The sequence below is a fragment of the Paraburkholderia sp. UYCP14C genome, assembly GCF_004197395.1.
Taxonomy (GTDB): Bacteria; Pseudomonadota; Gammaproteobacteria; order Burkholderiales; family Burkholderiaceae; genus Paraburkholderia.
On the sequence record NZ_SELS01000064.1, the window covers coordinates 1 to 42,618 of the forward strand.

The window sequence follows — 42,618 nt, forward strand, 5'->3', positions numbered from 1 at the left end:
GAAAGCGCACCGGCTCAGCAACCGCTTGCCGCTTGATCATGCTCTGCCCCCGCATACACCAGAATTGACATTAACTCATTTGCCTGCCAGCGATGGTGTAGTCGCGATCGGGAGAAATGGTGATCCTGCCGTAGGTGTGGTCGATGCTGAGCATGACGCGGTGGCCAGGCAGGAAGCCGATCCGTTCGAGCATCGTATCGGTGACGAGCATCCACGGAAAGGCGAGACGTCGGGCCTGTTGCTGCGGGCAGGCTGTGGGTGGAGCGTGCTCAAGTGTTGCGCAAACGAGCGTCGGCGGTTTGGTGCGACTTTGTCAGTTGCGCTGAGAGCATTGCGATTGCTGATGATCACGGACGTTTGGTTGCGCGCCTTTTTGCTGCTCAAGTGGGAAGCCCTTTAAGGCCCTACGAAGGGTAGAAATTCGCGTCTGGGCAACAAATTACTCGTACAGAGCGAAGGAAAAACGTCAGGCCGGCATGATCAACCGCGTCCCGCCGCCATGCCTAAACGACGTGGACGACGTCAAACGCAAACGCAAACGCAATTCGAAGGACGCGGGAACCAGCTAATAACCGCAGGAGTAGACGTATCAATTTGCTATTGCGTTTGCGTCTGAAGCTGTATCAAGTTGAGATTGCGTTTGACACCGGTGCGTTCATCAAATGAATAAGACGGGGGCTTCCACGGGAGCTTTCGGTGGGATTATTCTTAATAGCAGTCCTATGTTCAACAAGCGTATTGAGATCTACAATCGGGCCTGCTTGACTTTCACCCGAGGTAAGACTTGATCAAGGCAGCACGCATGGGATGGCACGAAACCATCCGTAAGATGCAACCATTCCACTGGCCAGCCTTTACGGAGGCCCCGGCGCAAGTGCGAAGAGCGTCTTTGGCGCATGCCGAGTTTCCTGCAATTGAAGCAGTCCTGGAGAGTCGCAGAGGTGTATGCAGAGCCCCGCTGGTTGGGGGGCTGCTTGGCGGTGCGCTGACCGGGTGTGGCGGAAGCGGCGATGCGGGGACCAGCGGGGAAGTCAACAAAGAGCCCCCCGCGACGCTGCAGGCCTGGCAACCTACTGGAAGTCTGGTCACGCGTCGCAGTAATCCAACTGCAACGCTGCTCCGAGATGGTGGGGTGCTGGTGACCGGCGGCAATAGTAGCAATGGAAATGGGCCAGTGCCTCAGTCCTCGGCGGAAATGTACGGCCCGGTGCACGGTACCTGGTCGGCAACTGGCAACATGACGGTAGCGCGCGGGCGCCACACCGCGACGCTGCTGTCTGATGGCAAGGTACTCGTGGCGGGCGGCCTCAATGGTAGCAGCGGCTTTTACCAGCGATCATCGGAGCTGTATGACCCGGCGAGCGGTACGTGGTCGGCCTCCGGCAGTTTGAACATGGCACGCAGTAATTATGCTGCGACGCTGTTGTCTGATGGCACTGTCCTGGCGGCTCGCGGTACTGCCTCCGACGGCGCCTATCTCTCCTCGGCGGAGCTCTACGATCCCGCGAAGGGTATCTGGGTAGTCACCGGTGCCCTGAACACCGGGCGCGCCTATACCACCATCACGCCGTTGGGGGGGCGGATACTGGTGGCTGGTGGGTACCGTGGCAACAACTTCTACCTTTCTTCGGCCGAGCTTTATGATCCGCTTACCAGGACGTGGTCAGCAACCGGCAACCTGACGACAGGTCGTGGCTACACGACTGCGACACAACTGACGAATGGCAAGGTGCTGGTCGCAGGTGGATACAACGGCAGCACCGGCCAGCAATTCTCCGCGGAACTGTACGACCCGGCGAGCGGCGCTTGGGCGATCACCGGGAGCCTTGGCCAGGCACGCAGCGATCACACCGCGACTCTACTGGCAAACGGGACCGTTCCCGTGGCCGGCGGCTACGATATTGGTTTCCTGTCTTCGGGGGAACTGTACCGCCCATGACGGGCGGATGATTTTTCGCTGATATCGGGCGGCGAGGGTCGCCGTTTTCCGGTATGGCGCCGGACGGCCGTTGATTCCCGATTAGAACGCGAATGGCTTCATGCTCCCGGTGAATCGCCGTACGGCGTTGCCACCGCATCGTTCGGACCGTAATCTGGACTGGCGACTTCGCAACAGTAGTTTCGGCTTGAACATAACTTCTCCTGTTATACAGATATGATTTGCAAAAATATTCTCCTCGTAGCTTTATTACTTAGTTTGGGACTGACAGGTTGTGCCACGAGCATTCCGCAAAGCAAGGCCTTTGATGAGAGCAGCAGATCCGTGGCACATGGTCGCGATGTGATCGTTTCTGTCCCGCAGTCAGAAGCGAATGTGGATGTGGATAAATCTAATCTAACGGTGATCGCAGGCGGTGGTCTCCTGTTTGCGCTGATTGATGCGGCTGTAGAAAAGAGCAGGGCGAGCGATGCGGAAGACACCGTCAAACCGATTCGTGAAGCTTTGATTGACTATGATTTCGAAAGAAATGCACTCGATGCCGTCAAGCAGGCTACTGCCAAAGTCAATTGGCTGGCGGTGAACGGGACCGTGTTTACAAAAGAAGCGACGAACGATAACTTCGCGAAATTGATGGATGACTCCGCAGCTAGTCAGATCATGTACAACAACTTCGATTATGTTTTCTCTTCGGACTTCAAGACACTCAGGGTTGGCCTCAGGACGACTATTCTGCCAAGAACGTCGCCTTCGACGCCGGATCAAAAAGCAACCGAGCGGCTGGCGGACAAGAATGCGGTGTACTACAACAAATGGGTTTACGCGGTGACTCTCCCCTCTCCGGGTAACGACAAGCGCGCCAACGCCCAGCTCTGGGCTGAGAACCAAGGTGCTTTGGCGCGCGATGCTCTGAATAAGGGAATTGACCGAGTGACGCAAGACTTGATATCCGATTTGGAAAACAGTCCAGATCAGTTGGCGAAGACTCCATCAAAAGAAGAGTTGATGACCGAAAGCGTAGTACGGTAAGGCGGTCCATGAACTGCCAGACTAAACCGTCGCTGCCGCGCCTGCGTCGCTCCGCTGTGTTGGCCGTCGTGACTACGCTCCTTGCGGGGTGTACGACTTCGCCCATTACGTTAAGCGATCAATATAGATCCGCGCGGCAAGGGCTGCCGGAGGAGACAACCAATACAACCAATCCTGGTTCCGCTGATGGTAATTGTGCGCTCATTGGTCAGGTAAAAGACAGCCGACTTGCCCCGTCGACCATGGGACAGGTAGGTCTTCGAACCATCAAATCGCCAATCGACGTGACAGGATGGGTGAGGTCATCTTTCGCGACTTTGAACTGTAGTTCGTCGTCACGGGTGGCAGCTCAACCGGAGACAATGAATGCAGTGACTCTAGAAGTGGACTTGCTCAAGGCATGGATCAATGAAGTAAATTCGTCTGTCGCAACGAGCCTCGTATTCAAGGTTCGCTACTTTCGGTTGAACGTCCTGCTTAAGGAAAAGATCTATCGGGGCGGCGATACGAGTGTTAACTGGGCAAGCGGGCAGGGCGAGATTCAGTCCCACTTTGATGCATCAATGCAGAAAGTACTGCAACAGGTGCATGGGGATCTCAGTCGGCTATGAGCTTTGCACGTGGTCCATTGGTCGTTTTTTCGGGTCAGCGGGAAGGATTGTCGCGTCCTCGCGTTCGCATCGGATTGGACCTGTGTGTCAATGTTAAACCAGCGCAATCAGGCGACAAGCCCTTTGTCGCCTTCACCCGCCACCCCATCAGATCTTCAATCGAGAAACCTTCGTACCAGCAAGCGACACATCCCCCATCAAACCCGCATTAGTCAACACGATGGCCACAACAGGAGCGGTGGCCGTAGTCGTATCGATCTGTCCATTCACGCCGACCTTCAGTAGCGCGACAGAACCTTCTCCACCGACCGACCAGCCTTTAGAATTGCGGAAGCTGTTTAACGCCTCGTGCGTCATAAATAGAAAGATCATGGCCTTCGACTGCGCACCCGCCTGCAAGCCGAATGATCCGGCTATTGTGCTGTAGTAGCCGACTGACTTCCCGTCAACCCGTAACGCTCCTTGGCCGTATTCGCCGCCGGCGATGAAGCCGGCCTTGATCACGGACGGGAACACGAGTACGCCGTTCGCCTTGGAGACGAGTTCTTTCGAACCGCCGACCGTCTCAAACAATCGCGACAAAGTCTCGTTCACCTTGGCATCGATTTCGTGCCGCTTCGATGCGTTCGACTCCGCGGCAACGGCGGCACTCATCGTCGCCGTATATCCGCTGAATGTCAGACCCGTGCCCGCTAGCACTGCGGCACCTGTTCGTAAGAAGTTTCTCCTGTGCATGGTTGCCTCCTTTATGGTGAACGGTCGAACCCGTGATAGTGCATTGGTTGAAAGGCTGTCATTTCGCGATTGGAAAGCGTGTTTCCCGTCATCAATCGTAGAAGATGGCCTCACTATTGTATGTAAGGGCCAGAAGGAGTTTTGGTGTTGATGTGCATCAATTCTTGCGATCATTCCCGTGCTGCCCGTTGATTAGACGGGGCCAGCGCGCATGCGATGAATATGCCAAATGTGAAGTAACCGGCCGCATCCGCTGCGATGAGTGATCAGCGCCGCCCCGCATCGCCTTTCACCCCCACCATCAACGCAACCCCACTAACCAAAAGCAGACCCGCAAGCAGATAAATGGCGAGATCCATAGTCCCCGTCATCGTACGAATCTGACCGATCACCCACGGACTAACGATCCCGCTCGTAATGCCGATACTGCTAATAAACGCAATCCCCGACGCAGCCGCTTTACCAGACAGATAGCCGGTAGGAACCGCCCAAAAAATCGGCAGCGCCGCGAAGATCAGCACAGCGGCCAGAGACAAAATAGCCAGCATCGCGGGAAAGCTGCTCAGATGCAGCGTAAGCGCCGCAAGCGCGAGACCACCACCCACCGTACAGAACGCGAAATGCTTGCGCCGTTCCCCGGTTCGATCCGAGCGGCGCGCAATCAGAATCAGACCGACCGCGCCGATCGCATTCGGCACAACCGTATAAAGACTCACCGCCACGACATCCTGAACGCCGAAATCACGGATCATCAACGGCATCCAGAAGTTGAGCGTCAGCGATGCACAGGTCAGCGAAAAATAAATGAACGCGAACAGATAAACACGCGGATTGAGCAGCGCGGCAGCAAAGCTGCGACTATCATGCCCACTTGCTTTCGCTTGACCTTGCGCGCACAGCGCGACGACCCGGTCCTTTTCCGCTTGCGTGAGCCAGCTTGCATCGTGCGGCTTGTCGACCAGATAGCGCCACGAAAGCAGACCAAGGATCACAGCCGGTGCGCCTTCGATCGCAAACATCCACTGCCATCCGAACAGGCTCAGCACGCCGCTCATGTCGCGCATGATCCAGCCGGAGAACAGTCCGCCGAGCACGCCCGCGACCGCCACGCCGGCGAAAAACACCGAGATCACGGCGGCGCGTCGGCTGGCGGGAAACCAGTACGTCAGATACAGCACGATGCCGGGGAAAAAGCCCGCCTCGAACACGCCCAGCATGAAGCGCAGGATGTAAAAGTGCGCGGGCTTCGACACGAACATCATGCACATCGACGCAATGCCCCACAGCAGCATGATCCGCATGAAGGTTTTGCGCGCGCCGTATTTGGCCAGCAGGATGTTGCTCGGCACTTCGCACAAAACATAACCGACGTAGAACACGGCCGCGCCGAGTCCATACATCGCATCGCTGAAGCCGAGATCGTGCTTCATCTGCAACTGCGCGAAGCCGATGTTGATCCGGTCCAGAAACGACACGACATAACAAAGAAACAGAAACGGCACGATGCGCCAGGCGACCTTTCGGAACATCGAATCGTCGCTTGCGACGGGCGCGGCATGGCCAACGGCGTTGCCATCGAGGGAATGCTGCATGTCTCGCTCCAGGTGCGGAGCGCGCCTGTGCGAAGACGAGCGCGCCCGAGGCGTCTAGCGCGCCTTCATGGTTTGAATGGGGAAAAGGAAAGACCGAACGGTCTTTCCTGGAGTGCGTGGGTCGATCAGATCAGTCTTGCAGTGCGTCCCACATTTCCTTGTCGCGCTGCGCGGTCCAGATACGCGGATGGCTGATACCGCTTGCTTCGTCGTACGCTCGCGACACGTCGAACGGCAGGCAATGCTCATAAATGAAGACCTGGCCGAACTTCGGGTCCATGGATTTGCGCGTGAGCGCCATCGCACCCTTCAGATCGAGCTTGTCCTTGAATGCGTCACGACCCGCCTGCAACAGCGTGGTGACGAAGTCTTTCGTGTAGTCGAGGCCCTTGTTCACTTCCGCGGGCGACAGCAGCGCGGGGCCACGTCCCGGCACCAGCTTCTCCGCGTTCAGCGCGCGCAACGCTTCGAGCGTCGCCGGCCATTGTTCGAGTTGCGCGTCGCCGCAATAGCATGCCGCGTCGTACTCGACCAGGTCGCCGGAGAACAACACCTTCTGCGACGGCAGCCAGACGACCGTGTCGCCCTTCGTGTGGCCGGAGCCGAGATGCGCGATGCGCACTTCGAGCTTGCCGAGAAAGAGCGTCATTTCCTTTTCGAACACCAGCGTCGGCCAGGTCAAACCGGGCACCGTTTCGACGCCTGCAAAAAGGCGCGGGAAGCGTTCGATCTCCGACTTCATATCGGCTTCGCCACGCTCGACGATCATTTCGTAGGTGCCGCGGCTGGCGATCACCTGCTGCGCGCCTTCCTTGAAGTACGCCGACGCGCCCAGCACGCGCACCGCGTGATAGTGCGACAGCACGACGTATTTGATCGGCTTGTCGGTGACGCTGCGGATCTTCGCGATCAGGTCTTGCGCCATGGCCGGCGTGGCGGTGGTGTCGACGATCAAAACGCCGTCGTCGCCGATGATCACGCCCGAGTTAGGGTCGCCCTCGGCCGTGTACGCATACGCGTTTTCCGACAATTGGGTCCACGTGATCTTCTTTTCTTCCAGGTCGGCCTGGGATGCGAAAGCCTTCGCCATGTCTGTCTCCGTCTCACGACTCGTTGGGGGATGACTAATAGTCGTCGCCACACAAATATTTGTCAATGACAAAATTCCTTGTCATTCACTAAGCTAGGGTAAACTCCGTTGGTTGGTCGGCACGGTCCGATCGGATACCATTTAGGCCTTCCACGGGCGACACCGAACGGGGCGGATCTCCGTCGGCTCAAGGTTGCACAACACGATGGCTGATACGACAAGCGAAAAGAAACAGCGGGGCATTCAAAGCGTCGAGGTCGGCGGACGTCTGCTGCAGGCACTGGCGCGACAACGCGAGCCGCTCGGGCTGACCGAACTGGCCGGCGCGGCGCAGTTGTCGTCGGCGCAGGCCCATACCTATCTGGTGAGCCTGACGCGCCTCGGCCTCGTCAAGCGCGACGCGCTAACCGGTAACTACGAGCCGGGGCCGCTGTCGTTGCGGCTTGGCCTGATGCATATCGAACAGCAGCCGGTCTATCGCATCGCGGCGCCCCATGCGGCCGCGCTCGCGGAGCGAATCGGCCTTTGCGTGGCGATCTGCGTGGCCGGCGTGCAGGGACCGACCATCGTGCGATACGAGCGCAGCGGTGCGCCGCTGCATGTGAATCTGCATATCGGCACGGTGATGTCGCTCGAAGCAACCTCGACGGGCCGCGTGTTCTGCGCGTTCTGCGCGCCCCAGCAGGTCGCGGAAATGGCGCGCAGCCAGGCGCAGTCGGCGGACTCGACGCCGCCCCGCGGCCGCGCCGCCAAAGGGCCGGCTAACGCGGAGTGGCGCAAACGCTTCGATGAGATCCGCGCTCGCGGCATCGAGCGCGGAATCGATGTGCCGAGTCCGGGCATCAGCAGTCTGAGCGTGCCGGTGTTCGATGGCGACCAACGAATGCAACTCGCGTTGACGGCGATCGGCTCGTCGGGCTCGATCGACGTCGCGTGGGATGGCGCGGTTGCACGTCAGTTGCTCGAAACGTCCCGACGTATCACCGAAACGCTGGTCACCCCCACCTGAGAATCATGCAGATCGAAACCCCGGACGCGCCCGACGCGAACCCGCCCCAACTCAACGACACGAAAGCCCAGCGCGGGATCAGCGCGCTCGACAACACCGGCGAACTCCTGCTGGCACTCGTTGCCGCCGGCCGTCCGCTGTCGCTGCGCGATCTGGCCGCCGCCGCCGATATGCCCGCCGCCAAGGCGTTTCCGCATCTGGTGAGTCTGCTCAAGGTGGGCTTGCTGAGCCGCGACGACGCCGGTCTTTTCAGCGCGGGACCGCTCGGCATGGAACTCGGCCTGATCGCGTTGCAGCGCATGTCGCCGATTCGCGATGCCGAACCGGAGATCGTCACGCTCGCCGCGGAGTCCGGCATGAGCGTCGCGGTGGCGATTCTTGGACCTTTGGGTCCTACCGTGATCCGCTTCGAAGAATCGGCGCGACCGCAGCACGTGAGCCTGCGCGTGGGCACCGTGATGTCGCTGGTCAACACGGCGATAGGGCGCGTGTTCGCCGCGCATCTCGCGGACGACGTATTGGTCGGACTGTTGTCGCAGGAATCGATCCGGCTCGCGGGCGCGTCGACTGCGGACGTGCTCGTGGCGCCGAAAAAAGGCGCGCCGTCGTTGGCGTCGGCCTATCAGGCACGCCTCGCGAAGGTCGTGAGCGACGGCATCGATGACGCACTCGATGCGCCGGTGCCGGGCATCGGCGCATTGGCCGCACCCGTGTTCGATCACACGGGCAGCGTCAGTCTGGTGGTGGCGGTGATCGGTCCGTCGGGCGGTTTTGATTTCAGCACGCACGGCACGACCGCGCAGAGGCTGCTCGCCACGACACGACGGCTGTCGTGGCGGTTCGGCTGGATCGGGCGCTGAAACTTTCGCTGGGCTCGGGTCACGCGGCGCGCGGTGACTCGGTCACGCAGGCTCCGGAGCGACACCCGCACGCGCCAGCGCGAGCGCTTCGAGCAGCACGTCGGCATCGCCGATGTGGTTCGCGAGCAGGAGCACGAGCTTCGCGTTCATGAAATGGCTTTGCTCGTCGGTCAGTCCGTTGTGCGCGTCGATGAGCTTTTCATAGAACGCGTCGGGATCGGCCATGTTCGTTTCGATGTTCAGCTTGGTCATGATGGTTATCCGTTGCAGGTTGCACGATCCACGGCCTTGGCGACCGCTGCGGTGTCGAGGACGCGCCAGCGCGCGCAGACATGCTGGTCCGGACGCAGCAGATAAAACGTGCCGGGCCGCGCGTCGAAGCGATGCGCGACGATGCCTTCGACGTCCTCGATCACCGTCACATGACGCATATCGGGCAGGGTGGTCACGGCCGCGCCACGCGGCACGACGATCAACGAGTGAACCGGAACCGCGAGGCCTGCGAGCGCGCGGAGCTCATCGGCGCATTTCGCCAGGTCGTCTCCCTGGCCGCAGAAGTGCACACCCGTGAAGCCGCCATGTGCGATCTGATTCAGGAGCCAGGCGTCTGCGCCATCGAGCTTGACCGGCGCGTCGGTGCTTGCCGCGCCGGGCACCATCGCGCCGCAGAACGCGTCGGCGTCGGACGTGTTGAGCGGCGAGTCGCGCAGAACCGCCGGCACCGATAGCCGGCCGCTGTTGACGAGGCGCCGCGCGAACGAACATTCCTTCGCGAGCTTCAGCGTGGCATCGCGGAACATCCGCGACACCGCGCTTTTCGGCGTGATGAAGTCGGTGGCGCGCGATGAGTTCAGGATGTTTTCGTCCGCCGCATATTCGCGCTCGGAGGCATAGGTATCGAGCAGCGCCGGCGGCGCATCGCCGTTGACGACGAGGCGCAGCTTCCAGGCGAGATTGTCGGCGTCCTGCACGCCGCTATTCGCGCCGCGCGCGCCGAACGGCGATACGCCATGCGCCGAATCGCCCGCGAACAGCACGCGGCCATGCCGGAAACTGTCCATCCGCAAACACGAAAACGTGTAGACGCTGACCCATTCGAGCTCGAATTCGGCATCGTCGCCGAGCAGCGCTTTCACGCGCGGAATCACTTTTTCGGGCTGTTTTTCCGCGACCGGATCGGCGTCCCAGCCGAGCTGGAAATCGATGCGCCAGACGTTGTCGGGCTGCCTGTGCAGCAGTACCGATTGATTGCGATGGAAGGGCGGATCGAACCAGAACCAGCGTTCGGTCGGAAACGGCGCCTTCATTTTCACATCCGCGATCAGGAAGCGGTCCTTGAAGGTGCGACCATGGCTGTCGAGACCGAGTGCCTTGCGCACCGCGCTGCGCGCGCCGTCGGCGGCGACCACGTATTGCGCGCGCAGCGAATAAATGCCGTCGGGCGTTTCGACCTGCAACTCGACATGGTCGTCTTGCTGGGTCACACCGATCACGTTGCTTTTCCAGCGCATCTGCAGATTCGCGGTTCGCTGCGCCTCTTCAGCCAGATAGCCTTCGACGTAGTACTGCTGCAGGTTGATGAACGCAGGCCGCGCGTGGCCCGTTTCGGGCAGCAGGTTGAAGGTATAGATCAGTTCATCTTGCAGGAACACCTTGCCGACGTTCCAGCTCACGCCTTTGTCGACCATCGGCTTGCCGCAGCCGAGCCGGTCGAAAATCTCCAGCGTCCGCTTCGCGAAACAGATCGCGCGCGAACCGCTCGACAGCGTGTCGTCGTTGTCGAGCAGCACGGTGCGAACGCCCTGCTGGGCCAGATCGATGGCCGCGGACAACCCGACCGGGCCGGCGCCGATCACGACCACCGGGTAGGTGACCGGTGCAACGGCATCGTGGTCGGCGGCTCGCTCGTAGTCGAACCGCATCGTTTGGTAGTCGATCTGCATGGCATCTCCGGGTTCTGCGGGGGTGTGCTTGATTAATCTATAGCAAGCATTGTTGCTCCTTGCTAATGTTTGTCATTTTATAAAGGTTTTTGGGCGATCGAATCTGTGTTTACCCTAGTGCTGAGGCGTACCTGCACCTAAAGAGCGGGCTTGGGCGTTTCGCGACCCGAGATCCGGTCGTCCTGCGCTACGGGCAAATACGCGGAAGCAATGTGATCGAGATCGCCTGAAGGCAGACACTGACGCGCAGGGCGCTGCTGACCATCGAAACGGCGGGTAGAACTCGCGGGTTGCAATCGTGATACGTTAGTTGCCACAAACAGCGATGGAGACCATCCATGCTGATTCCTCTGCTATTACTCGCGAGGCTTCTTTGGTGGATGTTCGCGAGCCATCCCGCCCGTTTTGCGATTGCCTCGGCCCTATACGTCATCGCATGCGCGGCGGGCGCAGGCAACCTCGGCATCGCTCAGGCGCAAACACGGCCGCCGTCGTTCGAGAGCTTCGCCGTCGCGGACGGCAGCGCACCGCATGATGTCGCACCGGCGCAAGACGGCACGGTCTGGTACACCGCGCAAGCGCGGGGAGCCGTCGGGCGGCTCGACCCGCGCAGCGGCAAAATCGACACGATCGCGCTCGGCGCCGGATCGGCGCCACATGGCGTGATCGTCGGTCCCGATCGTGCGGCGTGGGTCACTGACGGCGGCCAGAACGCAATTGTCCGCATCGATCCGAAGACGCTCGCCGTCACGCGTTTTCCGCTGCCGAAGGACCGACCAGACGCCAATCTGAACACCGCGGTGTTCGACAAACAGGGACATCTGTGGTTTACCGGGCAAAGTGGTATCTACGGTGAACTCGATCCGCAGCGAGCGCGCATGCGCGTCTTCGATGCACCACGCGGCGCCGGGCCCTACGGTATCTGCGTGACGCGCTCCGGGGATCTGTATTTCGCGTCGCTGGCGGGGAATTACCTCGGTCGCATCGACCCGGCGACGGGCGCGGCGCAGGTCATCGAGCCACCAACGCAGCATCAGGGCGTGCGCCGCGTGTGGGCCGATTCCAGCGGGCGCGTCTGGGTCAGCGAGTGGAACGCCGGAAAAGTCGGCGTATTCGATCCCGCCACGCATCAATGGCGCGAATGGCGACTGCCCGGCAGCGATCCGCACGCGTACGCAATATTCGTCGACGATCGGGACATCGTCTGGCTCAGTGAATGGAGCGCTAACGCGCTAGTGCGCTTCGATCCGCGTGCCGAGCGCTTCGACGTGTTGCCGCTGCAGCGCGACCACGCCAACGTGCGTCAGATGATGGGCCGTCCGGGCGAAGTCTGGCTATCCGAATCCGCCACTGATCATCTGCTGCTCTACCGCTCGCGTGCAGCCGATGCGAGCGGGCAGTGACGACACACCGCACCAGGATCGGAATCGTGCGGTTCGCCGCGCCCGAGCGTGCAGTCTCGCTGCAAAGATGGCTTAAAGCAGCTGCAGGGTTCGCGGATCGGCTTCTCCGCCGAAATACTTGCGCAAAGCTTCGACGAACACGTCGTTGTCGTTCGTGGCGCGCGCGAACAGGGTGACCGACGAGCGAAACTTGAGGTCATCCGGATACCCGAAAATATCCTCGATGGAGCGATCGCTGACGAGGTTGACCAGTTGCGTCGTTTCACGCAGCCGTGGGCCGAGAATCGGGTGGCGCAGATAGGCTTGGGCTTCGGCCAGTGACGCAAGCGCGAAGCGCTGAGCCATTGCGCTGGCGCCCAGCCCCTGGATTTGGGGAAACACGAACCACATCCAGTGGCTTCGCTTGCGTCCATGCGTCAGTTCATCGCATACCTGGGCGTAGACCGGATCCTGTGCATCGACGAAGCGCTGAAGGTCATAGGGATCGTCCATTTCATACTCCGCAGCAGACGTGAAAACCTGTCGTTGAACCGCGATTTTCGCACCAGTTTCGCGGCGCGAGTGCGCGCCGCACGAAAGTCGCGCTCACGACGCCGATGCGTCCGAGATGAACTGACCCAACCGTTTCCACATTTCGACGGGGTTCGAGTACATCGGAAAGTGTCCACAGTGCGGGATCTCCGCCAACTGCACTCCGTTTTCCTTCAGGCGTGGCAGATACGACAGCGAAGCGTTCTGCTCCCCGTACATGAACATCCGGGGAAACGGAAGCGACAGGAACTTCGTCATCAGATCCCCATGGTCGGACAGCTGAACCATGGACGTGAAGATGCCCCGTACCGCCTCCGCGCGCACCTTGTGTCCGAGGCTCGCCGCATACAGCGGACACGACTGGAACGGCGAGTGCCACGTTCGCTCGATGAAGTCCTCGAAGAAGGCTTCCGCCGTGTCGGCGGCATAGTCGACGACCTGGCGGCTCAGGAAGCAGTCTTCCGGAGCCACGTTGCCTTCGATGTCGGCGAAGCTGAGCACGCCCGCCGGCTCCTCGTGGGCCAGCATGAGCGCCGTGAGACCTCCCATCGAATGGCCGACCAGATGGAATCGGCGGATGTCGAAGTGTTCGAGAACGGCCTTCGCCGTCGCCACGAGAAATGGAATCGATAGCTTCGACAGATCCCCGCATCGCGTCGCTCCGCAACCCGGCGCGTCGAAGGCGAGCACGGGACGCCCGGCGAACGCGGCATAGCGAACGATATCCGCATAGTCCTCCTTGGTCGAACCGAAGCCGTGCAGGAAGACGATCGGTGCGAGCTCGCCCGCGCAATGCATCGCGGCGATGTCGAGTTCGACACCCTGTACGCACAAGGCCACCGTTTCCTTCATCATTTCACGCCGCATCGACATGGCACTCCCCGGTGAGCGATCGACAGAAGCGCCGAATCGCGTGGCATGCGTTGATCAACGCCTCATCGTCCAGCGGTCCGCGAAAATCCATTGATCGAAGCCGTTGTCGCGATAGTCGGCAGCACGGGACTCAAGCAGAAAATGCGCAAGTAGTTGCGGCGGCAGTGTCGATTCCGAATGCGACGATCCTGCAGATGAAGGCAAGGTCTACGATGGATCTTTGCCCCGAGCCGGGGACGGAAGAGACTTAAGTAGTCTCACGAGCCGAGCCCGCTGCAGCGGAGTCAACCCTCGTGTAGCGCTCAGCTGCTGAACCCGTGCGCGCCAGTAGACGCCGCTGAACAAAGATTGCGCGGCACCGGCCGACAGGACTCGTTCGAGGTGGGAAATTGCATCCTCGGCAGTCAGTGGCGTATAAGGGCTCTCTCCGTCTCCAGACCGTTTCCTGCCTGTAGTTTTCATCCACTTCTCTCAATGTGGTGACCGACTTTATCCGGTCCGTGCGTCAGGCGTCAGTTGAGCCTGCTTCGTGGCTATGTGGTTATGTGTGCGCCGCGCTGCAATCACTTTCGCGAGTCCGTTCGATGCCACGACTGATGACGATCCAGATTTCGCAGCGTTCGTGCCCGCATTCGTTCCCGGCGATAGTGGCCAACGACCATCAACATTGCGATACCAAGAGCCGCGCCTCCGATAATCAAACCTATCCAGGTTTCACTCATGACACGTTTCTCTCATCGAAGCGTAGGGATGTTGCGTGAGCGTTTCAGGTCGGTTTGTGAGGTGTCCCTGCACGAACCGGCTGGCGTGGGCGTCGCGCTACTGTTACTGCATGTGCTGGCCGCCGTTGATTGCAACATTGGCGCCGGTCACGAAGCCGGCATCGTCCGAGCAGAGGTAAAGCACGAGCGCCGCCACTTCCTCGGGCTTGCCCAGACGCCCAACAGGGACATGCGGCAGGATCTTCGTATCGAGGATCTCCTGGGGAATCGCGGTGACCATCTTCGTCGCGAGGTAGCCCGGCGAAATCGTGTTGACGGTCACCCCTTTACGCGCCACTTCGAGCGCCAGCGATTTCGTGAAGCCGTGCATGCCGGCCTTGGCGGCGGCGTAGTTGGTTTGGCCGATCGAGCCTTTCGAGCCGTTGACCGACGAAATGTTGACGATGCGTCCCCAACCCTGTGCGACCATCTCTTCGCACAGCGGCTTCGTCATGTTGAAAACCGAATCCAGATTGGTGCGGATGACCGCGTCCCAGTTGACCTTGTTCATCTTCCGGAGCGTCATGTCCTCGGTGATTCCGGCGTTATTCACCAGAATGTCGACCGGGCCGACGTCGAACTGAATTCTGGCCGCACAGTGTTGGCATGAATCGTAGTCGGCCACATCGACCGGATACGCGAGAAATTTCCTGCCCTGTGTTTCCATGTTCGCGAGCCATTCAGCTGCGCCGGTGTTGTTCGGCGAGTACGTGACTACCACCGCGTAACCTGCATCGTGCAGCTTTGTACTGATCGCTTCTCCCAGGCCGCCCATACCGCCAGTCACTACAGCAATTCGTTTCGTCATTCTTTCCATCCGTGATCGTCATGTCTGCGAGGAACGTGAATAACCCAATGGCCGTCTCGCACAACGCACCATTGATTTGGCACAACGTATTGCCGCGACCTGAATTGCATCAGGTCGTCCGACGAAAATGGTTCGGTTCGTAGTCTCTGCCGCAGCGAAATCGCATACGTCGCCCCGCGGGTTGCGCACACGCTTGTCTGCTGACTATGTGGGACAGAAACTTCGCTGCTGATGATGTCATTGGTACGACTAATTAATCAGATGGCACTGCGATCAGGATCAACACCTCGCGCAAATACATTGTGCGATTTTGACGACTGCGGCGGAGCCGCCTGATCGAGCGACCAGGCCATAACTCGGATTTCCGCACGACAGTGCGCTTACCCTATATGTGAGAAATTCGGACCAGACGCCCTTCGCGAACGGCTCGATCCATTCGATGCGATTACGTTACCGGTAACAATCAAGAATGCGGATAGATCGTCTGCACTCGTTCTCTTGCGGTATGCGCACTGCGCCGAGGAGGTACCGTGAAGGTCGTAAATTCGACCGACGAGGCGATAGTAGTAGAAAAACTACATGTTTGCAACGACTTAAATGTAGTTTTTGTACATTGGTTGGGGAGTTAACTATTGCCGACGCATTCTTCAGGCTGGTGGGCGTTGTCCCGCGCGAGCATGGCGTTGATTGAAGGCTTGCGCGTCAGCGTCACGGCGCGTACCACGACCGTTGAGCGAGATACGAAAACGGCAGCGCATGAAATCCCTGGCGTTCGCCCACAAAAGCGAATGGGTCATATCGTTCCGTTTGAATCGTTTGGAAGCTGGTGTCTTATCGCCCGCTCGTGCGTGAACATGACACGTCCGCCGACGACGGGTGGTCCCGCACTCCGTCACCGGAACATCGTCGCCGATCCCTGCCGCCTGGGAAAGAGAGTCTGTTTCGACAGGTTCGATGGCAACGGCTAGACCGGTCCCAGTCCGGCATGGCGTTCGAGCAAGGCTTTGAGTTCAGGACGCAGTCCGTCGCCACGTTGGGCGGCGAGCGCGTGAAGCGAGAGAAGCGGCAACATGGTTGAACTCCAGTCAATAACGCTGAGCAAGCCCTCTACTGTGCGATCGCATGGAAAAGATAGGCCAGCGGGCCGGCGCGAACACTCTGATTCTTGCTGTGTTATCGCTGCGAATCCGCCGTAACGGCTGACGCAGATGGCGATGCCGGATGCATCGCAGCCTGCTTTATAGACAAGGCGCTTATCGTGAACGTGAAGGTCAGCCGAGGGGGGAAGCGGGGCGTTCGAAGCAACCAGGACCGACGCCGCTTGCTGGCCGCTTCAAGGAAGATGCGGACTTCAACCCGGTTTGCCATCGGCTCGGGCGAGGACGAGCCACGCGGCGTACCGAACGCAATAGAGAACCAGCGCGACCGCCCAGCATAGGCCAGACGCGTATATCCAGGCCATCGTGAGCTGCGGCGCGAGCCACGGGCCGAGTACCCGGATCAACGTCGCCAGAATGACGAGACCGTAGCAGACGATCTCGACCCGCCCGGCCACGAGTTCGCGTCCGGTATGTCCGCGCGCGGTGCGCGTAATCATCGCGATGATCGCGCAGCCGATGACACCGACCGTGAACGTATGAATCGCGACCGAATGCGGGGCAACGCCGAGCGCGACGAGTGCCAGCATCACGAAGCCCGCCGGAATCCCCGCATAGGCGATATGCAGGATCAGGAGGATGGGGCGATAGCCGACGCGCCACGAACGCCATCCGCTGAGCCGGAGTCCATGAACGACCGCCGCTGCGGCGGACGCGGCGACGATCGCCGCCCACGGCGCACCAAGCGCGTCCAGCAGAAACGCGAGCAGCGTCGCCGGAATGACGGTCGCTTCGACGAATCGCCAGCGTCTCGCGCTAAAACCCGGAACCGCATTGGCGCTAAACGACGGAATGATGCGTCCGCCGATGATCGTGACGAACAGAACGAGCATCCCGACCGCGAGCCATGCACTGCGCAGCGCCCAGTCGCCTTGACCGTGCATTGCCCACACATGGAAGAGGGCATTGAGAAGCGCGAGCATTCCGACCGCGACCGGCAGAAAGACGTTGTGGCGATTCTTCGCCCTCAGGAGCACGCGCAACAGAACAAGCGCAACCACGGCAGAAACGCCACGTCCACGACGACGCCGAGCGGGCCCGCTCCGAGCCACATCAGAATCCGGCCCGCCAGCCAAAGAAGCAACAGTGCCGCGAGACCGGCGCCCTGCGCGGGATTCGTGCTGGTCCACGCGCGCACCGCCGTCAGCAGAAATCCCGTGACGATTGCGGCGCCAAATCCAAAGATCATTTCGTGGACGTGCCACAGCGTTCCCGACATGTAGGACGCGGAGTCCAAGAGCGGCCAACCAGCCAGCGCGCCGAGCCAGAGCAGCATGGCAATACTGCCGAACAGAGCGCCGGCCAGATAGAACGGCCTGAATCCGAGCGCCCACAGAGCGATGCGAGGTGATGTGTCGACTTGATCTGATTCGATCCTGATGGTGCGCTTCATGACTGCTCCGACCGGCAACCAAGTGTTGATTCATCTTATACGCAGGACCTTTTCGCCGCATGCGACGAATGTTCGCGATAGGGGAACCGGCTGGATGCCCGATGGCGCCCAGAAGAAGCCGCATCGACGCACCGTCAGGCACGGCTAAACACGCGACGTATGTCCCGACGTCGAAAATGCCTATTTCCGATCGAACGTTGATTCGCTCCGTCATTAGCGATACCTTTACATCTATGCTGGTCGTCGGGTCCTGGTCAACGAAGGGAGAACCGTTTCGTGAAGAGAACGTGGGCTTTCTTTTGCATCGTCGCATTGAGCGCGATCCTCGGCGGGTGCGGCAAGCAGGGATCGCAGAACGCCACTGAGGCGTCGGGCGCATCCGCGAGCTCGGCGCCGGTTCAGCCAGCACAAAGTGCGAGCGAGGCAACCGCCGCATCAGGCGCGCAGGGACCCGGCACGGTTGGCACGATCACCAAAGCGCAATTGTCGGCGGAGGCAACCGAAACACTCCGATTGATCAAAGCGGGCGGCCCTTTCCCGTTTAGCGATGACGGCGTCCTGTTTCGTAACAGTGCGGGTTTGCTGCCGAAGCATCCGCGCGGCTACTACCACACCTACACGGTTCGCACACCAGGCGCAACGGATCGCGGGCAGCGTCGGGTCGTATGTGGGGGAGCGCGCAAGCAGACCGGCGAGTGCTATTACACCGACGATTACTACGCCAGCTTCAAGCGCATTGCAGAATAAAGCAGGGATCGCAGAGTCGACGGCAACCGTCAACGATCTCTTCTTCCATCGATCAATCAAGCGATGCGATTTCAGAGGGGAGTAAACCCCACCTTCAAACGCATCAGTCCGTCGACCAAAACTCCGAACGTTGATCACTTCATCCTGACCATCACGAAGTCAGTGGGAGATCTATCAATCAGAAAAACTGAAGACAACCATCAGAACTATGAGATTTTCCCGCCGTCTGGCTTCTGCGATAGTTGTTCTCAACCGTTGTGTTGAGTTTCCGTACCGCGCGTCGTCGACCAGGGAGAATCTGCATGCATCGTTTTGTGATCGTGGGAGGAGGGGCGGGGGGAATCGAACTCGCAACGAGGCTGGGCGATCGTTATGGCGGCCGACGAAGAAGCGGGGCGCAACGTGCGTCCATTACGTTGATCGACCGCAACCCGACGCATATCTGGAAGCCCCTGCTGCACGAGGTCGCAGCGGGAAGTCTGGATCCATTCGCACAGGAACTGGCGTATGCCGCGCAAGCCCAGTGGCACGGCTTCCAGTTCATTCAGGGCGAACTCGTCGGACTGGATCGCGACTCGCGGCACGTGCTGCTGTCGCCATTGCTCGATGACGACGGAACCGAACTGGTACCTCCGCGCCGGATCGGGTACGACTCGTTGATTCTCGCCATCGGTAGTACAACGCATTACTTCGGCGTGCCAGGCGCTGCGGAAAACTCGCTGTCGCTCGACAACGTCGCTCAAGCGGAACGCTTCAGAAAACGCCTGATTGCGGCTTGCATTCGCGCCGAACAACAGCGAGACGCCGGTGAACAGAACGCTGATGGCGTGCCCGCCGATCACACGCCTCGCGTCCAGGTCGCGATCGTGGGTGGGGGCGCTACTGGCGTGGAGTTGTCCGCCGAATTGCGCAATACGGCGAAGGTACTTTCATCATACGGCTTGCATCGACTCGACCCCACACACGACGTCGGGATAGTGCTCATTGAAGCAGGGCCGCGGATTCTGCCGGCATTGAAAGAGCGCGTGTCCACCGCAGCAGCCGGATTGCTGGGCAAACTCAACGTCAACTTGATGCTCAACGAGCGGGTCGCGGAAGTCACGCCCGGACTGATCCGCACGAAAAACGGCAAGACGGTGCGTGCGGATCTCACTGTGTGGGCCGCGGGCATCAAGGCACCTGCGGTGCTGTCAACGCTCGATGGGCTGACAGTCAATCATCTGGGACAACTCAGTGTGCGTCGCACGCTGCAAACGGATCTCGACGACCATATCTTCGCGTTCGGCGATTGCGCGGCCTGCCCATGGCTGGGTTACGAGCGCAATGTTCCGCCGCGCGCTCAGGCGGCCCATCAGCAGGCATCCTTTTTGGTCAAGGCACTGGCGCGACGCATCGAGGGGCAAAAGCTTCCGGAGTTTACCTATCGCGATCTCGGCTCGCTCGTGTCGCTCGGGCACGCCGACGCGGTGGGCAGCCTGATGGGAGGTCTTATCGGCGGCAGCATGCTGGTGGACGGACTGCTCGCTCGCTTCATGTACCTGTCGCTGTATCGGATGCATGTTGCCGCGCTGCATGGCTATGCACGCATGATCGTCAATACGCTCGCGCATCGGCTTCGTCGAAGCACGGCGCCGCACGTCAAGCTGCACTGAGCAACAGTTCGTTGTAAATGGCCGGAAGTGTCCGGCCGCGACAAGTAAATCAACCGGTTATAAGCACCAGGAAGAGGGAGAAGACACCATGAAGAATTTCAATCTATCGCCTGTCAGTATCGACTCGAGCATTGGCGACAAGCATGCTCGAAACGACAAGGAGGGCGCTGAAAATCGATCTCGATCGTTGTATCGATCGTTTCTTGCATCGACGGCATCGACGATTGCCTCGAATGTGCCGGAGAGACCGGACGTGTCGTCTGCCGCTGTACTTGGCTACAACTGACAAGCGTTAGCATTGCAGCCATTCGACATTGGCCGAACGGCTGCACTATACTGGGCTTTATGGATACGAAACCGACCTCGCTGAAACTGCAACGTTGGTGGCACGCCTGAATCCGGCGGCCCGTTTCCCCACGCATATCGCAAACGTGATGCCGCCAGTCCTGGCGGCATTTCTGTTTCTGCGCGCTGACGACTGGTGCCATCGAAAATCTGAGGCTCCAGTCCATGACGAACGCAAACCGTCCCACCATCCTGACCGGCGACCGAACGACCGGCCCGCTTCATCTCGGCCACTATATCGGTTCCCTTCGCGCGCGAGTCCAGCTTCAGCATGAAGCTCGGCAGTTCCTCCTTCTCGCGGACACACAGGCGTTGACCGACAACGTCGGCCGGCATCGGAAAGTAACCGGGAATGTGATTGAAGTAGCGCTCGACTACCTGGCCGTTGGTATCGACCCGGCGAAATCGACCATCCTCATACAGTCGCAGGTGCCGGAATTGGCGGAGCTGTCGCAGTACCTGCTCAATCTCGTGACGCTCGCGCGTCTCGAGCGCAACCCCACGATCAAGGAGGAAATTCGCCTGCGGGGGTTCGAGCGCGACATCCCAGCCGGCTTCCTGACGTACCCGGTCAGTCAGGCCGCTGATATCACCGCGTTCAAGGCGACGCATGTGCCGGTGGGCGATGACCAGCTACCGATGATCGAGCAGACCAACGAATTGGTGCGCCGCTTCAACAACACCGTCGACCGATCCGTACTGATCGAATGCGAGGCTGTGCTGTCGCAGGTCACTCGATTGCCCGGCATCGACGGCAAAGCCAAGATGAGCAAATCCCTCGGGAATGCCATCACTTTGGGCGCCACTGAGGACGAAATTTCGAAGGCGGTCAACAACATGTATACCGACCCGAACCACTTGCGAGTCAGCGACCCGGGTCAGGTAGAGGGTAACGTCGTATTTGCGTTCCTCGATGCGTTCGAGCCGGACGTACAGAAGGTGGACGAGCTCAAAGCGCATTACCGCCGCGGGGGACTGGGCGATAGCGTGGTCAAGCGGGTGCTGAACGAGCAACTCCAGGCGCTTATCGACCCGATTCGCACGCGCCGTCGCGAACTGGAGCAAGACCGGGGCGAGGTACTCGCGATCCTGCGTCGCGGTACGATGCGCGCGCGGGAGGTGGCCGGAGAAACGCTGTCCGAGGTCAAAAGCGCGCTGGGCTTGACCTACTTCCAGACCTGAGCGGTGCAGAACAGATGGAGAAGCTACGTTGCCATCATTCGATCACCCAGATCGGACTCGGCTCCATCGAACCACCCGGAGCCGGTTCAATCCGATGTTCCGCATTGTCTGCTTAGCCATTCGCAAAGGCTACGCAACTCCGGCTGCTCCGCGCGTGCCTTGAGCACGCAGCACGCGAACGATGCTCCGCAGGCAACGAACCCAAAGGGCGCCAGCAAGCGCTGACTCTCGATCTCTCTCGCCACCAGTATGGATGGCGCGACAGCGATACCGAGCCCGGCCGCGGCAGCTTCCAGCATCAGTGGCAGGTGATCGAACTGGCGCCCTTTGGCAAATCCCGGATCGTCCAGCCCCTGCAATTCCCCCCAGCTCGGCCATGCCTGTGGATGGGATTTCGTGTGCAGCAGCGGAAGGCCGGCCACATCAAGCGGCCGCCGCAGGCCTGCGGCGAGAGACGGTATGCACACCGGGCCGACCCGATCCTCGAACAGCACGGTGGCGGCGATCGTGCGCGGCCAATCGCGCCCACTGACGATCAGCGCATCGACACGCTGTTTCTCGAGCGCATCGAGTTCGCCGCAGGTATGCAGGTGCAAGCGGATTTCCGGATGAGTCGCCTCGAAGTTTGCCAGCCGAGGGATCTGCCAGTTGGCCAGAAAGCCCTTCCACTGGCTGACGCGCGGCGAGGGCATTCTGCCGGCGCTGGAGAGTGCGCATGCGCTGGCTTTCGCCCGCCGGCTGGTTCCGACCATGACGCCGGAACAGATCGTCGTCGTCGGTCTCAGTGGCCGTGGCGACAAGGATCTGGCCACTGTCCTCCACCATCAGGGAGAAACCGTATGAGCCGACTCGACGACACCTTGGCTCGCCTGCGCGAACAAGGCCGCAGCGGATTGGTCTGCTACTTCACCGCCGGCGACCCGGATTTTTCCACCAGCCTGGCCTTGCTCCGCAGCCTCGGCGCAGCGGGTGCCGACATCATCGAGCTCGGTATGCCGTTCAGCGATCCGGTGGCCGACGGCCCGAGCATCCAGGCCGCACACTTGCGCGCCCGTGCCGGAGGCCAGACCGTCGCGCGTACGCTGGAACTCGTCACGGCCCTGCGTGAAACCGATGTTTCTACACCCGTGGTTCTGATGGGCTACCTCAACCCGGTGATGCAGCACGGGGTGGAGCGCTTTGTCTGACGCCGTACGCGTCGGAGCTGATGCGCTGCTGCTGGTCGACCTGCCGGTGGAGCACGCTGCACCGTACCGGGAATCCGCACGTGCCGCAGGCCTCCACCTCATCGCCATGACCGCCTCGACCAGCGACGATGCGCGCCTTGCCGAGGTGCTGTGCGAAGCGAGCGGATTCGTCTATCACACGGCTCTCACCGGCACCACGGGAGCCATGCGTTGCGTTCCCGCCGAGGTCAGCAAGGCCATCACGCGCGTGCGTCGCCACACGACACTGCCAGTCGCGGCCGGTTTTGGCATCCGGGACACGGCTCAAGCGCAGGCACTCGCAGGTACTGCCGATTTGATCGTCGTTGGTTCGCAACTCATCGAACTGCTCGCGTCAAAAGGAGTGGAGGAGGTCAGGCAGGCCGTACGCCGCTATGCAGAATGTCTCGCAAATGGATCCGGTAGCGGCGCTTAGATGCGGTTAAGTCGAAACCTTGCCCGGTGTCGGCGGGGTGATTCAGCGCGACCGGGCGCGACCGTCGACCCCGATGCTTTCGGTGCCGACGGCGAACATCACCCCCATTACGCTGCCAGCGCGTCGCCGCGATAAAACGGATAGTCGGTATAGCCGATTTCCGTGCCACCGAAGAACGTCGGGCGATCGTACGCATTGAGCGGCAAACCCTTGAGCAAACGTTCGGGCAGATCCGGATTGGCGATGAAGTCGCGGCCGAACGCAACGAGATCCGCATCGCCGGCTTGCAGGATGGCTTCGGCCGTGTCGCGCTTGAACCCGCCCGCGGCGATGATCACGCCGTGATAGTGCTGGCGAATCAGCTGCGCGGCGACGGGGTTCGGGTCTTTCGAATCGTCGTCGACGTTGCCGAGCACACGCGGTTCGATCAGATGCAGATACGCGAGATTCATCGCATCGAGTTTCTCGGCGACGAACGTGAAAAGGCCTTGCGGGTCGCTATCCGACATGTCGCCCCAACTGCCGCTCGGGCCGAGCCGTACGGCAACACGGTCGCTGCCCCACACCGAGATCACGGCCTCGGTCACTTCGATCAGGAAACGCGCGCGATTTTCGAACGAGCCGCCGTAGATGTCCGAGCGCTTGTTGCTGCCGTCTTGCAGGAACTGATCGAACAGATAGCCGTTGGCCGCGTGCAGTTCGACGCCGTCGAAGCCGGCCGCTTTGCCGCGCAGCGCGGCGCGGCGAAAGCTTTCGACGAGACCGGCGATTTCCGGCAGGGTCAGCGCGCGGCTCGGAGTGTTGGGGATCCAGCCTGCTTCCGAATAGGCCACGCCGCCGTGCGGTACGGCGGAAGGGGCGACCGGCTGCGCACCATCGGGCTGCAACTGACTGTGCGACTGGCGTCCCGCGTGATACAGCTGAAGGAAGATGCGGCCGCCTTTGGCATGCACGGCATCGGTCACCTGCTTCCAGCCTTCGATCTGGGTGTCGTCGTAGAGCCCCGGCGCGCCGAGGTAGCCGTTGCCGTTGGGTGTCGCGATCGTGGCCTCGCTGATCAGCAAACCGCCTTTCGAGGTGCGCTGCGCGTAGTACTCGGCCATCAGCGGGCCGGGTCGCGCGCCTTCCTCGGCGCGCATGCGCGTGAGCGGCGCCAGCACGACGCGATGCGAAAATTCGAAGGGACCGACCTGGATGGGTGAATGAAGTTTGGACATGATTCTCTCCGGTTCAAGTGGCTGTCGATGGCGATCGACTGCGATGTCAAGACTTGAGGAGAGTCTAGGAATCGATCCAAAGAAGAAAAATGGGCCAAGGTTCCGAATATATCGGACAGAAATGTCCTAAATTGAAAGTGTCGCGTCGACATCGTGCTTGCACCGCGGTTCCGGCGAGCCTGCCCACCAACCGTGCGGAGCAATGCTGATGGATAGCTTTGGCGGTATTTCTCTGTTCGTGCAGGTCGCCGATACACGCAGCTTCACCGAGACGGGACGCCAACTCGGTCTGTCGTCGTCGGCCGTTGGCAAGAGCATCGCGCGGATGGAGGAGCGGCTCGGCGGGCGGCTGTTTCATCGCAGCACGCGCAGCATTACGCTGACGGCGGAAGGCACGCTGTTTCTCGAGCGATGCCGTCGCATTCTCGGGGAAATCGAGGCCGCCGAAGCTGAGCTCTCCGGTGCCGCCGGGAGCCCGCGCGGCCGGCTGCGGATCAGCACGCCGCAATTGTCGGGGCTCATCATGCCGGCGCTGGACGGCTTTATGGCGCAGTACCCGGACATCGAACTCGACGTCGATCTGTCGGATCGCATGGTGGACATCATCGAAGAGGGCTTCGATGCCGTCATTCGCACGGGCGAGCAGCATGACTCGCGGCTGGTCTCACGTCGACTGGGCTCGTGCGGCCAGGTACTGGTCGGCTCGACCGGCTATCTCGAGCGGCACGGCACACCCGCGCATCCGTCCGAACTCGCTGCTCACGCCTGCCTGCTGCATAAATTTCCCGCCACGGGCAAGCTCGAGCGCTGGCCATTCCGGCTCGGGGCATCCGAACCTCAGCCGGAATTGCCTCAGACCTTCTCGGCCAATACCATCGAAGTGCTGGCCTTCCTCGCGCTTCAGGACAAGGGTCTCGCGTTCCTGCCGACCTTCATCGTGCGCGATGCGCTGTCGAGCGGCGCGTTGCGGATTGTGCTCAACGACTATATCGAACAGACCGTGACCTTCTGGATCCTGTGGCCCGCAAGCCGTTACGCTGCGCCCAAGCTCCGGGTGTTCATCGACTACATTAGCCGCAATTTGCGGATCTGACACCGGCTTCCAATGCGCCACGCGATTTCGGACGCCAATGTCCTGAATGTTCGGAACCGCTGCTTGTTTATCTTCAATGGTGCGCGCCTTAGTATGAAGCCTGCCGATGAGGTCCACTGGAGAGGAACATGTCCGAGCATCCTGTTGTTCTGATCACCGGCGCGCTGACCGGTATCGGCCGCGCTGCCGCACTGGCCTTTGCCGAGCAGCGGGCGCATATCGTCGTGTCCGGGCGGCGCGTCGAAGAAGGCCGGCAATTGGCCTCCGAACTGCGCGCGCTTGGATCGGAGGCTGAGTTCGTCCAAGCCGACGTCCGCTTCGAAGATTCGGTACGTAACCTCATCGAGCGCACCGTCGAACGGTTCGGCAGGCTCGACGTAGCGGTCAATTCGGCCGGTACCGAGGGCGCGAGCCCGCGCCCGTCACGGAACTGACGCCCGAGCGTTATGCGGCCGTCTTCGATACCAATGTGCTGGGCACCATGCTCAGCATGAAACACGAGATGCGCGTGATGGTGGCGCAGGGCAGCGGCAGCACCGTCAACATCTCGTCGACGATGGGATCTCGCGGCGCGCCCAACGTCTCGCTGTATACGGCAAGCAAGCGGGCATGGTAGATCGCCCGCATGACTATGACAGCCTGACTGCGGCCGCCCTGGTCCGTGGCCAGAACCGACAGGGCAAGATGATATTGGAGCGAGAGCGCTCGCGCTTTCGGTGCCGGAAGCGGCAATAGCATGTCGCGGGTGAGCGGACGGCGTTTCTTCGTTTTCATGGTCAGGACTGCCCCGTTGTCTGGAACCCGGAGCGTGGCGCGTGACGCCCGCCAACCGGACGTGCCCGGGTATCGGGCACCACGCGCCAGAGACATCATCAGTGGCACGAAAGCACCACGACGCCGCCAATCGTCCCGTTCGAGTAGCCCAGCGCAACCAGCGGCTGACTCGCGTCGTGCCCCACGACAACCGTCTGCGTCGAGAGCTGGCCGCTGGTCGAAACGCCATTCAACGTCACTTGCGGGCTTGACAGGGTATAGGTGGTACCACCGTTCGAATTGACTGACATGATCAGATTGTTCAGCGTGCCCGCAACCGGATCGAGCGTCGCCGATGTTGCTGCGAGCGTGCCTGTAGGACCGCTGATATTGTCGGCAACCGTATCCGCAAGCAACTGAGTACAAACAAGCGCGCCACCTGTCCTAGGCAACGACAGCGGCGTGCCGACCGCGTAGTGCAGACCCTGCTGGGGGTTATAGGTATTTCCATCGGTGTCCTCGGCCTGGATCCATCGGCCAATCGCGACATCGGTGCCACTGCCCTGGATTTCGGTCACCATCCCGTGGTTAAGCCCAAGGCAGTTGGTTGCCGCAGCCGTCGACGCCAGCGTCGTGAAGCCGCCGCCTGCCTGTTGTACCTGGCTCGACGCGGGCGCGGCAGGGGCCGTGAAATTGCGGTTCTTCTGGAAGTCTGCCGGCAGGCTCGGCACTACCACCACCGCAAGCGTGCCGTTGTTCGCCGCCACCTGGGAAGCCGAGCCGGAATAGGTGAAGGCGCCATCCGGTCTGCATGCTGCCTGGCTGGACGGCGGCTGGGCAGCGGGCGAGGAGGACGCGGCCGGTGCGGACGCGGACTGCGCAGAAGATCCTGCGTCTGCGGAATTCCCATCGCCACCGCCATGGCATGCGGACAGCGCCGCAACGATCAGGGCGGCAGCGAAAAGGTATGAGCGACGAAATCGGATTTGCATGATCAGACACTCCAGAGATTCCCGGTTATCGGGCGATGGTTGATGTGAACTGGTGAAATGGTCAGAACTGCCCCGTGAACTGGAAACCTAGCGTCACGCTCGGTGCGGGAAATCCGGACGGCGCATAGATCGGCGTCCCCGCGAACACGTCGTAGCTGTACGCACCAAAGCGCGACGGCAGGGAGCCCTTGAAGCCGATGACCGCGCCCGCGAGCTGCGTGCCCGTGAGAAGGGCTGCGGACGGCCCCCACAGGTGGCCGTAGTCGAGGCCCACATAGAGCGCCTGTCCCGAAGCCCCAAGCGCGTACTGAAGCTCGTTGCGCCAGTAGAAGCCTTTCTCTGCCGCGAGCATCGTTTCGCCGCTGAAGCCTCGCACGGTATAGCGGCTGCCGATGGTCAGGTCGTCGATGTAGTTGAGTGTGTTATTGGTGAATTGCCCGTGCACGGTGCCGACATAGCGCAGCGGCTGACCGGCCACCGCGAACGGCACCGAGAGGTTCGCGTCGAGCGTCGCCATGTGGAAGTAGTACGTCGGACCGCTGGTTGACGCCGGCATGGCCCCGAGCCAGCCGACGCCCTGCCGGTAGGCGAGCGTACCGTCGAACTGCGCCGTGCCGAAGTAGTGGCGGTTGGTCAGCCCCGCCTCAATGAATGTGTTGTCGCGGTGCTGCAGCGCAATCTCGGTGTCCTCGATAAAGCTCGCACCGAAGCGCTTGATGAGCTGGAACTCCACGCCCGACACATCGTTCTGGCTGCGGTGGATAACCCGCTCAAGCTTGAGGCCCGCAGTCTGCGCGTTGCCGCTCGCTACGAAAATCTGGCTGGCCTGTGCGACCTGCTGGTAATAGGTGTTTGTATAGCCGTACAGCGTGCCAGTCCAGTAACCCCATGGCACCGCATATGAGGCGTTCCAGCCGTGTGTACCGAGGTCGTGATTGCCGAACTGCAGATCCTGATTGAACCCCGCCGAGAGAACGTCATTCAGGCCCAGGAGGTTATACAGGCCAAGCGAAACGTTGCCGATATAGCGCCCCGTCTCGTCATTCCCTGAGTTGTCTGCCGAGACGACAAGCGACCACGGTTTTGTACGCTTGACTGTCACGACGACATCGCTCTCGCCGGGCGACGTACCGGGCACAATCTGCATTGTCGCGTCCTGGTTCGGTACGCGCTTCATCTGTTCGAGACCCTGCTCAAGGTCGCGCAGCTGGAGCACGTCCCCGTCTCGTGCAGGAAATGCGGTTCTGAGGGTGCCGCGCATATCGGCGTCCGCAAACTTCAGATTGCGGATGACACCCGGTATGAGGGCGAACTTGAGCGTCCCTTTCGACAGGTCCTGCGCTGGCAGGAGAACGCGCGTCGTAATGTAGCCACGACTCAGGATGACGCCTTGCAGGCCCTTGGTCAGCAGGTCGAGGCCCTGTTTGCCGACGCATTGCCCCTCGTAATGACGCAGCCAGTCATTCAGGAACGCGAACGGGTCCATCGGCAGGGCAGACGCGCCCTTTACGCGGTCGGCCTCGGGCAACGTATCCGGCACCTCGACCGTGAACGAGTTGATACGGAAGCACGGCGTCTCGACGGGTAGTACGGGGTACTCTCCCGCAACAGGCACGGTCGAGAGCACCACGGGGGCCGCTACGGTTGCCGCGCGCTGCTGGGCGTCACGCTGCTGCTGGATCTGCTGGTTCTGTTCGGCGTTCGTGCGGGCCGCTGCCGCGGTGTCCGCTGGCGTAGGCGCTTGCTGAGCATTTGACGCGAGTGATACCAGGGCTGTGAGCGGCAGAGCCGCCAGCCTCTTTCTGATTTTCATGGGTGAACGTGTAGTCGTAGGAGGGAGCGACTGACAAGTCACTCCTATGTTTTCTGGTAAGCCTGTTAAATTGAATTGCCTTCGTCTTCGATTGCGCGCAAATCCCTGAGCTCCCAAAACAACGGTAAGGCGCACGAAAACAGCAAGAGAAGATAAAAAGGGAACAACAAAGCTAAACCATCGGGGTTACCCGAAAAGACTGCGAGGTACACGGCCAACCCGATATAGGTGATTGACAACACTACAGCGACGATAGCGAATCTTCTCCATAGCTGTCCACCATTTAACTGCGGCTGTCCTGCCGCAGTTCTACACCCCTTGTACAACTCGAAAAAAAAGACAAAGAGGAACCCAATAGCCACGAACGCAACCTTGCCGGCGATAGCCTTCCAGTTGTTGCCCCGAAACAGAGATACCGTAACGAGAACAACAGCTATGTGGAAAAAAAGAGGGCTTCTCCTAGAAGCTCCCGAAATCGCACGCCTAAAGGCTTCGAGCATTAATTTTCGCCCTCATCCATCTTGTTAATTTTCCTGATCTGACGAAGTTCCCGTAGCATCGCATAGGTAACCAACACAAAAAGCGAGGCATACATCGGTATTCCGGCTAACGCAGGGCGCCAACCGGCACCCCGTAGCTCTGATATTGCAACAACAACAGCAACGACGGCAAAGACGGAAATGTATGCCTTTATGTAACGGGTAATGAACCTGCGTCTCGGCTGAGCTTCCATAATCATTTGTGTGATTGAGAATTCTGAATAGCTTGCTGAATTGGTCCAGCAGCACCCTGCATAATCTGATTGACAGCATTTCCAATTGGCGACGGTAGCACTGCTTTTGCCCATGACCCAGCACCCGTCGTCGCGGTGGCTACCCCTGCGGACAGATCAGGATTATTGCCGGTCATGCCCGCGCTGCCGAATGCCGCGACGCCGTTTACAGCCGCGTTGTAGCCATTAGCGACGATCTTTCCGGCCGTTCCCATTGTGGCGATTGCTTTGTCTCCAATCGCAAATGGGGCACTCAGACCACCAACTATCCCGGCAATGTACGAGTTTGTAAAGTTCGGCGCATCCGGGCTCGCCCCTGTCTTGTAATTAACGTAGCTTCCTGCATAGTCGTATCCACCAGCAAGCCCTGCAGCGATCACGGCCTCCGGTCCGAGCGCCACTACAGCGGCAGCAGGCACCCCGTACATGGCACCCGTCTGCATGTTGTTCGATGCGATGGTGGCGTTCGCCCCATCCGCATTGACCGCAGCCATGGCCAGCGAAGGATCGCAGGCCGACAGACCATTACACACCTTCGAGAGGGCGTTCTTTTTCGGATCTAGCATCTGGTTGTACAGCTCTACCGACGAACCCGTTGCCGCGCCCGCTGTGCCACCAACGAGCGCACCGCCCACACCCGCCGCCACGTTCGCGGCCAAGTTACCAAGTAGGTCCGAGCCTGTTTCCGAAGTTACACCCTTCGAAATGCTGTCCAACTGGTCCGCCATTTTCGAGGCAAGACCTGCGCCCGCAGCGCCGCCCGCCACTGTGAAGACACTGCCGCCGCCAAGTCCACCAATTAGCGCACCGCCAGCCGCTTGCAATAGGGCGCGACTATCGCCACCTTCGGTCCATGCTGCGGCCGCCGCAGTATCGCCAGCTTTGTCAGCGGCTTTCTCCTGGGCATCCGCATACATGCCGATTCCCTGCGCGACCACTTGGCCCGCCGCCTGCGCGGCCTGCATCGTATCGGCCTGCTGGTTGAGGATATTGTTCACGTCCGGCGTTGCCGATACCGTACCGTTCGTGTTGGTCGTGTCACGGCTCAGGGTTGATACGTCCTGCGTCTGCGCAGCCTGGTTTGTGATGTTGATCGTGCCCGCGCTCACTGCGCTGCGTGTCGTCGCGCTCTGGTCACCACTGTCATTCTGCGAAATCATCGGCGATAGGCCGCCTGTACCGCTTACTGAGCTGGGTCCGAGAGCCTTACCGGTGTTACCCACGCCTACGCCCGCGCTGATGCCGTTGCTCGTCGCGTCGTAATGCGACTGGTTCTGGATATCGCTGTAGGTCAGCGTGCCGGTCGTCAGGTTGTTCTGCGACGGATCGGCCGTACTCGAAATCACCGCGCCGGTCAGGTTCGTATTGCCCTTGACGTTGACATCGAAGCCGCCGTTGCCGGCCTGAATACCGGCCTGCTCGTTGACCTGGGCATAGTTGCTATCCGCGTGGCCGTTCTGCGCGCTGAAGCTCGCGCTGCCGCCGCCCTGGCTGATGCTGAAACCGCCCCCAGCGCTGCTCTGATGCGCTGTGCTGACGGTCGTATCCTGAACGCTCTCGATATTCAGGTTGCCGCCAACGTTCGCCGTTACCTGGTTACCGTTGACTTGCGAGCCGATGATATTGGTATCGCCGCCCGACACGATGGTCACGCTGTTCGCACCGGTTACGTGCGAAGCGTTCTGGATCGCCGCGTTGCTGTTCGCGTCGCCATGCGCATTGGACATCGACGCCGAAACACCGAAACCCTGCGTGCCATAGGACACACCGACGCTCGCGCTACTCGATTTGTTCGTGCTGGCCGTCGTGTCCGTGTTCGTGGTGTTGACGATGTTGACCTGATTCTTCGCGGCAAGCACGACATCGTTCGCGCTCACGTTCGAACCCGCGATGGTCAGGTTGCCGCTGCCGGGCGTGCCGTCGCCGGTTGCCACGAAAGCCGCGGTGCCGCCCGCCTGAACGTTCGAACCCTTCTGCGTCGTCTGATCCTCGGTGAACGTATTCTTGCTCTGACTGGAACCGAAGCTCAACTGCACGCCGATGCTCGGCGCATTCGGCCCTGTCGCCCCGCCCGCGAGGCCCGCCGCTCCAATGCCCGCCATCGCGGCATCGCCACCGGCCGCAATCGCATGCAACGCCTCGGCGCGACCGTTGCTGTTACCGCTCGCGAGTGCCTGGCCCTGCGATACCGCGCCGTTGATCGCATCGCCCACGCTGCCCGAAAGGCCCAGCGTGAATCCGCTCTGTTTTGTTTCCTGGGTCTCGTCGTGGTGCGAGGTGTCGGTGGCCGCGTCGATGATTACGTTAGCTGCCGTACCGGTGACGTTCTGGGCTGCCACAAGGTCGCTGCCCGTCACGTGCAGCGTGTTGCCTGCCTGGATCGAGAGACTGCCGTTCGTGCTGCCTATGAGGCTGCCGTTATTCGTCACGCTGCTGTCGTTCGTCGTCTGCTTCGTGTCGCTGGTGCCGTAGTTGAGGCTAAATCCACCACCGCTCATCGCCCCGAAGCCCGACCTCTTTTCCTCGTAGGACGAACTGCTCTGACTCGTATCCTGCGTCGTGGTGATGTTCACATCATGCACGGCGCTCAGCGATACATCGTTCGTCCCGACGATAGTGCTGCCCGCGACGTTGATATCCTTGCCGCTTGAGATCGACACGCCGTCGGCCGAAATCATGCTCCCCTGGTTCAGGGTCGTGGTCGTACTGCTCGAACTCGATACCTCCTTGCCGCTGACTACATTGCTGTGGCTGTGCTGCTCCTGCGAATTGTCGACATAGGTTGCGGTGGCCGCGCCGATGTTGACGTTGTTCGCTGCCGCTAGCGTCGCGGTCCCCTTGTCGAGGTTGATCGTGCTGCCGGTGAGGTTGATATCGTGGCCCGATGCGACAGTCAGCGAATTGCCGGCATTGAGCGTCGTCCCCGTCAGGGTATCGGCCGATGTATGCTGCGACGCTGAATAGCTGCCGTGACTGTCGCCGCCCGAGCTGTTGCTGTCGACGGTCGAACTCGCCTTCGCCGCCTGGAGCGTGACGTCGCCGTTCGCCGCAACCGTCCCGCCGCCGCCGAGATTGATATTCGCGCCCGTCGCGGTCAGGTTGCCGCCCACGCCGATCTGCGAGACGCCGCCCACGTTGATGGAACTGCCGGTCGTCTGGTTGATGTCGGTATTCGACACACCGTTCGCGCCCGCGACCACCTTATGCTCGCCGGTCTGCACCGTGCCGATGTCGTAGTTGCCGCCAACGGCCATGCCGAGGTTGCCGCCAACATTGAGATTGGCCCCGTTCTGCTCGACGTTGCCGCCCGTCACGATTGCGGCGTCGCCCTTTACATTGAGGTTTGCGATGGGGCCGAGCGTGGTCGTGGTCCGTGTCGCACCCGTCGCGCTGACCTGGTTGACGGTATTCGCGGCGGTATTGAGGATCAGGTCGCCACCCGCGTTCAGCGCGAGGCTCCCGGCGTTCACGATGGCCGAGGTCAGGTCGACATTGCCCGTCGTTGCGAGCGACATGAGGCCGCCGCTTTGCAACGTACCGAACGCGTTGTTGATCTGCTGACCCTGGATCGACAGCGTATTGCTCGCCTGCACCGTCCCGCTGTTATTGAAGGTCTGCGCGTTCCGCAGATCGATGTCGGTCGCCGCGATCAGCGGGCCGTTCATGTTCTGCTGGCTTGCCTTCGCGAGATAGACGACCGGCACGAGAACGGATTGCCCGTCGACGACTTCGGTCTGCATGATGACGACATTGGTCGTGAGAGCCGCGACCTGGTCGGGCGAGAGCGCCATGCCAAGCGGCAGGTTAAGCGACCCGGCGAGCGACGCGCCCGCCGCCATCAACGCTTCATACATCGACTGGACGTCGGTATAGGGACCGAGTACAGCCTTGCCCGTCAGCGAGGTAATCTCATTCTGTACGAGCTGCTGCTCGTACAGGCCGTCGCCGAGGCGTTTCTCGACGCTCTGCGGATTCAGCCCAAGCTGCTGCAGGTAGTAGTTGCTGGAGATGAACGTCTTCGCGTTCGTGAAGGCCGGGTTCGTCTCGATCAGGTACGGCGCGTTCGGCGCGGTATCCCGGTGGAACAGGCCACCCTGGGGAATTGTCAGGTTGCTCAGGACATTAACCGCCGTCGCGCTCGCGATGATCGGATTAACGAGGCCCGAGCCACTCTTGACCGAAGCCGCTGCGCTTTTCGACCCGCCCGCGCTGCCGCTAACCCCGCCGACGGTCACCCCGCCGAGCGACTGACCCGGGACGAGACCGAGCGAAGGAACGCCCGCATTACCCGCCGGATTGTTGATATTGACGCCGGTACCGGAAAGCGTGCCGCCCGCGACGAAGCTCGACTCGTAGCTTGGCAACGCATAAGTGTGGATGTCAGCCGGGGCCACCTGGTAGCCGCCCGGATTGGAGGTCACGAAGGTGGCATTGCCGAACGGCAGCTGCCAGTTGTATTCGGTGTTGTCGTAGTTGTCGTAGTGATACTGGCCGGAATAGGTCACCTGTACGCCGGGTGCAAGCTGCCCGCGCCAGCTAGTCTGGTCGAGCGACACGGGCGCGGCGATGTTGCTGACCGCCGCGACCGCGCTCCAGTAGTTCTGGAAGGTGCCCACCTTCGACGCGTCCAGATTGCCGCCCGCAATGATCTGAGCCTGCGGGCTGATCGCCGTAATCAGGTTGGCAAGCGCCACGCCCGTATAGGTCGTGTACTGGTAGGTGCTGTTCCACTGGCCGCCGTGCGGCGGATTGATCGGCATGCCGCCTGGCTGGGCCTGCACCGCAGCGATGGCGGCGGGATCGTAGTTGGAAGCATTCGGATCGAACTGGAGGCCCATGACCTTCGGATTGCCCGGGCCGCATGCCGCCATGTTAGCGGCTGCGCAGCCAGACAGGCTGATGCCGAGCTGCTGGAGGTACGGTGAACTCGCATCCAGCGGCTCCACGTAGGCTCCATCGGTCGTCATCACGCGGCGCGTGTTGGTGACCTGGTTCGCGTACAGCCCCATGTCGCCCGAGGACTGGATGAGTGCCGAGACGTTGTTGATCAGGTTCGCGTTGGTATAGTTGCCGTTCGCATCCTTGCCACCCGCGAGCACGACCTTGCCCAGGCCAAAGATCGCGGTGGTCGCCATCGTGTCGGTCGCGGTGGTGTCGTCGCGGTTCTCGATGTCGGGCGCGAGCAGCTCGAGCGAGCCGTTGCTGTCGGTGGCGCCAATCAGCGCTGCTGGTCCCACGTTCGAAATGCTGCTGCGTGCGTTCAGCGACACGCTGCCGCCCACGATGGCGTTGCTGTTCTCCAGCGTAGCCGAGTGCGTGGTGAGGGTGCCGCCCGCCATCATGATGCCGCTGTTGACGATATCGCCCGCATTGACATCGAGGTTATCGTTCGCCTCCAGCAGCGAGGCATTGTTGAACGTGCCGGGCACGGTGAAGGAAAGGTCGTGACCGGCGTTGAACGCGAAACCGGAGGTCGGTGCAAAGTCGCCCTGAATGTTGATCGCGACGTCGTTCGCTGCGCTATAGGCCCCGCCGCCCGTCAACGTCGCCGCGTCGACGGTCAGGTTATGGGTCGCGCCGATCTGCCCGTTCGTGTTCGTGATCGCGCCGGTCGTCGTGATCGCAACGTCACCGGTCGGACCCGCGAAACTGCCAATCACGCCGCCGCTGTTGTCGACGGTATTCGCCTGGAGGTCGACGCTTCCGCCGCTGACCTGGCCGCCCTGCGTATTGGAGAGCGTCGACGTATCGACGGCGACATTGCCGTTCCCCGTAATGACGCCGCCGCTGTTGGTGGTCTGGCTACCGCCCTGGACGGTTGTATTGCCTGTCCCCAGGTTGCTGACGAGGCCGTTCGTGTTGTCGATGGAAGCGGCCTGAACGCCGAGCGTGCTCGCATCGCCCGCAGCGCCCGTACCGGACTGGATCTGTCCGTTCGTATTCGCCAGCGCGCCGCCGCCCGCGAGCGAAAGCGACCCGAGCGAGCGTACCGCTCCCCGCGTATTGTCGATATTGCCCGCGACGTTCGCCGCGATATTGCCCTGTGCCGCGAATACGCCGCCCGCGTTGTTGAAGCTTCCGGCCTGAGCGGCGATCTGGCCGGCAGTGATGATTTTCCCGCCTGCGTTTGAGAGAGAGCCCGAACCGTTGCCCGGCGTGATCGTCAGTGTCCCCGTTCCGGCGTCGAGGATCGTACCGCCGTCGTTATCGAGGTTAGCCGGGGCGAGCGTGAGGTCCGTACTGTTCGTCTGGATCGTCCCGCCCGCCGAGTTATCGAGCGTATTGCTGACGTTGAGACTCATCGGCGACGCGCCATACTGCGCGATCGTCCCGCCGTGATTGAGAAGATCCGTCGCGCCGAGCGCGAGCTGGTTCGCCTCGATATCGCCGCCGCTATTATCAAGCGTGGAGCCGATTGCGAGCGCCAGATCCGGCGCGACGATCGAGCCGCCGCTATTGGTCAGCGACCCGCTATGGATGGTCCCGTTCGAGGCCGCCCCAATCTGACCACCATTGTTCGTCAGCGTACCGCTCGCGAGGCTCAGGTCTGCATTCGAGAGCAGCTTGCCATTCGTGTTGTCGAGAGCGTTGGCAATCGTTGCCGTCAGCCCGGTCTGGCCGAGAACCAGACCTGCGGCATTGTCGAGTGCACCGGCCTGGGCGACGACCTGCCCATTGCTCTGGATGCTACCGCCCGCGTTCGAGATCGACCCCGCACCGTTACCCGGCGCAATCGTCAGCGTGCCGGTGCCTGCGTGGGTAATCGTGCCACCGTCGTTGTCGAGCGTGGCAGGGGCCAGCGTCAGGTCCGTGCTGTTCGTCTGGAGCGTACCGCCCGCCGAATTGTCGAGCATGCCCGAGACCGCGACGATCATCGGGCCGCTACCCGTCTGCGTAATCGTTCCCGCGTGATTGACGAGGTGGGTCGCGTTCAGCGATACCTGCGCGGCCTGCGTCGTTCCCGAGCTGTTGTCGAGCGTTGTCGCGCTCTCCGTCACCGTCTGGCCTGCCGCGATCGACCCGCCGCTGTTGGTCAGATGCGAACCAGCATTAACCGTCGTATTGCCCGATGCTCCGAGCGAGCCAACGCTGTTGTCGACCGATTGCCCTGTGACCAGGAGGTTTGTCTGCGCCGATACCGTGCCGTGATTGGCAATGGTGCCGCCCTGCAGCGTCACCGCACCATTGCCGCCGATGACGCCGCCCTGTGCGCCGGTCGCGGTCGTGCCCGCCGCGTTCATAAGCTGGCCCGTCGTCGTGACCGACAGGCCGTCGCCGTTCAGTGACGTAATGCGGCCTGCGGTATTGTCGAGCGATGTGCCCGACACCGACAAACCGGCTGCGCTTTGCATGGTCCCCTGATTGTTCGCAATGGCGCCGCCGTTGACCTGCATGGCACCCTGCGAGACCATCGAGCCGCCCTGGTTCGCGATCTGTCCGGACGCCCGCGCGTTGAGCGACCCCTGCGAAGAGATGTCGCCCGCCAGGTTCGACAGGCTACCTGCGTTGAGCGCGACGCCCGTTCCACCCGTCAGTGCCCCATGGTCGTTGACCAGTGCGCCTGTGGCCTGCGCGTTCACCGCAGCGCCCGCGTTCGTGGTGGCGCCAGCCAGGTTCAGGTCGCCCGCGTTCGCCGTCAGCGACAGGTTGCCGTTGGTTGCCGTTTCGCTGCCCGCGAGATTCACGCGGCTACCCGAGAGCGACGCATTGCCGCCCGCCACGTTCTGGCCGGTCGCGTTCAGCTGACCCGAGGTCAGTATCGAGAGGTCGCCGCTGTTGCCCACCGAGCCATCGCGGTTCACGCCCGCGCCCAGCGTCCCGGTTGAATCGAGGCTGCCTGCCGTGACAAACGTGCTGCGCTGTGCGGCAACGGTGCCGCTATTCGTCAGCGCTCCGGCTGTGTCAACGAAGGTATTGCCCTGCGCGTAGACGGTGCCGGTATTGGTTCCGCCTGCTGCATTGATGACGGCATCGCCGCTGGCATTCATCGTCCCCGTTTGCACGAGCTGGCCAGCGGTGGTGAGCGTCAGATTACCGGCCTGTGCTTCGATGGTGCCGGCATTCGCGACCCCGACGCCATTCTCCGTGCCAACCAGAGTGATGCGACCTGCATACATTCCGCCGAGCTGCGCGACGTCGATAGAGACGGTGGGGGCAGGGCCGCTGCCTGCGATGGGCGTCGGCGTCAGGCTCGCGTAGTCGATATTGTTCGACCCAGTCGTAACGTTGAGCGTATTCGCATAGATGGCCGCATTAGCCTGTACGGCTCTCGCCAGCAGGTCCACCTCATCGATATTCGAGGCGTTCAGACCCGCGCCCTGGACAGTAATCGTGCCGCCGGTTACGTTAAAACCGGTAAGATTGCCGCTGCCGTCGATCAGCGGATTCCCGGTAGTGAGAATACCTTTCGTGGTATTAATGAAGCCGCCACCGTTGATAATAAGTCCACTCGAATTTGCGACCACGACCGCAGCGGTTTTCTGCCCGGCGACTTCGAGATAACCGCGCAACTGGGACGCGTTGTTGCTGTTGACCTGATTAACGATAATCTTTGCGGCATTGCCTGGTCCAAAATTCGGATTACCGGATATCTGTCCCGCGAGTTGGGTGTTCGTATTAACTGGCGAATTGTTGAGAATCGCGCCGCCAGACGACACATCGAATTGTGAATAAGTGTTAAGTGAAACACCCGCACCGGACGGCTTCGTCACGTTCACTTGAGGCAGACCGTTTGCCGTATTAATGACGTTCGGCGCGTGCGAGCCCGACGGTACGATCTGCGCGTTCGAGAGCGCGGGAACCGCCCCGAGGAGTATTAGCGCGGCAAAAGCCGCGTGACGCATGGCGAAAAGCGTAATCGGTCGGTGCGCAGGCGACGGCCCGGTTTCTCCGTGACTTGTACTATGCCCGATTGCTGTTTCTGCGACCGCGACGAGCATCCCCCGGCGCTTGCTAAAAACAAGCCGGTAACAACGGTTATTCATTGCTTGTATCCGTAGTGCCGAATGAAGCCCCGCAGGTTGCGGAGCGTTTTCCAAACGATTTACGACGCAAGGCCATGAAGGCAGATGCGCGCCGCTTCCCGATTCGCTTTGAGCGTGTGATGGATGAGGCTATCAGAGGGATCGCAAAGTCACCATTAGGTACGTCTGAATTAATGTCAATCTGACAATATTTGATGGTTATTCTTTTATTTCCCAACCTCCCTGTCGTCAAGTCTTCTCAGTATCTGATTTAAATCGGGATCGGGCGGTGCATCATTACTTCGCGCAAAAATCACCAGACCAGTAATGCACGACACCAGCAGCAAGGCTACGACCGCCGAAGCGACGACGAAGATCGCGGTTATGTCGTTCATGCGGCCGCCCCCGTTTATTCGTTGACCGGATTTCACGCAGGAATTAGCCCGGCATCCCTGTCAGGCGCGAGACGAGCAGCGCAAAGAACTCCGAGTCTGCCGGCGACGGGTTGCTGCCGGCGAGCGGCGATATGCTCGCCTCCGCTGCCGCCGCGAGCTGGTACCAGGCGTCGTGATAACGTTCGCCACGATAAGTTTCGAGCTGGCCGTCGTGCCGTACGAGTAGCGGCGCGATCTGCGCGACCTCGTACGGAAAGAGCTGCCAGCTCCCGTTACTCTGCTCGCGCAGAAGGCACGCACTGAGGACCGTCTCGGCGGCGCGGAATGGCCTTGCGTCAATCGCGCCTCGATTCTCCGCGCACAGCATCAGCCGGGACACATAGACGGCGCGCGCGAGCGCTGCGAGATGCTCAAGCGTGCCGTGACCGCTGCGGAATAGGGCGAGAGCGTTGTGATGCGAGAGCGAGAGCCGCTTCACAACGAATGCAGGCAGCGGTAGCAACTCCTCGCGCGAGCGCGGCTTTTGGCGCAGCTTGCGACTCATCGCGGCGCCCGATATGTGGAGTCGCGTACGAACAGGACGGCGAATACGGCGACGACGAACCCCACGACCAAACCGATGGCAAACCGGGCGCTCATGAGAGGTACCCCGGGTACGAAGTAACGAGCTGCGAACGCGCGAGGGCTTCCTGCGTCGCTTTGGCGCTCAGATCACCGATTGCCAGTTCGTGCGCCCAACGTCATCGCACACGGCATCATCTACGATCAGCACACGACTCTCCGTAGTTCGGCAGACAGTTTCCGTAGGTGCCGTATCGTAAGACGTATCCACCTCAATACTGCGGCTTGGCCTTTCCACGCCCGCGCATCTTGCATCTCCCCTCTGGAGGAGCTTCAACCGCATTGCTCGGGTTTCGAGGTCGTTTAATGTTGGCGAATTGTAAGTTATATAGAGGTACCGCAAGCAAGCATGCAGTCGAAGGACTGACCAAATCCGCAGCGATCGAAGGCGCCGCCTCCGGCGTGTGCGTCAATGCCATCGCTCCGGGGCCGGTCGAGACCGCCATGCTGGCAAGGCTGACCGGCAACGAGGAACGCAAAACCGCGTTTCTCGCGAGCGTGCCGCTCAAACGTGCGGGAACGCCGGAAGAAATCGCGGACGCGATCGTCTTCCTCGCATCGGCGAAGGCGAGCTTCATCACCGGTGAGATTCTGAAAATAAACGGCGGGAAAACGGCGTCGTGAAATGCGCCGTCAACCGGGCAAACGAGTTCCACACTATTCAAACCTGTCACATCGTGACCCACGAGGTGCCCCATGTCCGATCAGGTCTTCGGGACCCTTCCTCTCCCGCTGAAAAGCATTGCGACTCAACCGTTGTTCGTCATGAGGCTCGACGTCAAGCCGATCGTGGTGGTCGGCCAAACACCGGGACCGTTTCGCCGGGTCGGCATTGTTCCTTCGGGGACATTCGCGGGTGATCGATTGTCCGGGATCATCCTCGATGGCGGCAGTGACTGGCAAGCCGTGCGCGACGACGGCAGCACGACGCTCGATGTGCGTCTGCTGCTCAAGACGGATGATGACGTGACGATTGCGATGTCCTACCGCGGGGTTCGCCACGGTCCCGCCGAACTGATACAGCGGCTCGAACGAGGACAGGTGATCGATCCATCCAGCTATTACTTTCGCATCGCCCCGATTTTCGAAGCGCCGGCCGGTCGATATGAATGGCTCAATCGCATCATTGCCGTGGGCGCGGGGCACCGCTTCGAAACTGGACCGGTGTATAGCGTGTTCGAGGTTTTGTGAGTCGCCGTCGTTTTTCCTGAAAGCGGCCATTTGGCGGAGCGCGCAATAAACTACTGAGTCACGGGATCGTGACAACAGACGCAAATCTTGTTTCCCTCCGGGTCACGGAAATACGCCCCGTAATAGTTCGGATGGTAGTGTGCTCGCAAGCCCGGAGGGCCTTCACAAGAACCTGAGTTCGCCAGCGCGCGGGCGTACGCGTTGTCGACCGAACGACGATCGGGCGCAAGCAAGGCCACCATCTGACCGTTTCCGTGTTCTGCCGAGTTGCCATCATAGGGTCTGCCGATCAGGAAGAGCGGACGCGGCATACCCTCAGCCATCCAACCTGCCCATGGTTTATCTGGCTCGCAAAACTTCAGTTTGTATCCCAACTCGTTCATGACGACCGAATAGAAATTAAACGCACGGTCAAAGTCATTCACTCCAACGAAAACATGCGAAATCATCCTGACGTGTTCCTGTTCGAGTCGTGATGTCTTTGAACGGTACCACGGCAGAGTTGCGCTCGGCCTTCTCGAACGCGCGAGTGGCAACCTGGAAGGTTCTTTTAATGAATATGTAATAGCTCGCGGCAGAACCGTGCACACATGCCCGCTATTGGACGGACGCCAGCAGAGCGCGCTCGCACATGGTGCCTGGGTACATGCATCTGCACGCCGCATTCCGCGAAGAAGCCTTCCGACAGTTTTGCCGCCCAATCCCGTTGCGTTCCCCACGACATCCATCTAACCGCCGAAGCAACCGAAGCGCGGCTTCTCCCGCAACTCCCCGCTCCAATACCTGTTGTGCGAATTGGCACGGCAGTTGCTTTGAACGTCTCCGCGCGCTGAGCCAAGGTCATTGGCGGCCAGCATCGGGTTGGGCGATCAACGGAGAGGCAAATTGAAACTAATAAGTGCGGTCATCAAGCCATTCAAGCTTGATGAGGCTCGGGAAGCCTTGTCATCGCTTGGTGTCTCTGGAATCACGGTGACGGAGGTCAAAGGCTTCGGGCGTCAGAAAGGGCACACCGAACTGTATCGGGGCGCCGAGTACGTCGTCGATTTCCTGCCGAAAGTGAAGATCGAGGTCGCCGTCCCGGATGACATCGTCGATCAGGCTATCGAAGCGCTCGAGCGTTCGGCGCGTACCGGCAAGATCGGTGACGGCAAGATCTTCGTCATGCCGATAGAACAGGTGATCCGGATCCGCACCGGCGAGACCGGCGCGGACGCCTTATAAAGAAATAGCGACAAGAGGAAAGAGAGATGCGCAAACTGTTGATGACTTTGTTGATGGCCGGCTCATTGCTCGCGGGCGGTGTCGGCACCGCATTCGCGGACGACGCCTCGGCGCCGGCGGCCGCCTCCGTGCCGGTCGCGCAAGCGTCCGCGACTCCCGCGGCACCGGCCGCGGCGGATGCCGCCGCATCGGCACCGGCCGCCCCAACCGCACCGTTCTCGGTCGATTCATCGAAGATCAACTCCGGCGACACCGCGTGGATGCTGACCTCGACCGCGCTGGT

At 60.9% G+C, this 42,618-nt stretch carries 35 protein-coding genes and 3 pseudogenes; 20 read left to right on the forward strand and 18 right to left on the reverse strand.

What is annotated here, in order from left to right; genetic code table 11:
• The 4 genes from EVC45_RS45875 to EVC45_RS36330 all read left to right on the forward strand — a co-directional run.
• Nucleotides 1-400 (forward strand): hypothetical protein (locus EVC45_RS45875; protein ID WP_168991600.1); only part of this gene is annotated, 400 nt, incomplete at its 5' end.
• Between the two features lie 774 nt (nucleotides 401-1,174).
• Nucleotides 1,175-1,939, forward strand: coding sequence for a kelch repeat-containing protein (locus tag EVC45_RS36320; RefSeq protein ID WP_168991601.1), 765 nt, complete (start codon nucleotides 1,175-1,177; stop codon nucleotides 1,937-1,939).
• A 324-nt stretch (nucleotides 1,940-2,263) separates the two neighbouring features.
• Nucleotides 2,264-2,968: a hypothetical protein gene (locus tag EVC45_RS36325; protein WP_129962958.1), complete on the forward strand. Its 705-nt coding sequence runs from the start codon at nucleotides 2,264-2,266 to the stop codon at nucleotides 2,966-2,968.
• Between the two features lie 362 nt (nucleotides 2,969-3,330).
• Nucleotides 3,331-3,579: a hypothetical protein gene (locus EVC45_RS36330; protein WP_129962959.1), complete on the forward strand. Its 249-nt coding sequence runs from the start codon at nucleotides 3,331-3,333 to the stop codon at nucleotides 3,577-3,579.
• Nucleotides 3,580-3,726: 147 nt separating this feature from the next.
• Here the strand turns inward: EVC45_RS36330 and EVC45_RS36335 are convergent, their stop codons facing one another.
• The 3 genes from EVC45_RS36335 to EVC45_RS36345 all read right to left on the reverse strand — a co-directional run bounded on the left by EVC45_RS36335 (nucleotide 3,727) and on the right by EVC45_RS36345 (nucleotide 6,996).
• Nucleotides 3,727-4,314, reverse strand: coding sequence for a YSC84-related protein (locus EVC45_RS36335; RefSeq protein ID WP_129962960.1), 588 nt, complete (start codon nucleotides 4,312-4,314; stop codon nucleotides 3,727-3,729).
• Nucleotides 4,315-4,580: 266 nt separating this feature from the next.
• Nucleotides 4,581-5,906, reverse strand: a complete 1,326-nt coding sequence (locus tag EVC45_RS36340) for an MFS transporter (protein ID WP_129962961.1) — start codon at nucleotides 5,904-5,906, stop codon at nucleotides 4,581-4,583.
• A 130-nt stretch (nucleotides 5,907-6,036) separates the two neighbouring features.
• On the reverse strand, nucleotides 6,037-6,996 hold the full coding sequence (locus EVC45_RS36345) for an MBL fold metallo-hydrolase (protein ID WP_129962962.1): 960 nt from the start codon (nucleotides 6,994-6,996) through the stop codon (nucleotides 6,037-6,039).
• A gap of 205 nt (nucleotides 6,997-7,201) precedes the next feature.
• Here EVC45_RS36345 and EVC45_RS36350 point away from each other — a divergent pair, with 205 nt between their 5' ends.
• The gene (locus EVC45_RS36350; RefSeq protein WP_129962963.1) at nucleotides 7,202-8,005 is read left to right on the forward strand and encodes an IclR family transcriptional regulator; all 804 of its coding nucleotides are present in this window, start codon (nucleotides 7,202-7,204) and stop codon (nucleotides 8,003-8,005) included.
• Between the two features lie 5 nt (nucleotides 8,006-8,010).
• A complete protein-coding gene (locus EVC45_RS36355; protein WP_129962964.1) occupies nucleotides 8,011-8,865 on the forward strand; it encodes an IclR family transcriptional regulator in 855 nt (284 codons plus the stop codon).
• A gap of 42 nt (nucleotides 8,866-8,907) precedes the next feature.
• Here the strand turns inward: EVC45_RS36355 and EVC45_RS36360 are convergent, their stop codons facing one another.
• Nucleotides 8,908-9,117, reverse strand: a complete 210-nt coding sequence (locus EVC45_RS36360; RefSeq protein ID WP_129962965.1) for a DUF2783 domain-containing protein — start codon at nucleotides 9,115-9,117, stop codon at nucleotides 8,908-8,910.
• Between the two features lie 5 nt (nucleotides 9,118-9,122).
• Complete coding sequence (locus EVC45_RS36365) at nucleotides 9,123-10,808, reverse strand: FAD-dependent oxidoreductase (RefSeq protein WP_129962966.1); 1,686 nt, start codon at nucleotides 10,806-10,808, stop codon at nucleotides 9,123-9,125.
• A 338-nt stretch (nucleotides 10,809-11,146) separates the two neighbouring features.
• Here EVC45_RS36365 and EVC45_RS36370 point away from each other — a divergent pair, with 338 nt between their 5' ends.
• Nucleotides 11,147-12,211 (forward strand): lyase, encoded by a 1,065-nt coding sequence (locus EVC45_RS36370; RefSeq protein WP_129962967.1) that lies wholly within the window; start codon nucleotides 11,147-11,149, stop codon nucleotides 12,209-12,211.
• 72 nt (nucleotides 12,212-12,283) lie between these two features.
• On the opposite strand, the gene EVC45_RS36375 is transcribed toward EVC45_RS36370, so the two are convergent.
• From EVC45_RS36375 to EVC45_RS36400, 4 genes and pseudogenes are all read right to left on the reverse strand, one after another.
• Nucleotides 12,284-12,703 carry a DUF1810 domain-containing protein gene (locus EVC45_RS36375; RefSeq protein WP_129962968.1) on the reverse strand — a complete coding sequence of 140 codons (420 nt, stop codon included), beginning with the start codon at nucleotides 12,701-12,703 and terminating at the stop codon, nucleotides 12,284-12,286.
• Nucleotides 12,704-12,796: 93 nt separating this feature from the next.
• Nucleotides 12,797-13,615 carry an alpha/beta fold hydrolase gene (locus EVC45_RS36380; protein ID WP_129962969.1) on the reverse strand — a complete coding sequence of 273 codons (819 nt, stop codon included), beginning with the start codon at nucleotides 13,613-13,615 and terminating at the stop codon, nucleotides 12,797-12,799.
• Between the two features lie 825 nt (nucleotides 13,616-14,440).
• The gene (gene phbB / locus EVC45_RS36390) at nucleotides 14,441-15,184 is read right to left on the reverse strand and encodes an acetoacetyl-CoA reductase (protein ID WP_129962971.1); all 744 of its coding nucleotides are present in this window, start codon (nucleotides 15,182-15,184) and stop codon (nucleotides 14,441-14,443) included.
• Between the two features lie 1,351 nt (nucleotides 15,185-16,535).
• Nucleotides 16,536-17,734, reverse strand: a pseudogene (locus tag EVC45_RS36400) (NnrS family protein).
• 276 nt (nucleotides 17,735-18,010) lie between these two features.
• Between EVC45_RS36400 and EVC45_RS36405 the strand changes: the two are divergent.
• The 4 genes from EVC45_RS36405 (at nucleotide 18,011) to trpS (ending at nucleotide 21,660) form a co-directional block, all read left to right on the forward strand.
• Entirely contained in the window at nucleotides 18,011-18,481 is a 471-nt protein-coding gene (locus tag EVC45_RS36405; RefSeq protein WP_129962972.1) for a ribonuclease, read from the forward strand.
• Between the two features lie 302 nt (nucleotides 18,482-18,783).
• Nucleotides 18,784-20,133, forward strand: coding sequence for an NAD(P)/FAD-dependent oxidoreductase (locus EVC45_RS36410; protein ID WP_129962973.1), 1,350 nt, complete (start codon nucleotides 18,784-18,786; stop codon nucleotides 20,131-20,133).
• A gap of 88 nt (nucleotides 20,134-20,221) precedes the next feature.
• Nucleotides 20,222-20,419, forward strand: a complete 198-nt coding sequence (locus EVC45_RS36415; RefSeq protein ID WP_129962974.1) for a hypothetical protein — start codon at nucleotides 20,222-20,224, stop codon at nucleotides 20,417-20,419.
• A gap of 224 nt (nucleotides 20,420-20,643) precedes the next feature.
• Nucleotides 20,644-21,660 carry a tryptophan--tRNA ligase gene (trpS, locus tag EVC45_RS36420; protein ID WP_129962975.1) on the forward strand — a complete coding sequence of 339 codons (1,017 nt, stop codon included), beginning with the start codon at nucleotides 20,644-20,646 and terminating at the stop codon, nucleotides 21,658-21,660.
• 86 nt (nucleotides 21,661-21,746) lie between these two features.
• On the opposite strand, the gene EVC45_RS36425 is transcribed toward trpS, so the two are convergent.
• Nucleotides 21,747-22,256: a LysR substrate-binding domain-containing protein gene (locus EVC45_RS36425; RefSeq protein ID WP_248295399.1), complete on the reverse strand. Its 510-nt coding sequence runs from the start codon at nucleotides 22,254-22,256 to the stop codon at nucleotides 21,747-21,749.
• A 52-nt stretch (nucleotides 22,257-22,308) separates the two neighbouring features.
• Between EVC45_RS36425 and EVC45_RS47145 the strand changes: the two genes are divergently transcribed.
• Genes EVC45_RS47145 through EVC45_RS47765 form a run of 3 tightly spaced genes read left to right on the forward strand, consistent with a single transcriptional unit; the run spans nucleotide 22,309 to nucleotide 23,301 of the window.
• Nucleotides 22,309-22,503, forward strand: a complete 195-nt coding sequence (locus EVC45_RS47145; RefSeq protein ID WP_306770831.1) for a hypothetical protein — start codon at nucleotides 22,309-22,311, stop codon at nucleotides 22,501-22,503.
• On the forward strand, nucleotides 22,500-22,847 hold the full coding sequence (trpA, locus tag EVC45_RS47760) for a tryptophan synthase subunit alpha (protein ID WP_306770832.1): 348 nt from the start codon (nucleotides 22,500-22,502) through the stop codon (nucleotides 22,845-22,847). Before EVC45_RS47145 ends, trpA begins: the two co-directional genes overlap by 4 nt.
• Nucleotides 22,840-23,301 carry a tryptophan synthase subunit alpha gene (locus EVC45_RS47765; RefSeq protein WP_306770833.1) on the forward strand — a complete coding sequence of 154 codons (462 nt, stop codon included), beginning with the start codon at nucleotides 22,840-22,842 and terminating at the stop codon, nucleotides 23,299-23,301. The genes trpA and EVC45_RS47765 overlap by 8 nt, the downstream gene beginning before the upstream one ends.
• 107 nt (nucleotides 23,302-23,408) lie before the next feature.
• Here the strand turns inward: EVC45_RS47765 and EVC45_RS36435 are convergent, their stop codons facing one another.
• Nucleotides 23,409-24,518, reverse strand: a complete 1,110-nt coding sequence (locus tag EVC45_RS36435) for an alkene reductase (protein ID WP_129962977.1) — start codon at nucleotides 24,516-24,518, stop codon at nucleotides 23,409-23,411.
• 208 nt (nucleotides 24,519-24,726) lie between these two features.
• Here EVC45_RS36435 and EVC45_RS36440 point away from each other — a divergent pair, with 208 nt between their 5' ends.
• Together EVC45_RS36440 and EVC45_RS36445 are read left to right on the forward strand one after the other, a co-directional pair.
• On the forward strand, nucleotides 24,727-25,611 hold the full coding sequence (locus EVC45_RS36440) for a LysR family transcriptional regulator (RefSeq protein WP_129962978.1): 885 nt from the start codon (nucleotides 24,727-24,729) through the stop codon (nucleotides 25,609-25,611).
• A 128-nt stretch (nucleotides 25,612-25,739) separates the two neighbouring features.
• Nucleotides 25,740-26,221 (forward strand): annotated as a pseudogene (locus EVC45_RS36445) (SDR family NAD(P)-dependent oxidoreductase); the annotation flags it as partial.
• 262 nt (nucleotides 26,222-26,483) lie between these two features.
• Here the strand turns inward: EVC45_RS36445 and EVC45_RS36450 are convergent.
• The 6 genes from EVC45_RS36450 to EVC45_RS36470 form a co-directional block, all read right to left on the reverse strand.
• Nucleotides 26,484-27,356, reverse strand: coding sequence for a hypothetical protein (locus EVC45_RS36450; RefSeq protein ID WP_129962979.1), 873 nt, complete (start codon nucleotides 27,354-27,356; stop codon nucleotides 26,484-26,486).
• A 61-nt stretch (nucleotides 27,357-27,417) separates the two neighbouring features.
• A complete protein-coding gene (locus EVC45_RS36455; protein ID WP_129962980.1) occupies nucleotides 27,418-29,169 on the reverse strand; it encodes a ShlB/FhaC/HecB family hemolysin secretion/activation protein in 1,752 nt (583 codons plus the stop codon).
• 65 nt (nucleotides 29,170-29,234) lie between these two features.
• Complete coding sequence (locus tag EVC45_RS36460) at nucleotides 29,235-29,669, reverse strand: hypothetical protein (protein WP_129962981.1); 435 nt, start codon at nucleotides 29,667-29,669, stop codon at nucleotides 29,235-29,237.
• Nucleotides 29,670-29,904: 235 nt separating this feature from the next.
• Nucleotides 29,905-38,925 (reverse strand): hemagglutinin repeat-containing protein, encoded by a 9,021-nt coding sequence (locus EVC45_RS36465; protein ID WP_129962982.1) that lies wholly within the window; start codon nucleotides 38,923-38,925, stop codon nucleotides 29,905-29,907.
• Between the two features lie 206 nt (nucleotides 38,926-39,131).
• Nucleotides 39,132-39,299, reverse strand: a complete 168-nt coding sequence (locus EVC45_RS45880) for a hypothetical protein (protein ID WP_168991602.1) — start codon at nucleotides 39,297-39,299, stop codon at nucleotides 39,132-39,134.
• 43 nt (nucleotides 39,300-39,342) lie between these two features.
• The gene (locus EVC45_RS36470; RefSeq protein WP_129962983.1) at nucleotides 39,343-39,843 is read right to left on the reverse strand and encodes a hypothetical protein; all 501 of its coding nucleotides are present in this window, start codon (nucleotides 39,841-39,843) and stop codon (nucleotides 39,343-39,345) included.
• A 383-nt stretch (nucleotides 39,844-40,226) separates the two neighbouring features.
• Between EVC45_RS36470 and EVC45_RS36475 the strand changes: the two genes are divergently transcribed.
• A complete protein-coding gene (locus EVC45_RS36475; RefSeq protein ID WP_211193533.1) occupies nucleotides 40,227-40,544 on the forward strand; it encodes an SDR family oxidoreductase in 318 nt (105 codons plus the stop codon).
• Between the two features lie 72 nt (nucleotides 40,545-40,616).
• A complete protein-coding gene (locus tag EVC45_RS36480; protein ID WP_129962984.1) occupies nucleotides 40,617-41,111 on the forward strand; it encodes a DUF3237 domain-containing protein in 495 nt (164 codons plus the stop codon).
• Between the two features lie 50 nt (nucleotides 41,112-41,161).
• Here EVC45_RS36480 and EVC45_RS36485 read toward each other — a convergent pair whose 3' ends face one another.
• Nucleotides 41,162-41,560 (reverse strand): VOC family protein, encoded by a 399-nt coding sequence (locus EVC45_RS36485; RefSeq protein WP_129962985.1) that lies wholly within the window; start codon nucleotides 41,558-41,560, stop codon nucleotides 41,162-41,164.
• 436 nt (nucleotides 41,561-41,996) lie between these two features.
• On the opposite strand from EVC45_RS36485, the gene EVC45_RS36490 reads away from it, so the two are divergent.
• Both EVC45_RS36490 and EVC45_RS36495 read left to right on the forward strand, forming a co-directional pair.
• Nucleotides 41,997-42,335: a P-II family nitrogen regulator gene (locus EVC45_RS36490; RefSeq protein WP_129962986.1), complete on the forward strand. Its 339-nt coding sequence runs from the start codon at nucleotides 41,997-41,999 to the stop codon at nucleotides 42,333-42,335.
• A gap of 26 nt (nucleotides 42,336-42,361) precedes the next feature.
• A pseudogene (locus EVC45_RS36495) lies at nucleotides 42,362-42,618 on the forward strand (ammonia channel protein); the annotation flags it as partial.

Excerpts from the sequence above, each read along its gene's own strand:
- EVC45_RS36330 (WP_129962959.1), top strand. The coding sequence starts at position 3,331 with ATGAATGCAGTGACTCTAGAAGTGGACTTGCTCAAGGCATGGATCAAT.
- EVC45_RS36335 (WP_129962960.1), bottom strand. The coding sequence starts at position 4,314 with ATGCACAGGAGAAACTTCTTACGAACAGGTGCCGCAGTGCTAGCGGGC.
- EVC45_RS36340 (WP_129962961.1), bottom strand. The coding sequence starts at position 5,906 with ATGCAGCATTCCCTCGATGGCAACGCCGTTGGCCATGCCGCGCCCGTC.
- EVC45_RS36345 (WP_129962962.1), bottom strand. The coding sequence starts at position 6,996 with ATGGCGAAGGCTTTCGCATCCCAGGCCGACCTGGAAGAAAAGAAGATC.
- EVC45_RS36350 (WP_129962963.1), top strand. The coding sequence starts at position 7,202 with ATGGCTGATACGACAAGCGAAAAGAAACAGCGGGGCATTCAAAGCGTC.
- EVC45_RS36355 (WP_129962964.1), top strand. The coding sequence starts at position 8,011 with ATGCAGATCGAAACCCCGGACGCGCCCGACGCGAACCCGCCCCAACTC.
- EVC45_RS36360 (WP_129962965.1), bottom strand. The coding sequence starts at position 9,117 with ATGACCAAGCTGAACATCGAAACGAACATGGCCGATCCCGACGCGTTC.
- EVC45_RS36365 (WP_129962966.1), bottom strand. The coding sequence starts at position 10,808 with ATGCAGATCGACTACCAAACGATGCGGTTCGACTACGAGCGAGCCGCC.
- EVC45_RS36370 (WP_129962967.1), top strand. The coding sequence starts at position 11,147 with ATGCTGATTCCTCTGCTATTACTCGCGAGGCTTCTTTGGTGGATGTTC.
- EVC45_RS36375 (WP_129962968.1), bottom strand. The coding sequence starts at position 12,703 with ATGGACGATCCCTATGACCTTCAGCGCTTCGTCGATGCACAGGATCCG.
- EVC45_RS36380 (WP_129962969.1), bottom strand. The coding sequence starts at position 13,615 with ATGTCGATGCGGCGTGAAATGATGAAGGAAACGGTGGCCTTGTGCGTA.
- phbB (WP_129962971.1), bottom strand. The coding sequence starts at position 15,184 with ATGACGAAACGAATTGCTGTAGTGACTGGCGGTATGGGCGGCCTGGGA.
- EVC45_RS36410 (WP_129962973.1), top strand. The coding sequence starts at position 18,784 with ATGCATCGTTTTGTGATCGTGGGAGGAGGGGCGGGGGGAATCGAACTC.
- EVC45_RS36415 (WP_129962974.1), top strand. The coding sequence starts at position 20,222 with ATGAAGAATTTCAATCTATCGCCTGTCAGTATCGACTCGAGCATTGGC.
- trpS (WP_129962975.1), top strand. The coding sequence starts at position 20,644 with ATGACGAACGCAAACCGTCCCACCATCCTGACCGGCGACCGAACGACC.
- trpA (WP_306770832.1), top strand. The coding sequence starts at position 22,500 with ATGAGCCGACTCGACGACACCTTGGCTCGCCTGCGCGAACAAGGCCGC.
- EVC45_RS36435 (WP_129962977.1), bottom strand. The coding sequence starts at position 24,518 with ATGTCCAAACTTCATTCACCCATCCAGGTCGGTCCCTTCGAATTTTCG.
- EVC45_RS36440 (WP_129962978.1), top strand. The coding sequence starts at position 24,727 with ATGGATAGCTTTGGCGGTATTTCTCTGTTCGTGCAGGTCGCCGATACA.
- EVC45_RS36450 (WP_129962979.1), bottom strand. The coding sequence starts at position 27,356 with ATGCAAATCCGATTTCGTCGCTCATACCTTTTCGCTGCCGCCCTGATC.
- EVC45_RS36455 (WP_129962980.1), bottom strand. The coding sequence starts at position 29,169 with ATGAAAATCAGAAAGAGGCTGGCGGCTCTGCCGCTCACAGCCCTGGTA.
- EVC45_RS36460 (WP_129962981.1), bottom strand. The coding sequence starts at position 29,669 with ATGCTCGAAGCCTTTAGGCGTGCGATTTCGGGAGCTTCTAGGAGAAGC.
- EVC45_RS36465 (WP_129962982.1), bottom strand. The coding sequence starts at position 38,925 with ATGAATAACCGTTGTTACCGGCTTGTTTTTAGCAAGCGCCGGGGGATG.
- EVC45_RS45880 (WP_168991602.1), bottom strand. The coding sequence starts at position 39,299 with ATGAACGACATAACCGCGATCTTCGTCGTCGCTTCGGCGGTCGTAGCC.
- EVC45_RS36470 (WP_129962983.1), bottom strand. The coding sequence starts at position 39,843 with ATGAGTCGCAAGCTGCGCCAAAAGCCGCGCTCGCGCGAGGAGTTGCTA.
- EVC45_RS36475 (WP_211193533.1), top strand. The coding sequence starts at position 40,227 with ATGTTGGCGAATTGTAAGTTATATAGAGGTACCGCAAGCAAGCATGCA.
- EVC45_RS36480 (WP_129962984.1), top strand. The coding sequence starts at position 40,617 with ATGTCCGATCAGGTCTTCGGGACCCTTCCTCTCCCGCTGAAAAGCATT.
- EVC45_RS36485 (WP_129962985.1), bottom strand. The coding sequence starts at position 41,560 with ATGATTTCGCATGTTTTCGTTGGAGTGAATGACTTTGACCGTGCGTTT.